The following is a 57,671-nucleotide window of genomic DNA, read 5'->3' as shown; positions in this document are numbered from 1 at the left end:
GTATCCCGAGGCGGCGCGCCTGATGGCGTTGGCGGGGGCGGAGTTGCTCATTTACCCTACTGCCATTGGCTACGAAACCACGGATGATGCCGCCGAGCAGGGCCGGCAGCGTGACGCCTGGATGATCAGCCAGCGGGCCCACGCCGTAGCCAACGGATTGCCCGTCGTTGCCGTCAACCGCACCGGCTTCGAACCCGACCCCAGCGGAGTAACCAACGGCATCCGGTTCTGGGGCAGTTCCTTCGTAGCTGGTCCGCAGGGGGAAATCCTTTACGAAGCGCCGCAGGATGTGCCCACAGAAAGCGTGGTACGCATCGACCGGCAACGGACCGCCGACGTTCGCCGCATCTGGCCGTTTTTCCGTGACCGCCGCATTGATGCCTACGGAAACCTGACCAAGCGCTACATCGATTGAGGCAATTTGCCAGGGGACCCGCTAAAGGGAATGGTGGGGAATTCGTCGGATTGGGCCATTTAGAAGGTAGTCAGGCCTGTACGAACGGACCGGTTTATGCACCGCTTGCCCGCATTTTAGTGCCACTTGCTAAAGCAATGGGCCGTTGCACAATAACGGGCCAGATGTTGGCTACATTCGTGTATTACTCTCTGAATAGACTTATACACACAAACTGAAATGACGACCACTTCACCCCCCGGAGGTGAGAACGAACTGATCAAAAGCCTAAAGCGGCAGTTGGCCGTATCTCAAGCCGAAGCACATCTGCACTTGAAGGAAGTTAGGCGTTTTAACTTCATTATCTCCGAGATCACCGAAGCCGCCGAAGGTGGCATCTTTATGCGTCAGAACCTGGCGGGTGACTACATGTACATCTCCGAACAACTGGCCGAAATCCTGGGATACGGGGACATTGGTATGCCCCCTTCTTACCGGCAGTTCCTGGAGCAGATTCACCCCGAAGACCTGGACCGCGCCATGGCGATGGCCGAAGCTAAGGAGGAGCCCGACTGGGACGTAGAAAACGACGCGCCAACCCGGAATAAAACTGCATTTGCGGAGTCGGTTCTCGACCTGCCCAGTGCGAAGCCCATCCCCCGCAATATTTTCACTACCGGTGCTGGCGCGCATTTGGAGTTCCGTTACCTGAACCAATTAAACGAATACCGTTGGTTCCGGGCCAGTGCAAAGCGTTACCAGCCCGAAGGAGAGCCGGAACAGATTATCGGCCTCATCATTGACATTAACGACGTCAAGGTCCTGGAAGAACAGCGGCGGGCGGTCAACGAAGAGCTCAAGGCTTTCATGTACAGCGTGGCCCACGACTTGCGGGCCCCGGTTCGTCACATTGCCAGTTTTGCGGAAGCCCTCCGCGAAGAGCCCGATGCTTCGGCCGAGGACCGCACAACCTACCTCCACTACGTAGAACAGTCCGCCAGCAAACTGGCCAAGATGATTGATGGCCTCCTGATGCTTAGCCGCAACCAGCGGGAGGAACCCAAGATTGTTCCCGTCAACATTGAGGAGATGCTCGATCAGATCATCAGTGGGACGCGGCAAACGGAGCGGCAGGCGGCGGAGCTCATCATTGAGCAGGATGCCTTCCCGATCATTTACACCGACGCGGGTCTGATCGAGCAGGTGCTGCAGAATCTGCTTTCCAACGCCATCAAGTATTCCAGCAACCGGCAGCGGGCGGTGGTGCGGATCAACTATTATTTGCAGGAAGGGCAGCACGTGATCAGCTTCTCCGATAACGGCATCGGCTTTGATCCCGCCTACGCCGATAAGCTCTTCCAGCTCTTCAGCCGGCTCTACGCGGCCGACGATATTCCCGGCACCGGCGTCGGGCTGGCATCGGTGCACCGCATCATGCGCAACCTCGGCGGATCGATCGAAGCCGACGGAAAATTGGGCAAAGGAGCCACCTTCACCCTAAGATTACCCGTAAAAGTTGGTGCCTCTTCCGCTTTCTGAGGAATTTCCTGTATCTTTCGCTTCTAGTAATCCCTAATTTTTGGAGATGCGGGCTGCCGGTCCTGCGTTTAGGCGTCCCGGTTCCGTCTTTCTACCTACCGATTCACAGAAAGCTACAATGACACCCTCTCGTGTACTCCTGATTGAGGACGACCCGCTCGAAGCGACGTTGGCCCAACGTACCATTCGCCAAATCGATAAGAACATCGACGTGGTCGTGCTCCGTGATGGGGCACACTTCCTGCAATTTTACCAGAAGAACCGGCCAGTTAAAGGCGTCCATCTGGTGATTATGGACCTGCACATGCCGCGCATCGACGGCTTTGGGGTGCTCAAGACTTTTCAGGATGCCAACGAACGGCCTCCTTTCCCCATCGTCATGTTTTCGGCTTCGGAAGACCAGAATGAGATTGACCGGGCTTACGCCCTGGGGGCCTCGGCTTTCGTCAATAAACCCACCATTCCACAGGCTTACCGCTCGGCGATGGAGCACATCGTCAACTTTTGGCTGACGACTAATCGGCGGTAGGAAGGTTCGGGTGGGGACACCCTCAACCGGGACGTTCGCAAGCGGAGAGATCCTGAGCGGGGTAGAGGCAGTCGGAGCCAGGTGGGGTTCGGGTGGGGACACCCTCAACCGGGACGTTCGCAAGCGGAGAGATCTTGAGCGGTATGGGGACACCCTCAACCGGGAAACCCGTAGGCGGGTAAAGCGGCTTAGCGGTTGATGACGTTTTTGAAGCGCGGCCGTTTGGGGGTCACGTCGCCCAGGCGCTCCTTTTTGGCTGCTTCGTACTGGCTGTAGTTTCCTTCGAAGAACTGGATCTTCCCCTCGTCCTCGAAGCTGAGGATGTGGGTAGCCAGGCGGTCGATGAACCAGCGGTCGTGGCTAATGACCAGGACGCAGCCGGCGAAACTATCCAGGGCGTCTTCGAGCGCGCGCAGGGTATTGATGTCGATGTCGTTGGTCGGTTCGTCCAGTAGCAAAACATTGCCGCCTTCGCGGAGGGTCATGGCCAGTTGCAGGCGGTTGCGTTCTCCGCCGGAGAGCATGCCGATTTTTTTCTGCTGGTCTCCGCCGGCAAAGTTGAAGCGGGAGAGGTAGGCGCGGGCGTTGACCGAAGTGTTCCCCACCTCAATCATGTCGTGGCCCTGGCTGACGACGTCATAAATCGTCTTATTCTGGTCGGAGAGCTGGGCGTGGCCCTGGTCTACGTAGCTGATCTGGACGGTATCGCCGACGGTGATTTTGCCACTGTCTGGCGTGTGTTCCTTGACGAGGAGGCGGAAGAAGGTGGATTTACCGACGCCGTTGGGGCCGAGGATGCCAACGATGGCATTCTTCGGGATGCTGAACGTAGCATTTTCGAAAAGGAGGCGGTTGCCGAAGCCTTTGGTAAGGTCCTGGACTTCGATAACCACATCCCCCAGGCGTGGTCCGGGGGGGATATAGATTTCCAGGTTTTTCTCCCGTTCGCGGCCTTCTTCGCCGGCCAGTTTATCGTAGGCGCTCAGGCGTGCCTTGCCTTTAGACTGCCGGGCTTTGGGGGCCATGCGGATCCACTCGAGTTCCCGCTTGAGGGTCTTGCGCCGGTTGCTTTCCGTCTTTTCTTCCTTTTCCAGTCGCTCGGCCTTCTGCTCCAGCCAGCTGGAGTAATTGCCTTCCCAGGGGATGCCTTCGCCGCGGTCCAGCTCCAGGATCCAGCCCGCGACGTTATCCAGGAAGTAGCGATCGTGGGTAACGGCGATGACGGTGCCGGGGAAACTTTGCAGAAATTGCTCCAGCCAGTCTACCGATTCGGCATCGAGGTGGTTGGTGGGCTCATCGAGCAGCAGGATATCGGGGTTGCTCAGCAGCAGGCGGGCCAGGGCGACGCGGCGGCGTTCACCGCCGGAGAGCACGCTGACGCTGGCATCATCCGGCGGGCAGCGCAGGGCGTCCAGGGCCGTGTTGATCTTGTTGTCGAGCTCCCAGGCGTTGCGGTTTTCGAGTTCTTCCATCAGCACACCCTGCCGCTCGATGAGCTTGTTCATGGCGTCGTCGCTCATTTCTTCGCCGAACTTCAGGTTGACCTCGTCGTACTCCCGCATCAGGTCCACGGTTTCCTGGACGCCTTCCTCGACGATTTGCCGGACGGTCTTGCTGTCGTCCAGGGTCGGCTCCTGCTCCAGGTAGCCGATTTTGTAATTACCGTCGAAAACGACGTTGCCCTGAAAGTTTTTGTCCACTCCGGCAATGATTTTCAGCAGCGTCGATTTGCCCGAGCCATTGAGGCCGAGGACACCGATTTTGGCGCCGTAGAAAAAGCTGAGCCAGATGTTGTTGAGGACTTTTTTGCTCGCTCCGGGAAAGGTTTTGGACACCCGTTCCATGGAGAAGATGATCTTGTGTTCGGCCATGATGGTCTTACTTGGGTCTTGCGGAAGGCAGAAGTGGTGAAGTGGGTGGCAGAGATGCCGCCGCCCCCACCGATAACCCCGGCTGCCCGGTTTTTTGTTTAACGGTGGGCGAAAGTACGGCTTTTAGTGCTTTGCTGGGTGGCCGGAAAATCTTTAACGACCACCGTTTGGGAAGGTATGGTGAGGCAAAGGGCAATACCTTGGTCGCTGGCGCTTATGCTTTTCATTTTGGGCGCGAACGCAGGTGCAGGGTGCGGTTAACCGGCAATGGGTGGCTGGACTGCCCTTGCTCCTCATCCCCTTCCCTGGCACCTGCGGCCGCGCCCCGGGCAGGTACCGGCTGCGGCACTTTTTGGCCAGCCATGCCCCCGGGCCGGGCCTTTTGCCTATCTTTGTTCTACTGCTTTTTGTCTATCTACCCAATACCGATGTATCCCAGAAACACCATTTTCTTCCTCGTGCTGCTGTCCTTAGCCGGGCCTGCGCTGCTGGCCCAGGCGTCTGCCGTATTGCTCCCGTCGCCGAATCTGGCGAAGCTGGCGGCGGAGGACGAGCGTTTTGGCAATCCCCGCTATTCGGCTCCGCTGGCCCTGGACCTGACGCCGGAGTACGGCGAATACGCCTATGAAAACGGGGTGCTGACGTGGTCGCGGCGCTTTTCCGTACCCGCTGCCCACGGCCTCGGCTTATTTTTGGACGCGGTGGAGCTTCCCGCTGGTGCCACCCTGAGCTTACACGCGGGCGACGCGCAACGCGGCCCTTTCACGCAGGCGGACGTGAGCGATTTGGGGCGCCTGTTCACGGGCTTCCTGCCCGGGCAGGAGGTGACGCTGCGCTACCGCGGGCCCCGGCCGGAAAAGGCCCCGTTTCACATCTGGCGCATCGACCACGTCTACCGCCCCGACCTTTGGCACGGGGGCCGGGCCAAGGACTTCGGCGACTCCAACGCTTGCCAGATCAACGCCAATTGCAGTGCGGGTGATGGTTGGGACGACGAAAAGTCGGGTGCTGCACGCATCAATCTCGTGGTGGCCGAAGGCGTAGGATTTTGTACGGGCAACCTCATCAACAATACCGCCCAGGATGGCCGCCCGTACGTCTTGACGGGATTTCACTGTATGGATGGCTTTACGCCGCTGTACGACCTGTGGGAGCTTGATTTTGACTACCGTAGCACGGGCTGTACCAATCCCGCTACGGAGCCGACGCCCACCACTTACCGGGGCGTGGAATTCCGGGCGGGATTGCGGGAAACGGACTTTATGCTCTTGGAAATCATCGACGTGGACTTTGCCGCCGAAGACCACTACTTTGCGGGATGGGATCGCTCCGACGGCAACGCACCGGGCCTGGCGCGACACTTTCATCACCCCGAGGGTGACATCCAGAAGCTCGGCATTTCCAACGCCGGCGGCATGATCGTGCGCACGACGCCCATCGTCTGGAGTCCTACCCTGACGACCCCGGCCAACCACCATTTTACGGTGGGCATTGCAACGGGTAGCTTTCAGGTGGGCTCTTCGGGGAGTGCTTTTTTTGATGCCAACCGCCGGATCCGCGGCCAACTCAGCGGCGGGTTTTTCAACTGCAATGGCACGAACACCGCTTTCGTCGGTCGCCTCTTCCTGAGTTGGAACACGGGTGCTACGCCCGCCAGCCGCCTGGCCGAATGGCTGGACCCGCTGGGCACCAATGCCATGACCCTGAACGGCGCCAACCTGTTGCCCAGGCGTTTCGTTTCCGGCCAGGTCCTGAACAACGGCCAGCCCGTGGAAGGGGCCACCATCACCTTTGCCTGGGCACCCGACGGGAGCCAGCAATACCTTACCGACGCCGAAGGCCGCTTCCGTGGGGAGCGGCCCCCGCTGGTGACGGCCTTTGCGATCTCGGGGACTTACGGCGCCGACCTGGACTTGCTTACGGGCGTTGACGTGGGCGACATCATCCGCATCCGCCGCCATATCCTCGGCCTGGATACCCTTACGGCGGAGCGACAAGTGGCCGGCGACGTGAATAACTCGGGCAACATCAGGGTGTCGGATATTACACAGATCACCCGGGTAATTCTGGGCCTCGACGATTGGCGGACCCGGCCCAACTGGCTGGTAATACCAGCGGGCTTTCCCCTCACACCCACGCCAGTTGACGTTGGAACGCCCGTGGGCATTGCCCTGAACAACGCCGGCGTATTCGAACTGCCGGTCAACTTCTTCGTCCTTAAGACCGGGGATGCCGACGGAAATGCCAACGATTAGCGGTGGGGCGCGTTTAGCGCTGCGGGGTGGGAACAAAGGAGCCTTTTTCCTTCCGCACTTTCCCCCGGTCGGCGTTGTTCTACAAGGTATCTTCGCCCCCGCTACGGGGTGACTACGGTGGGGCTGAACCTCACCTTCCCGTACACCGGGGCAGTGGGACCTTGTCAGTCTCCGCACTTTCTCTACGTTAAGAACCTTCCGCGCAATGTCCGCAATCTGGATTGGCTTTTTCTGCTTTGTTGCTATCCTGTTGTTCCTCGATCTGTTCGTCCTGAACCGCAAAGACCACGTGCCCCGTACGTCGGAGGCCCTGAAATGGACGGCGATGTGGACCACCATCGGGCTCGGCTTCAGCGGATTCGTTTACCTGGCCTACGGCAACGGCTGGGTGGATTCTGAACTGACCGCCAACCAGGCGGTGATCAACTATCTGACGGGCTACCTCGTGGAACTGTCCCTGAGCATGGACAACGTGTTCGTGATTGCGCTGATTTTTGCCTACTTCCGGGTGCCGGCGATGTACCAGCACCGGGTCTTGTTCTGGGGTATCCTGGGAGCAATTTTCTTTCGCCTGATCATGATTCTGGCCGGGGTATACCTGCTCGACCGATTTGACTGGATGTTTTACGTCTTCGGCTTACTGCTGCTCTACAGCGCCTTGAAAATGACCAAGGATGCGGAAGATGTTCCTCCTTCAGAAAACCCGGTCATTAAATTTATTAAGCGGGTGGTGCCCGTCACGAAGCACTACCACGGCAACCGTTTCTGGATTAAAAAAAGAGGGGTGCGGGCAGCTACGCCCCTGTTCATCGCCCTGATGATGGTAGAGACGACGGACGTGATTTTTGCCATTGATTCTATCCCCGCCATCCTGGGCATCACGACCGACTCTTTCCTCGTTTTCAGCTCCAACATCCTGGCCATCCTCGGGCTGCGCTCGCTGTATTTCGTGCTGTCGCGGATGCTGGATAAGTTTGCCTACGTAAAAATCAGCCTGGCCCTCATCCTGGCCTTCGTGGGCATCAAGATGATTTTGCACGAGGTATGGCACGCGCCCGACTGGGTATCGCTGGTAGTTATTTTCGGACTATTGGCTGGCGGGATTGCCGTGTCCTTACTCCGCCCCGCACCAGTAGATGCGCCGGTTGACCCGACGGAAAATCCGCCGAGGCCGTAGGGATTTAACATTTACAATTCACTGCGCTGCTGCTTACGGCGGTCAACATTCAACATTCAAAATTTGCTCGCGCAGGAGAAAGGCGGATTAATTTAACATTTACAATTAACTGCGCTGCTGCCTACGGCGGTCAACATTTAACATTTACAATTAACTGCGCTGCTGCCTACGGCGGTCAACATTCAACATTCAAAATTTGCTCGCGCAGGAGAAAGGGCTTCTTGGATATTGATGACCTATTATAGGGCTTTGATAGACGATAGACGATAGACGATACCTGATATTTGATTGGGCTGCCGCACGAAGACGTCGGGGCCGGGCACATCAGACATCGTACATCTGACATCACACATCAGACATCACACATCACCTGCGCGATGCTTTCGCTTTCTTCACCAGGGGCCAGGGATAGTCTACGCCGAGCCAGACGTCGTAGCGGCGTTGTTCGGCCTCGGACATTACCTCGGGTTGGTGGACCAGTTCGCAGGGCAGCGCTTGGAGTTCCGGGCACCAAAGTTTTACGTAGGCTCCGTCCTCGTCGTAGCGGCGGGCCTGGGTGAGGATATTGAAGTAGCGGTCTTCGCGGGGGTCGGAGCCGACGCCGGCCACGTAATTCCAGTTGCACCAGTTGCTGGTAACGTCGTAGTCAATCAGGGCGGATTCGAAGTATTCGGCGCCGAGCCGCCAGTCCAGGCGGAGGTCTTTGGCCAGGTAGCTGGCTACGTTTTGCCGGCCGCGGTTGCTCATGAAGCCTGTCAGTGCCAGTTCGCGCATGTTGGCATCTACGAAGGGCGAGCCCGTCCGGCCATTCCTCCAGGTCTCAAAGGCGGCGGGGTCGGTGCGCGACTGCGGTGCTTCGCCCTTGGTGCCGCCCTTGTGGAAGATGGCGTTGCCGTGTTTCTTACCCATCATGCGGAAGAAGTCGCGCCAAAGCAGTTCGAAAAACACCCAGTAGGTGCTTTCGTTGGCTCCGTTTTTCTGTTCGTAGGCCTTCAGTTCCCAGTAAATCCGCTTGGGGGAGATGCAGCCCTGGGCCAGCCAGGCACTGAACTTGGTGCTGTAGTCGGGGCCAATCAGTCCGTTGCGGGTTTCTTTGTAGGTGGCTACGGCGTGACTTTCGAAGAGGTAGTAGGCCAGGCGATCGAGGGCCGCAGTTTCTCCGCCTACCCAGCGGATGGCGGCGCGTTCGTCGTAGGGCGGCTCCGTCATTCCAAAATCGGCCAGGGTAGGCAGTTCGCCGAAATCCAGGGACGGACCGGGCTGGAAAGGGATTTTACCCGGCGCGGGCAGGGGTTCCCGGACGGGTGTGATGCGCTCCGTTTCCTTGCGGAAATTGGTGAACACGTCGGGCGTTTGGGTAATGGGAAAAGGCAGATCGGCGGTGTAGTAGAGGAGCTTGCCGCGGGTGTAATACACTTCGCGTCCGATGGTCCAGAGGTTTTGCTCTACGGCATTCTGGACGGTAACTTCCTCCTGGGTGCGTTCGCGGTTGCAAAACACCCAGCTGGCCTGGTTTTCTTCGGTCAGGCGGACCAGGATTTCCTCGGGCTTGCCGATGCGCAGCAGGAGGTTGGAGCCCCGGCGGCGGAGATTTTCGCGCAGGTCGGCCACGCATTCCAGGATGAACCGGGCGCGGTGGGCACCCACTTTGGGCAGGCCGGAGTGGGGGAGGGTGCCGCGCCATTCGCGAGGATCGAAAATGTACACGGGCAGCACTTCATCGGCATATTTCAGGGCTTCAGACAGTGCTTCGTTGTCGTGCAGGCGGAGGTCGCGGCGAAACCAGACAATGGCGAGGCGTTTACTCATATTGGGGCGGCTTTTCGTCTCAGACTAACGGCAGGTGGGTAGGATGGTTGCGGTATGGCTCCTCCGCCAGCGCTATTTACCGTGGGCTGACAGTGGGGGGTGATCCAGGTGGCGGAACGGTTATTGTGAGGGGCGCGGACGCAGGTGCTGCACTGGTGATGACGAGCAAGGATTGGCCGCTGGAGCCAGTAATGCGGGTTTTCCGCAGCAAAGTTCGCCACCCGCAGGACGTCCGTTGGCTGGGCTGACCAGGCTTCTCCCTGTTTCTCGCCCGGCACCTGCGGCCGCGCCCAAATGGAGAAAAGCCGCAAAACGCTAACTTTATGGCCGTGAAAAAAATCGTACTGCGGGTGGATAACGCGGGGGTGCATTATTCGGCAACGGGCTGTTTCCCGTGGTCGATGACGAACCTGCCCGCGCAGGCTTTCCGGTTTCGGGACCGGGAGGAGGTGTACTGGGAAGTAGGCCTGACCGACTACGCCGCAGACACCGCAGCCCTGCACCTGGAGGTGTTGCACTACGACGCGGAGGATCTGGATTTTGACCCCCAGCGACAGATGAAGCGGCCCGTAAACCGCCTGCTTTTTGCGCCGCTGGACGCCGAAATGTTTAAGGCCCAGCTGATGTATTACCGCCTCGGGGAACTGGCCGCCGTACTGGCCCCGAGCACTGCCCGGCCAACGGCTGCCGACTGGGACGACGACGGTTTCCTGGACGACGACCCTGACTTTTGGGAGGAAGAATTCCTGGACGAGGCGGAAGCCCGGGAGCTGGCCCGGCCCGTCCCCGTGCGTTCGGTCCATTTCACCTTCCCCTTTCTGGACCTGAAAATTGGCAACGGCGGCGTAAGCGGCGAAGTGGAACTGCCCGGCGTAACTGAGCCTTTGCCCTTCAACATTGCCAACGACCACCTGGTGGCCGAGTTTGACGCCATCAAGCCCTACTTCGTCAAAGCCCTCCAACGCAAGACCATCCGCGTAGTGGCCCAACTCCGTTCTGAAGATGGCAAATCCGTGCTGACGGAAGCCGGCTCCGCAGAAATTGCCCGGATTGACGAGGGGATGCTGGAACTTTTCCGCGCCCGCAGCCTCCGCGATCTTCTGAAAGGAAAAACGCGGACTGTCGATAAAAGCCTCTTTACCCCCGAAGACTTTTTCGAGAGCCTCGACGATGATGCGTTGGGCAAGGCGTTGCTGCCCCAAGACGGTCATGACCTGCTGGCGGCGCTTTTGCAGGAGCGGCCCGCGCGCAATGCGCGGCAGTTGGAGTTCCTCTCCGGACGCTTACACGGTGCCGGGCAGAAACTCCGCTACGTGCTTTCCCCCAAGTTCGGCTTCGTCTTTTTTGCCGCTGGCCAGGATGCCCACCACTTTATTCTGGAACTGCTGGATTCGCACGCGACCTACGTCTGGAGCATTCCCAAAGACTGGCAAGACCTGCCTGCGCAGTTCCGCGCCGTGGAGCGGGAAATTGCCACCATCGCTAATGTGGGCCGCGAGGAGTACCGGCGCTCCCTTCACTTCGAACACGCCTTTTGGCGGGTGCTCCACGAAGCCGCCGAAAGTGGGGTGACGGACGGTTTTCCGCGTTGGAAAAACCGGCTGCTGGAGGGTTTGGTGTGAGCTTATCCGCCCTCTTTGATGGGCCAATCGTAGAATCGCCAGCCCTTTTCCAGGCGTTCGATCATCCGGGCGATGCGTTCAATTTTGGTTTCGAAGCGCTGGGCTTCGGCGATCCAGTCGAGGTAATATTTCTGGTTGCTGGGGGAAAGCGTGTAGAAAAAGTCGTGGGCGGCGGGCGCATCGAGCAGGCAGCCTTCGATTTCGTCGGGCACCTCGACGGGGGAATGGTCGAGGTAAAGAATGACGTGGACGTAATCGCCCGCCTGCTTGCGGATTTTCTTGCGGATGGCGGTTTTGACGGGCAGCAATTGGCCACCGCCCGCCAGGGGAAGGAGGTTGAACTGCCTGAGTTCCGCCCCGTCAATGGACCCCGATACGCGAACGAGGCCGAGTTTGTCGCGGGCCTCCGGGGGGATGCCGGTGATGACGGCGAAGGTCCAGCCGCCCTTGCCGTCCTTTTTCTGGAGGAGGAGTTGGGCATCGATGAGGGGAGTAGGGGTACTTGGCATGGTGGTGGAAAGTTAAGGGCAGCTTTGCCCGTTGGGCCCGCGCTTCCCGACGCAACGGAGCTGGAAAGTACGGACCCAACAAGGCCTAAAGCTAGCCTTTTAGTTCCACCAGCAGCTCGTCCAGACGCGTAAAAGTTGAAGTCATTCCTTCTTCCATGCCCATGTTAACGACCGTTTCCAAGTCGGCTAGAGAAGAGTAGGTGACGACAGTTTCCACCACCGTGTTGGTATCTTTCTCGGTAAAGCTTATCACCCAGTTGGCCCGGGGCAGCCCGGCGTTGATTTCGCCAGCCTCGTTACTGAAGGCATCCCGGGAGGTGTAAAAGTCAATGGGTTGGATGGTGATGTATTCCGTCAACCCCCAGTATTCGTCACCAGAGCTACCGTCAACCATGGCGTAGTGCCAATGTCCGCCCGGACGAAATTCCATCGACTTGGTTTTGGTCTGGAGGGGTTGTGGGGCAAACCACTGGTTGAGCAACTCACTTTTGGTGTAGCAGTCCCACACCAACTGGCGGGGAGCGGCAAACTCCCGCCGAATGGTCATGGTGTTGTTTTGCTTGTCCACAATGAAATCGAAAAGCAGCTTACTGTTCATTTTTATTGGTATTTAAAGTGTTGAGTAATTCGTCAAGTTGGTTGTAGCGGCGTTCCCAGTTCTTTCGGAACTGCTCAAGCCAGTGGTCTATTTCCTTCATTTTGTCGATTTCAAGGCGGTAGAAGATCTCGCGGCCTTGCTGGTGGGGAGTGGCTACTTCACATTCCACCAGCAACTGGAGGTGCTTCGAAACTGCCTGCCTGGTAATGTCGAACTCCTGGGACAGCGCATTGGGCGTCATCGGCTGCAGGGCTATCAAAGCAATGATGGCCCGGCGTGTCGGGTCAGCAATGGCTTGAAAAATGTCTCGTCTCATGCTTGAATCACGTTGATTGGCAACTAATCGGTTGCAAACATAAACGCAACTATTTGATTGCGCAAACCTCTTCTGAACTTTTTTTGCAAGACCTGCCAAACTGGAGAATGCGCAGCAGATTGACCGAAAAACACAACTTACAGTCCTTTCCACAGGTTTTGCTTCTGGCGTGGGCGCACTTTTGCGTCAGCAAAAGACGAAGGACATGCTCAGAATACTGCCGCAAAAATTTTACGATGACCCTGCCTTGCGGAAAATCCTCGTCGACGGACATTCCTGCATCATCCACAAGCAGTTGCTGGAAACGGTGCTGGGCAAGGAGGGCTACGTGGCCCAGCACGCCCTGACGATGGTAATGCAGGGCACGCTCCGCATGGAAAACGAAGAAGAGGGGCTTTTTCTGGAAGTCACCGCTGGCCACCTGGTCCTGATTCCGAAGGGGCTTTACACCGTTTCCGATATTCTTCCCAGGAACGGCGTGTTTGAAGCGATGATGTTTTTCTTCGAGCCCGGGGTTGTTCGTGAGTTTATGACCGGACAGTCAGTAGAGTCCGAATTCAAGTGCCAATTAGCGCGACCGACGGTATTCCGAATGGACGCCAAGCTGCGCTTTTTTGCTGAGTCTTTGCTGCATCTGTATGACGGTGCAGTACCCGCCAGCCGGCAACTCACCAAGCTGAAGTTGCTCGAACTTTTGCACCTGCTCCAGGCGGCCATTGCCGATCAGGGACGCTTCCTGGCCTTGCTTGCGGCGCTCAATAGGCGGGAGCGACGGAGCCTGCGGGAATTCATGGAGGCCAATTTTCATAAACCATTGGGCATCGAAGACTACGCCTACCTCACCGGGCGGTCGGTTTCCACCTTTACCCGGGATTTTAAAACGAAGTTCGCGGGCGTCTCGCCCAAACAATGGCTCATTGAACGGCGGCTCGCCCGGGCACGCGGTTTGCTCGCCCAACCGGAAGTAGGGCAAATAGCTGACGTCGCCGGGGAGTCTGGCTACGGCAATGTGCCCCACTTCATCAAAGCCTTCCACAAAAAATACGGCATCACCCCGAAGCAGTTTTTGATTGAAAGCAGGAAAAGGGCTCTCGTCTGAGGGTTTTTGGACGGAAAACACAAGTTTTGGCTTTTACCGAAGCTTTACTTTTTCGCGTTGCCCCACCTTTGTGGCATCACATAATCATTTAAACATTATCTCAAAATGACAAGAATTGCGCTCGTTACCGGCGGAAGCCGGGGATTAGGAAAGGATATGGCCTTGGCCCTCGCTGGCAGTGGCGTAGACGTACTGATAACCTACGCAACCCAATCGGACGCCGCTGCGGACGTCGTCGCGGAAATCAAAAAATTAGGAAGAATGGCCGCCGCCCTGCCCCTCGATTTACGGCAAATAAGCAATATCGAAGCATTTGCGGACGAGCTGGAAAATACACTGTCGGGAACCTTTGATGGTCGCCCAATCGATTATCTGATCAACAACGCCGGCATGGGCGCTACCATCCCCATGACGGAGGCGACTGAGCAACAATTTGACGATTTTCTCAACGTACACTTTAAGGGCGTATACTTTCTTACGCAGCGGTTGCTTTCCGGGATGAACGATGGAGGTTGCATCATCAACATCACTACCGGAACCACGCGTTTTTGCAATCCTGGCTACTCGCTGTACGCGTCGATGAAAGGGGCTGTGGAGGTGCTTACCCGCTACATTGCCAAGGAATACGGCCACCGGGGCATCCGCGCCAACGTGGTGGCACCGGGGCCGGTGGAAACGGATTTCAACAATGCGGCCATCCGCAGCAATCCGCAGCTCAAGGAGCGCCTGGCTGGCATGGCCGCACTCAATCGGGTTGGGCAGGCCGATGACATCGGTGGCGTAGTCGCTTTCCTTTGTTCCGACGCTGCAAAGTGGGTAAACGGGCAGCGCATTGAAGTGGCCGGAGGTATAAATTTGTAATACGCAATTGGGGCAGCTGGGCGCGGCCGCAGGTGCCGGGGACGGTGAAGGAGCGAGGGAGGTTCGTCCAGCCAGGGAATTCCCGATTTAGAAACGCTAAGTCCGGGTAACGAAGAGTTGAACCAGCGTCACCACGCCGATGAGGAGGATAAAGAATAAGGACAATCTCCGGAATTTGGACTGGGGGATGTACGCCAATATTTTCTTGCCAATCCACGAGCCCAACAGTCCGATGACGAATAAAAACGGTACATACTTTAAGTCGTGCTGGTGGAGGTAACCGTTGTTGTAGTAGACGAAGGTTCTGGAAAAATCAATCATAAAATCGATGAAAGCCGAAGTGGCAATGAATACACTTTTTTCGAGATTGAATGCCGCCATAGTGAGTCCCCTGATGGCTCCCCCGGTGCCGAGTAAGCCGGCGGAAAAGCCCGAAAGTGAGCCGCCAATGACCGCGTTTTTATCGGTGGGCTTAATGGTCAATTCGCTCTTGATGAGAAAGAGCAAGCTCAGTCCCACCAGAAAAAAGCCAAGAATTACTTCCAGGAGGGTGCTGTCAATGAGTTTGGATAAATACCCTCCGGCAATAACGAAGACTACTGACGGGATGCCGATGTAGGCGAGCAACCTCTTGTCGAGTCCTGTTTTGAACAGGAAGATTTTGCTCAGATTACTGGATAAATGGAAGAGGGCCGTCAGGCCCAACACCGAGTAGAAATCAAAGTAAAAGTTGCCAAGGGGAACAAAGAAAACGGAGGAGCCAAAGCCACCGATCGTTCCGATGATTTCCGCTACCAGCGCCAGGAGTAAGAAAACGAAGTTAATGTCTTTCATGCCTGTACCAAAGGGCAGCCCCTTGTTCTGCTTTTGGGGTTTCCCAATGCGCGGCGCTTGCAAGTTGGAAGCAGGAGCGTTCCTCAGCCCGCGGCGGCGGCCCGGCCCTAAAGATAAGGCAGCAGTTCAAACGTCTAACTTTGTTTTTTGCGGTTGGCGCGCTGCCCGCGGAGCTCCCGAAATTGCTACGCTTCGCGCAGTCCGCCAAATGCTCAACGGCAGCTCAAGCCTTCCTAAGGACCAGGTACCCCAGCGTACCACAAAGCATGGAGGCCACGAAAATGCCAATCTTGGCCTGGACGACGAAGGTGGGGTCAACGAAGGCCAGGTCGGTAATGAACAATGACATGGTGAAGCCGACGCCCGCCAGCAGGGCAATGCCATAGATGTGCTGCCACCTTAAGCCGATGGGCAATTGGGCGAGTTTCAAATTGACCAGGGTTTTGGACACGAGGACGATGCCGAGAAATTTGCCCAGCACCAGGCCCAGCATTACCCCTAAACTTACCTTGCTCACCAGGTTATCGGTAAAACTCCCCGAGAAGGTAATGCCTGCGTTGGCCAGGGCAAAGATGGGCATGATGACGAATGCGACCAATGGGTGCATGCCGTGCTCCAGTCTTTGCAAAGGCGTCAGGGCGGCATTGGCGTAGTGCCTGATTTTGTCAATGATGTGCAACTGGTCGTGGGTCAGCAGCGAGACGTTGTTGGGGGTACTTCGTTCAAAGTCATTGGTCAATGCGTTCATCTTCGATACGAACTGTTCGTCTTCGATCTTGACGTTGGCCGGGATCGTCAAGGCCGCGATCACTCCCGCAATGGTAGCGTGAACACCCGAAAGCAGGAAGGCCAGCCACAGCCCGCCAATGCCGATGACGCCGTAAAAGATAATACTCCGGACCCCCAGTAGATTGCCCAGGATGAGGATGGCCAGAAACCCTCCCCCCACCAGTAAACTGACGGTTGAAATTTCGGAGGTGTAAAAAAAGGCTATTACCAGAACGGCCCCCAGGTCGTCCACAATCGCAATGGCGGTCAGCAGGATTTTCAGGGCCACGGGCACCCGATCTCCCAGCATGTAGAGAATGCCGAGTGCGAAGGCAATATCGGTAGCCATCGGAATCCCCCAACCCGCGGCACCGGCGCTGGAAGCGTTGAAAAAGGAGTAACACAGTGCCGGAATGGCCATCCCGCCCAAGCCCACCACGATGGGCAGGATGGCGTCTTTGGGCCGCGATAACTCCCCGGCCATAATTTCTCGTTTCAGCTCCAGGCCGATGACGAAAAAGAAGACCGACATGAGGCCATCGTTGATCCAATGGTGCAGGGATTTGGAGATGACGTAGTCGTCGTACCCAATCGAAAAGGTGTGTTCCCAGAAATGGTGGTAGGCTTCCTGTAGGGGAGAGTTGGCCAGGATCAGGGCGACTGCTGCGGAGGCAAACAGAAGGATTCCGCTGGTTGTCGAGTTGTTGATGAACCGCATCACTGGGATGACCAGAATCTTATCGATGGGGTCGATTCTCATATCGGGCAGGTTTTTTTCCGTACTTCTCAGTGGGTAAAGGTAGTAAATTAAGCGAGTGGAACGAAAGCGCTGGAAGGCTGACCGAGTCGGGGGGGAGCGATTGAGGTGCTAAACCCGCGCAGGGATGGGACAGCGCAGGCACCCAAACGCAGGCCCGGTCGACCGTCAGGCACCCCGGACTCCGGAAAAACCAATCTGAACGGAGGGGACTTCGCCGTGGCGGACCATTATTCAATGGGCATCTCCAGTAAGTAGGCCCCCAGTGTTTTACCGTGTTTGTCCAGGGCCGTAGAGCGGGTTACCCCTCCTGCGAGGGCCTCGTACATCACGAAGTTCAAAGCATTGAGCTGGGGTATTTCGAAGCGTTGCACTGCTCCTTTGATTTGGGGCCCAAACCATTCTTTGACGCTTTCCGCAGTAACTTTTTCCCGGATCAGTTCGTAGTCCCTGGCCTCGTAAGCGATGAGGCTGATGTTACTGATGTTCCCTTTGTCGCCGGTCCGGGCGTGCGCAATGTCCCAAAGCTTCATCTCTTCAAACGTTTAGGTACTGAATATTTATGCGGATGGCCGATTTCGGAATGAGGATAGAGGCAATGGCCAGGACTTCTGAAACCTTCTTACTTGCTCCTCCTCCGCCAGCCGGTCCGTTGGTGTAGAGTGTCTCCACTTCATTGGCCAGAAGTAGGGCGTGTTCGCGGAGGGTGGTTTTGGCGGCTACCCGCAAGCGTACCTCATTAGGTTCGGCGGCCCCAAGCGGTCTTTCAAGCAACGCATTTACCCCGATGAGTTCGGTCCGGAGGTCGGAGAAACGGTGCGGAAATTGTGCTAAGCGTTTTTCTACGACTTGCTGGGCCAGTAAGGCCCTTTGGTAGCAATTGGCTCCGCCGTAGCTGATCTCTCCTTCCCCGATGAAACCGTCGCTGTACCCAACGCTGACTTTAAAGGTGCTGGTAGCGGCTTGGGCAGTGGCACCCGCAAAGCGGACCTGGTCTTTAGCACTTTGGATGAAGGTAACCTTCGAGAAATCGGCTACGCAGTCGGGGGTGATGTAGTGCTTGGGGTCATGGATTTCGTACAGCAATTGTTCCGTGCAGGTGGCGGGCGTAACCATCCCTCCGGCGGCGGTAAGTTTGGAAATGTACCCCTCCCCGTTTTCGGCGATTTCTACGTACGGAAAGCCCAGGTTCCACAAGTCGGGTACTTCCTTTTTTCCGGGATCGGCAAAATATCCCCCCGTTACTTGCCCCGCACATTCTAGCAGATGTCCCACCAGCGTTCCCGTGCCCATTTTGTCTAGCTGGGTGTCGTCCCAACCAAACTCAAACAGCATAGGCGCCAAGAACAAGGAGGGATCCGCCACGCGGCCCGTAACGACGATGTCGGCTCCGTTTTTAAGGGCCTCCACGATGCCTTCACTGCCCAGGTAGGCGTTGGCGGACACGATACGTTCTGCCAGCGTGCCAAGTGGGTCTCCCGTTTCCAAGATGGGGGAATCCCAGTAATCGCTGATGATTGCTGTGCAGTCGTCGCCCGTTACCGCTGCAATTTTTAAATCCTGCAAGCCAAGAGATGTTGCCAGTTTGGCGATTTCCCGGCAGGCCGCCACGGGGTTTGCGGCACCCATGTTGGTAATGACTTTGGTGCGGTGCCGGTGGGCCAGTGGCAATACCTTTTCCATGCGGTACAACAGCAGTTCGTTGTACCCGAGGTCGGGATTCACTTTTTTGGCTTGCTGGGCTAAGGCGATGGTCCGTTCAGCCAGGCCTTCAAAACAGATGTAGTCCAAATCACCTTTTTCGATGAGGTCTAGGGCGGGTTTTAACCGATCTCCCGCGTAACCCGCGCCACTGCCAATTCTGATTTTTTTCATAGTTACCACGATATTGCCCCCACGAGTAAGGAAAAAAACAGCATAATCAGGGTGATCAAAAAAGCCAGAGGGATGGTTTTTCGCTGGTGTTCACCCAGGTCTACGCCAGTGAGCCCGATGAGTAAATAGGTCGAACCCGTCAAAGGACTCACCGGAAAGCCGGTCGTCATCTGCCCCAGGATGGCTGCCCTGCCTACCTCAACCGCTTCTACCCCAAAATGGGTGGCGGTGGAAGAAAGAAGGGGCAAAATCCCGAAGTAAAAGGAATCCGGGTCGAACAGCAAACTGGCCGGCATAGCGATGAGGCCCGTAATTACGGCCAAATGACTGCCTACGGACTGGGGGATCAGCGCTACGGCACTTTCGGCCATCGCATCGATCATGCCCGAGCCTTTCAGGATGCCGGTGAAGCAGCCGGCGGCAAACAGGATGCTGGCCATCAACAGGGCAGCCTTGGCGTGGGCGTTGATGCGCTCCCCTTGCTCCTTGGGGTTCGGATAATTGATGGTAATGGCCACGGCAAAAGCGACCAGGAAAATGACGTGCGGCGGAGCTACTCCGCTGATGAGCAGACCAACGGCCAGCAAAATCAAGGCAATGTTTAGGTAAAACAGCTTTGGCCTTTCCAGATCGTTTACCTGGCCTACGGACGCTTCCCAGGGTTTTTCCGGTGCTGCCGTAGACGCGCTGCTGCGTTCTTTTTTGCCGAGAAGGAACGCCATCACCAGCACGGAAAGCAGGCCCAAAAGAACGGGTACCAAAAGGGGGTTGAAAAGCTCGGTAACCGGAACTTCCAAGGCCGATGCCGCGCGGATGGTAGGGCCACCCCAGGGTAAGATGTTCATCGTGCCCGCCGCAAGTGCCGTGACCGTGGCCAAGGTGGTACGCTTCATGTTCAAGGCATCGTAGAGCGGCAACAGGGCCGGTATCGTAACCAAGAAAGTAACTGCCCCCGAGCCGTCTAAATGCACCAGCATGGCCAAAACCGCAGTGGCCACGGTTACCCGGGCGGGGTCGTTGCCCGCAAACCGCAGCAACTGCTTAATCAAAGGCTTAAACGTGCCCGCATCGGTCAGGATGCCAAAGAAGAGAATGGCAAAGATGAACATGACCCCCGTAGGAGCAATTGATTTTAGCCCCTCGGTGATGAAGTCGATGATTTCGCTGGTGAATCCGGCCAGTAGGGCGGTTAGGATGGGGACCAGGATCAGCGCAACGACGGCCGCCATCCTTTTGGCCATGACCAAAAAAAGCAAAAGCAAGATGGTAATCAGTCCAAGCCAGGCCAACATGTACGAATGCTCTTGTGCAGGTGAGGGGATCTCAGGGATGAGGACAAGTCCACGCTGCTTCGTAAATCGTTCTTCAACCACAAGGCTCGCTCAGGCCTGGGGGGAAGCGAAGCATGCAGCCCGGGCGGTAAAGATAGCGGCTTTGCGGACCCTTGCAAGGGTGGCTTCGAAAGGGAGATTTGGCTTGGATCTGCGCAGTTTAAAGGTTCCTAGCGGGTGAATACGACCCCTCACTCCATCACTTCCACCACCACTTCCACTTCAACGGCAATGCCACCGGGCAGGGAGGCCATGCCCACCGCCGCCCGGGCGTGTTTGCCGCGCTCGCCGAAGACCTCCACCATCAGGTCGGAAAAGCCGTTGATGACTTTGGAATGCTCCGTAAAGTCGGGGGTGGCATTGACCATGCCGTGGACTTTTACCACCCGGGTAACCTTATTGAGATCCCCCAAAGTTGCTTTCAGGGCGGCGAGTTGTTGGATGCCCACCAGCCGGGCGGCGGCGTAACCTTCCTCCACGGTCAGGCTATCGCCCAGGCGGCCGGTTACGCGGGTGCCATCGGGTCGCGTCGGCCCTTTGCCGGCCAGGAAAACCAGGTTGCCGCTGCGGACGGCGTGTACGTAATTGGCGGCTGGAGTGGCCAGTTCGGGCAGTTCAATGCCCAGGGCCGCGAGCTTGACCTCCACGTCTTCGGTAGGAGATACAGAGGTGGCGCTCGTGGGGGCGGGTTGTGTCGCTTGGTCGCAAGCGGCCAAGATGAAGCAGGAAAGGAGAAGAATGAAGGAGTACTTGGAGATCATGGCGGGAAAATAGGGCGAATTTTGGGGTGGGTGCTGGTAAAAATCTAGGCCATCAGCCAGAACGACCATCCTGGCAAAGTAAACAGTAGCAGGGAGCAAGCAACATTGCTCCCTATCCTTTCTACTGCACCTGCGGCCGCGCCCTAAAGGCCAAGCCCGGCAACGCAAATTGAAATGACGAGAATCAGCAAGACCACCACTACGAGAAGTTTAAACAGCAGGGTGATCATGCGGTCAATGAAGGCAAGAAGAGCTTCAGCCAGCACAAAAAGCAGAAGCACCCCAAAACAGATCATGACAAAGAGTAGCGTATTCATGGCAAGCGATTTTTTGGATGAAAGCCATCCCGGCTCTCGGTCTTCCGGATGGTAGGAAGCGAGAGCCGGGAGGTGGGCTTAGGTGCTTAGCGTTGAGGGGTTGAAAATGAGCGCCAGGTCGTAGCGCAACTTGTTGAAAACCTCGTGGACTCTGGGATGCTCCTCCGCCGCGAAGTCTTGTAGGCATCCGGCGCGCTCCATTTCAGTCCTTTTGAGAAACGCCACTTGGAGTTGGGCGTAAGCGAAGCGATCCTCGGCCTTTTGCTCGGCAGTGGTGTACCGCTGACGTTCGGCGGCAGCGGCATCTATGGCCTCGCCTCTGAGCTGTTCGGCCATCATCGCAAGGCGGGTTTTTTCCTGCCGCTGCAAGTCCTTGAACGCTCTTTTCTGCTGGTAGGCCTGCTGGTATTCTTTGAACTCCAGCCGATGGCGGGCGTAAAGCGGGGCCATTTCTATGACAAGGACGATGATGGCGAGAAGGAGCATGATGAAGGGCACGGATTCGTTGCCAGGTTGTTTGGAAAACTCGTGCAGGTAGGTCAACTTAGTAGTCAGCCCGATGGCGTCGTAATCAAAGGGCCGGACCGCAATGGCGGTGATCAGCGCTTGGATCGAGTCTGCTTGTTTACGGTGGTAAACCAATTGGTTGGCGAGACGAGTACTATCGGGCATATAGATGGTACTGCGGTACTTCTCAAACTCCTCCTCTTCATATTTGGTCATGGTACTGGAGCCAACCTGCCCCGTGGCCCCTTTGCCAGTGGCTTCCAAGAGTGGGCGCTCCTGGCGAATGCTGAATTCAACTCTCTGTGCATCAATCCGCGTCTCCGTGGCCTTTATCTCAGCTAAGGAAGCATCAAGTGCGATGTTAAGGCCCTCCGCATCGTCTTGCTTTTGCTCCTCGTGGTGATCGATTGCGATGGGAATGATGTCTGCCCGGTATACCGCCAGGTCAACGAAGATGAGGTGCAACCCGATCATCGAAAGGACCATGAAAAGGCGGTACGTGACGTCAGCTCCTGTTAAAGACTGGGTGGAGGTCACGATGAATCGCTCTACCAGGTAGGTGAAACAAATGGTCGCTGCTCCGGCGGCAATGGCGGTGATGGCAGAGAAGCCATTGACCCCTAAACTTATGGTTAGCAAGGCTCCATTGAAGAAAGCTGTGAAAACCATGATGGCGCCCAAAAAGGATACGCGGCGATGAAAATGCCGAGTGGAACCTACGATCAGGCTTGGGTCGAGGCCGGTTACGCTGTGAAGAAAGTGAGTTTGGATTGACATGGGGATGTGCTTTGAGTGGTACGTGAATAGTTGAATACTATGCTGGGTCTAAAATAGGTGCAAAATTTGTAATAAGCAAATTTTGACATAATATGCTAAATAAAAATTCTAGCACATTTGGCAGCAAAGAGACTTCTTAGGTTGTCGAAAACTGCTAGAATGGCTGCCAGGTCGCTGCCAAAACGCCTGCTGAAGGCTGCCAGTGCATTCGAGAGGCTGCCAGCGTATGCTGAAGGCTGCCAGCTTATGCTTAAAGCCTGCCAAGTCCCCTTTGAGAAGACAAAAAGAAAAAGTTACCTTGGCGAACATTTTTTTTCATATGCCGCAGGAATTGCTTTCTACTGACCAAATCGCCCAGTTGACTAGTGAACAATGGATCGAGGTTTTTCTTGAGTGCGAAAAGCACCCCGCGATCAGCAGCGAAAAGAACGCTGCTCTCCGCACCGCAGAATTGATTGGTGCCGATCAGACCGCAGTGTATAAGCTGCGGAAAGGCAAGAACGTTTCGCTGGCGCAGCTGCGCAAGTATACAGGCAGGCTTCTGGAGCAGTTGGGCTTGCAGATGGTGTGGCTGGAAAACTACGAAATTGGCTTGGCTAAGGCTAGTGTTGAGACGAAGTCTCCTGCCAATGCCGGGAAGCAGCGACACTATGTTTACTACTTTTCAGGGTTTACAGCTGGTGGGGTGCTGCGCTTTTACCGATCTTACCTAATGATTGACATCGACCATCGAAGGGTGGTGTTGGAACATTACCCTGACCCCAGCCGCAATACCGATCACCACGCCCGTTACGAAGGAGAGCTTTTGTGGAGCGAGGACAAGCTGTTCATGTCGCTGCAAAAGTTGGATCCGATCACTAAAGAACCTGGCCAGCAGCGTTCGTTTAACACCATCAATGCCAACCTAGACACTTTACTCAACCGAAGCCCTCACCTGGTGGCTACCTATACTACTTTTCATCCCGATTCTGGGGTAGCCATCTTAGAGCTGGCGGATAGCAAAGCCGCAGTAGCGCACAAAATAGCTAATGAGGCAGTCCCCCCGTGGATCAGCTATATCCTTTACAACCGACGCGTAGAGGTGAATCGGAGCCACAGAACCCTGCTCAACTTTGAAGACGCGAAAAAGCGATTAAAGCGAATTAGTAATGTGCAAGGCAGCTACCAAGGATTTGTGCTTTACGAAAGGGCCAACCAACAAGCTGAAATCATCGCCAGCCCCTTCGAAATCTACGATGGATTCCGGGTTTCCTTTAAAAGCCCAAACCGGGAAGAAAAAGTTGTGGGTTACATCGCCACCGTCAGAAACGGTATCCTGCAATTCCGAATGGATTATAGCCGGGGCAGCCACCACCATCGTGCGGCGATGAGCCTGAAAACCAGCTATTATCAAGACCACCGGGGTCAAGTGCCCGAAGGAACGATGGCCGGTACGTATAACCTCATTACACCCGACGAAACCAGCCCATTGTGCGGAAGAATCATACTCTACCCCGTCAAAGCAGGTGAGTTGCCGCGCGAAGGAACCATTCTGGTGTCTAATGAGGACCAAATGGCAGAGGTCCAGCGGCAATACCCAAGCCTGATCCCCTTCCTCTCCGGAGAATACGACCAGTATTGTGATTCACCACTTCAGCATTCTCACCCATTTTTTCGGAGATATGCCAACCGGCCCGGGAGGGGGGAAACGAGCGACCCGCTACTTCATGCGTTTACGGGGCAATACTACTCCCTACGGGTTTCTAGCCGAGAAAGGAAGGTATATATGCGGCCTATTGAAATTGATGGCCTTGAAGGCACCGCCCGACGCATAATCTATGATAATGGGGCAGGTCGGCGTACGCAATTAACGGGTACCATCAGCTTAACCAGTCAATCCATCCTTACCCTTTGCTTTACTGAGCAACAGCTGATTTACTCGGGTAAGGCGAGCGCGCCCACGGAGATTTACCGCAGTACCATGCTGGCAATAGAGGAAAGAAAAGACTACCGGGACGAGGTCTTGATAGGCTTCACCCACCGTATCAATAAGTTGCTTAGGCCCATTTCTTTCAAGGAGTACTTCTTCAGGGCACCGGAGGGATTGGAACCTAGCGAATTAATTCAAGACTTTGAAAAAGGAAAGGACACATTTACAGGGTTTCCCGTCCCACAGGAGCTCATCGATGGTATGCTGGCCCATCCAGAGAGGTACATCTTCATAGGTGAAATGCCTCGAGATTAAGGGCATCAGCTTTCGGGGGGTAAAAAAATCAGGCAAGCGCTAAGCCCCCTGCTTCTTCTGCATGTTATAAATGGTAGTGAGCTGCATCTTCAGGGGCATCACCGCCAGGCCCGCCTTGATCGTCATTTTCAGGCCAAACTCGGTGATTTCATCGAGTTTGCCCGCTTCCATGGCGGCGTAACCGCGCCCGGCGGTGTATTCCGGGGTCTTGGGGCTTTTGAAGAGGTCGGTATCGCTCAGCTCGGCGGTGTCGGCAAATTCAGTGGCAACGGCACCGGGGTTGAGGGTGGTGAGCGTAACGCCCGTGTTTTCCACTTCCTTAGCAACGGCCCAGGTGAAGGAGTTCACGAAAGCTTTGGTGGCAAAGTACACGGCCTGCAAGGGCCCGGGCATGTAGCCAGCCGTGCTGGAAGTTTGCAGGATTTTGCCCCGTCCACGCACCACCATGTCTTTGAGGAAGAGGTGGGTCAGTTCCACCAGGGCTTTCACGTTGAGGTCGATCATCCCCAGGTCGGTGGCCAAATCCCGTTCGTGGAAATTGCCGTGGCCGCCGTAGCCAGCGTTGTTGAACAGGTAGTCGACGGCAATGCCCTCCTGCTTGAGCTCATCGTAAATGGCCTGGCACGCCCCCGGGGCCGTGAGGTCTTTGGCAATGACCCGCACCTGGACGCCGTACTTCGCGCTCAACTCGGCCTTCAATTCTTTGAGTTCTTCCTCCCGGCGGGCCACGATCACGAGGTCTCGTTGGCGCTTGGCGTGCTCGTGGGCCAGGGCGCGGCCAATGCCTGAACTGGCGCCCGTGATTAATCCTACTGCTTTCATCTTGTTCTGTATTTGTCTCCTTAACGTGGTGACGTAGCGGTCCGTTCGCAGGCCCCCCTTTCCCTCCCCGGCTTCTCCGACCGGCCCGGCACCTGCGGCCGCGCCCCATCCCCCAACACCACCTTCCAAAAACACCCCAACTCCCGCAACCACCCGCTTCCGCCCCAGCGTTAGCCCAGCAGCCCGCCAAACCCTATCTTCGCCCCTGCTAACGAAAAAACCGTCTCCGCCCCATGCCCGCCCCCGAAGGAAACCGTACCCCCCAGGCCTATTCCGCCGCCGACGTTGAACACAAATGGTACCAGCACTGGCTGGCCAAAAATTACTTCCACAGCGAGCCCGACGAGCGCGAGCCCTTCACCATCGTCATCCCGCCACCCAACGTCACCGGCGTGCTCCACATGGGGCACATGCTCAATAATACCATCCAGGACATCCTCATCCGCAAGGCCCGCCTCGACGGACGCAACGCCTGCTGGGTGCCCGGTACCGACCACGCCAGCATCGCCACCGAAGCCAAGGTCGTCCAGCGCCTCCGCGAAAAGGGCATCAAAAAATCGGATCTCACCCGCGAGGAATTCCTCGCCCACGCCTTTGAATGGAAAGAGGAATTCGGCGGAATCATCCTCCAGCAACTCCAGGAACTGGGCGCCAGCTGCGACTGGCAACGCACCCGCTTCACCATGGAGCCGGAGCTCTACCGGGCCGTCATCAAGGTCTTCGTCAGCCTCTACCGCAAAGACAAAATGTACCGCGGCCTGCGCATGACCAACTGGGACCCCGAGGCCCAAACGGTACTCAGCAACGAGGAAGTCATCTACACCGACGAAAACTCGAACCTCTACCACGTCCGCTACAAAGTGGCCGGCACCGACGATGAGTACATCACCATCGCCACCCAGCGCCCGGAAACGATCATGGCCGATACGGGCCTGGCCGTCAGCCCCACCGACGAACGCTACCTGCGCTACCACGGCCGGCAGGTGATCGTCCCCCTGGTCAACCGCCCCATCCCCATCATCACCGACGATTACGTCGATCCCGAATTCGGCACCGGCGCCCTCAAGGTGACGCCCGCCCACGACCCCAACGACTACGCCCTCGGCGAAAAGTACGGCCTGGAGGTGATCGACATCCTCACGCCCGATGGCAAGCTCAACGAATTCGCCCAAGTCGGTGTAGGACTCGATCGTTTCGAGGCCCGCACCGAAATCGTCAAGCTCCTCAAAGCCAGCGGAGACCTGGTAGCCACCACCCAATACCGCACCCGCATCGGCCGCAGCGAACGCACCAACGCCGTGGTCGAACCCCGCCTGACCCTGCAGTGGTTTTTGCGCATGGACGACCTGGCCGCCACCGCCCTCGGCGCAGTGGAATCCGGCGAAGTCCGCTTCCACCCGCCCAACATGGTCAATATGTACCGCAACTGGCTGACGCCGGAGAACGTCCGCGACTGGTGCGTCAGCCGCCAGCTCTGGTGGGGGCAGCGCATCCCGGCCTGGTACTGGAAGGACGAAGTGTTCGTGGCCGAAACCGCCGCCGAAGCCCTCGCCCAGGCCCAGCAGGCCCACCCGGAGGCCAATTTGCAACTGGAAGATTTACAGCAGGACGAAGACGTGCTCGATACTTGGTTCTCCAGCTGGCTCTGGCCCCTTTCCGTCTTCGACGGCTGGAAAGATACCCGCGAACTGCAGTACTATTACCCCACCAGCGACCTGGTGACGGGCTGGGACATCATGTTCTTCTGGGTCGCCCGCATGGTCATGGCCGGCTACGAATTCAGCGAAGACCTGCTGGGCAAAGACTTCGTGGAAAAGAACGGCCGCATGCCCTTCCGCAACGTCTACTTCACCGGGATGGTCCGCGATGAAAAGCGCCGCAAAATGTCGAAATCCCTCGGCAACAGCCCCGACGCGCTGGAACTGCTCAAGACCTACGGCGCCGACGGCGTACGCTTCGGGATGATGTCGAGCGCGGCGGCCGGCAATGACATCGTCTTCGACGCCCCCATCGACCCACAGACGCAAAAAGTGCTCAACACCAGCGAGTTGTGCGACCAGGGCAAGAAATTCTGCAACAAGATTTTCAACGCCAACCGGCTTTTGCAGGGCTTTACCGTCAGCGACCGTGCGCCCGACGCTTTGGAGCTTTTGGCCGCCGAATGGCTGCTGGCCAAGCTGAACGAAACCACCGGGGAGGTAGACCGCATGCTCGGCGAATACCGCATCAGCGAGGCGTTGCGCACGCTCTACAATTTCATCTGGGGCGACTTCTGCTCGTGGTACCTGGAGGCCATCAAACCCGCCGATGGCGTCATCAGCCGCGATACTTACGAAGCCACCGTTTCGGCTTTTGAACGGATGATGACCCTGCTCCACCCCTTTCTGCCCTTCATCACCGAAGAGGTCTGGCACGGACTGCGCGAGCGCCGGGAGGGCGAAGATTGCGTGGTCAGCACCTGGCCCAAGGTCGAAGATTTTGACGCGGCGCTCATCCAGTCTTTCACCCTTTTGCAGGAGACGGTCAGCCACATCCGCTACATCCGCAGCCAGCGCGAGATTGCCCCCCGGGAACCTTTGCAGTTGTTCGTGGAGCATTCGCCGGCCAGTGAGGCGCTCTTGGGCGCGAACGCAGGCAATAGTCCCGGAGGATTTCGGGGTGCCAGGGAATTCCTCCAAAAGAGCGGTGTTTTGTCGGCCGTCGCGCTGACGGATGCCGCCCCAGACAACGCCCTGCCCTTCCTCTTCGGCAACGATACGGCCTACCTCGTCTTAAACGAAACGATCGACCAGGCCGCCGAACGCGCCAAAATGCAAGCCGAGCTGGATCGCCTGCGCGGCTTTCTGGCCGGCATCGAGAAAAAGTTGTCCAACGAACGCTTCGTCGCCAACGCCCCCGAAGAAGTCATCACCCTCGAACGCAAAAAACAAGCCGACGCCACCGCCAAAATCGCCAGCCTGGAGCGCATCCTTCGGGTGAATGCGTGAATGAGTGAATGAGCTACCGCACGGGATAGGCCAATCATCCAGTAATCATCTGACCTCGGCAAATTATTCATTTATCCCCTTATTTAGCTACCCTGCTGCCTACGGTTTTCATTTATTCAATTATTAGCTACGCTGCTGCCTACGGCGGTCATTTATTCGCTCATTCCCCCATTCACGCATTCACGCATTCACCCATTCACGCATTCGCTCATTCCCCCATTCACGCATTCACGCATTCACCCATTCACGCATTCACTCATTCACGCATTCACGCATTCACTCATTCACGCATTCACGCATTCACGCATTCACTCATTCACGCATTCGCTCATTCCCCCATTCACGCATTCACTCATTCACTCATTCACTCATTCACTCATTTGCTGCGCAGTACTTCGTGCTCACCCATTCGCTCATTAATCAATGCTAACCACCTCCACCACCCACCGCGTCCGTTACGGAGAGACTGACCAGATGGCCTACCTCTACTACGGCCGCTATGCCCTGCTCTACGAGATTGGCCGCGTGGAGATGCTGCGGGATTTGGGCCTCACCTACGCCAACATGGAAGGGGAGCACGGGGTGATGATGCCGGTGATGAGCCTCAACCAGCGTTTCGTCCGTCCGGCCCGCTACGATGAATTGCTGACGATCACGACCACTTTAAGGCGGCTGCCCGTCGATACCATCACTTTTTACGTCGAGATTCACAACGAAAAGGGTAAATTGGTCAACGGTGGCAGCGTAAAGTTGTGTTTCATTGACGTGAAGACCGCCAAAGCCGTCTCCGCCCCCGCTTACCTACTGGAAAAACTGCAACCTTACTTTGAAGATTAAACTGCCCGATATCGCGTCCTTCCGGCGTTTTTTCAGCGAACACCCCCTGTGGATCGGTCTAAAGCAGTATACCAAGCAAAATTCTTTCATCGGGTTCCACGGGGTGCCCATTTACGACGTCGTCGTCTTTGTCTACAAGGAGATCACGCGCGACGACCTCTTTACCCGGGCCAACAGCGTAGCCTTCAGCTTTTTCCTTTCCCTTTTCCCGTCGCTGCTGACGATTTTTACCCTGCTGCCTTTCCTGCTGGACGTGGCCGTGCGGTGGTTTCCGTCGATGGCCGATTTCAACGTTATTCTCTACGACGAGATCAAGCGGGTGATGCCCGGCCAGGCGGGGGATATCGTCTACGGCTTCGTCCAGGAGATCACCAATTCCCCCCGCCTGGGCCTGCTGAGTTTCGGTTTTCTGCTGGCCATTTACTTCTCCAGCAACGGGATGCTGGCCATGATGCAGGCCTTCGAAAAAAGCTACGTCAAAACCTTCCGCCGCCGCAACGCACTGCGCAAACGCCTCATTGCTGCCGGCCTCACGTTGCTGATCGGTTTGTTCATCATCGCCAGCACCGTTTTGGTCATTTTGGGCGATGCCATTCTGGGGTGGCTGGCGCACGCGGCCAACGCCAGTTCCCTGGCCACCTTTTTGTTCAACATCCTGCGCTGGTTCGTCATGCTGGCCCTCTATTACATCACCATCGGCACCCTCTACCGCTACGGAGCGGCTACCCACCGGCGCTTCAGCTACTTCAGTCCGGGGGTAAGCCTGGCCGCTGGTCTGTCCCTGTTCACTTCGGTGGCCTTCAGTTTCTACGTCGATGGCTTCAACCGCTACGATACCTATACCAAGTTCTACGGCTCCATTGCTACCGTCATCATCATCATGCTCTGGCTTCAGCTCAATGCCCTGATCCTCATCATCGGCTTTGAACTCAACGCCGCCATTGCCGTCCGGCGGGATCTGACTGCCGACCCCGAGGAGGAAGAGTAGCCGCAGTTGCACGCATTTTCGTTACCTTCGACCAAGCCCAGGCCAAACTCGACGAACACCAAATTTTTGCCACAACGATTTGCGGGGGGGCAAACGTTTTCCTGGTGTTCCTCCGCTACGGCAATTTTCCTGCTGAATGGGGCCACACTAAAACATCCGAGCCATGATCGAACTGCTCACCACCATTTCCCTGATTTCCGGAGGCATTCTGCTGCTGCTCTTGTTGCTGTCCATCATCAGCGGCTTGGACTTCGATATCGACCTGGATTTCAACAGCGACTTCGATAGCGGTAGCCTCGGCATCTTCAAAGGAGTGCTCACTTTCGTGTCCATCGGGGCCTGGACGGTAAAATTGTTCCTGACCAGTCAACTCGATCCGGTATTGGCTTTTACGCTGGGCGCGGCCGCAGGTGCAGTGGCCGTCTGGGTCCTCAGCATCCTCCTGAAATTCATGCTTGCGCAGCAGGCGGATGTCAACTGGTCGCTGCGGGACGCCCTGTACCAGCAAGGGACGGTCTACCTCCTCATCCCCGCTGCCGGCGAAGGCCTCGTCAACATCCCCATTAAAGGTACCAACCGCGAACTCAAAGCCCGCTCCGCTTCCGGCGAGCCCATCCCAACGGGTACTCCGGTACTCGTCGAGGACCTCACGGCGGATGGCTACGTGCTCGTTCGCCCCACTACTTAACCCATTGCAGGCTGGCCAAGAACCTAAGGCATTCCTGTTACTTTCACCCACCTTTTAAATCCCAGCATCATGATGGAAATTATTGGAGCAATTATTCTGCTATTTGCCCTTTTCGTAATATTTTTGGTCAGTCGTTACAAACGCTGCCCTTCGGACAAAATCCTGGTCGTTTACGGCAAAACCGGCGGCGGCGCATCGGCCAAGTGTTACGCCGGCGGTGCGGCCTTCGTCTGGCCCGTCATCCAGGACTACCGCTACCTCGACCTGACGCCGCTGTCCATCGACGTTAACCTGAAAGACGCCCTGTCTAAGCAGAACATCCGGGTTAACGTCCCTTCCCAGTTTACCGTCGGCATCGGCGAAGACGAAAAGCTGATGCTCGCCGCCGCCAACCGTCTGCTGTCGCTCAACCGCGAGCAGGTGGCCCGCCTGAGCCAGGACATCATCATGGGCCAGATGCGCCTTGTCATTGCCAACATGGACATTGAGGAGTTGAACACTGACCGCGATAAGTTCGTCAGCTCCGTCTACTCCAACGTCGGCGAAGAACTCCACAAAGTGGGCCTGCGCCTCATCAACGTCAACGTCACCGACATCCAGGATGAGTCCGGGTACATCGTCGCCCTCGGCAAGGAAGCCGCCGCCAAGGCCATCGAAGAAGCCAAGGTGAAGGTGGCCAACGAGCAACGCACGGGCAGCATCGGCCAGGCCGAAGCCCTGCAAGACCAGCGTACTAAAGTGGCCGCCCTGACGGCCAAGGCCGAGATTGGCGAAGCCGCCGCCGCCCAGGAGCAGCGCATCCAGGTAGCCGCCGCCAATTCCCGCGCCCAGATCGGCGAGGCGGAAGCCGCCCAGGAGCAACGCATCAAGGTGGCCGACGCCAACTCCCGCGCCGAAATCGGGGAATCCAAATTCCAGGCCGAAGCGCAGGCCGGTAAAAACGAAGCCGCCATCAAAATTGCGGAGTCGAACGCTGCCCGCGACGTCGCCCTGGCCGAAGCCAACCGCCGCGCCACTGCAGCCCGCCAGGTCGCCGAAGCCAACGCCCAGGCCGAAGCCTACCGCGCCCAGGAAGCCGCCGAAAAAGCCCGTGCCCTGAAGGAGAAAGCCGAAAAAGAAGCCGAACAAGTCGTTCAGGCCGATATCGAGCGCCAGAAAGCCATCATCGCCGCCCAGGCCGAAGCAGAACGCCGCCGCGAAATCGCCCGCGGTGAAGCCGACGCCACCCTGGCCCGCTACCAGGCCGAAGCCCAGGGCATGGAAGAACTGCTCCGCAAGCAGGCTGAAGGCTTCCAAAAACTGGTCAGTGCCGCCGGCGGAGACCCCCAGGCGGCCATTAATTACCTCATGCTCGATAAGCTCGAAGCCCTGACCCGCATCCAGACCGAAGCCATTAAAGACCTGGAAATCGAGAAAGTTGTCGTCTATGACAACGGCAACGGCCAAGGCGTAGGCAACTTCGTCCAGGGGCTCTACGGCATGATGCCCCAGCTCAACGACTTCCTCGGCCAGAGTGGCATGCGCCTGCCCACGGGATTGGTCGGCGAGGTACATCCCTCCACCAACGGGGTGGCCGAAAAACCCGGCAACGGCTCCGCCCCAACAACAAAGATTGAGTAGTTTGATTCGTAGTTTTTATCCTACGCCCGCCTTCCTTAGCCGGAGGGCGGGCTTTTTGCGTTTTACTATGGCTGCCAGCCCACGTCTTTGGGGATAAAACGCGCCGATTCCCCACCGTTCTTCGGAGATAGAGTAATATTGTCCAACAAAACCCCCGTCGCGCTATGCAAAAGTTGTGCCTGCTCCTCCTTCTTTTTGTCCTTCTGGCCTGCGGGGATCAACCCGCCGTAACCATGTCTGACCCCACTGCCACTACCCCCGCATCTGCTGCGCCACCCGCTTACGCTATGGTCATCCACGGCGGCGCGGGCACTATTCTGGAAGCCGACATGACCGAAGAACGCGCCGCTGCCATCCGCACGGCCATGGAGGCGGCCCTGGACGCGGGCGAGGCTGTCCTGAAAGCCGGGGGAACTGCCGCCGACGCCGTAGAGCAAACCATCTGGGTGCTGGAAGACAGCCCTTACTTCAACGCAGGAAAGGGTGCCGTATTTACCAACGCAGGCATCAATGAAATGGACGCCAGCTTCATGACCGGCCACGACCAAAATGCCGGAGCCGTCGGCGGCCTCACCACCGTAAAACACCCCATCTCCGCCGCCCGCGCCGTACTGGAAAAAAGTGAACACGTTTTGCTGACGGGCAAGGGAGCCACCGACTTCGCTACCGAGCAAGGCCTGGAAATTGTCGACCCTGCTTACTTTCATACCGAAGACCGCTGGAACAGCCTCCAACGCGCCCTCGAAGGCGAGAAGGTGGAACAGGAAAAGATCCAGGGCAACCGGATCATTGAGGAGATCGACCACAAGTACGGCACCGTTGGCTGCGTAGCGCTCGATAAATCCGGCAACCTCGCCGCAGGCACCAGCACCGGAGGAATGACCAACAAGCGCTACAACCGCCTGGGGGATAGCCCCATTATCGGGGCAGGGACTTACGCCGATAACGCTACCTGCGGGGTTTCCTGCACGGGTTGGGGAGAATACTTTATCCGCTACGCCGTTGCTTACGACGTCCACGCCCGCATGGCCTACGGCGGTGCTTCCCTGGAGGAGGCTGCCAACGCCGTCATTCACCAGACCCTGGAAAAAGCCGGTGGCACCGGTGGCCTCATCGCCCTGGATGCGAAGGGAAACATCACGATGCCCTTCAACACCCCCGGCATGTACCGCGCCTACCTGAAGGCCGGCGAAGCACGCGTCATCAAATTTTATGAGGATTAAAGTCCAAACTCCGCCCGCACTTTTTTGGACAGCGAAGCGACGATGAGCTCGTAGCTGTGGTCAATCAGTTCCCGGACCAACTCGGTGCTCAGGTCTCCGTCTTCGATGTAAACGGTATTCCAGTGCTGCTTATTCATGTGGTATCCGGGCTTGATCTCCTCGTGGCGTTCGCGAAGGGTGATGGCGTATTCAGGGTCGCATTTGAGGTTGACGCGCAGGTCGGCCTCATCCATCCCCGTGAGGGCGAACATCTTACCGGCCACTTTAAATACCAGGGTGTCAGGTCCGAAGGGGAGCCCTTCCGTAGTGGCGGGCTTGGCCAAACAGTAGGCGCGAAGGTCTTCTAAAGTCATGGGGGAGCAGGGGATTGCTGATGCGTGAAAATAGTAATTTTTGCTGGGAGGCTTTCGCCTTTTACCTATTCTCTTCACCGCATTGCCTTACAAGAGTCTCTGGTCGCTGTTTGGTGCTAGTGCGCCGACAGATCCCTCGCGGCAGCGCAATCAACCATCAAGAATCGCTTGTCGTCTATCCAGGAATTTCCTGCGCTGCAACATTAGGTTAGCCCACGTAAGCCTCGCTGCGCTCTTCGTCCTTTTCCTTGCACCTGCGGCCGCGCCCTTTACTCCTGGATGAGTTTAGGGTTCATGCCCATGCTGGAAAAGCCGCCGTCGTGGAAGAGGTTTTGCATGGTGACGTAGCGCGTCAGGTCGCTGAAGAGGGTAGCGCAGTAGTTGGCGCAGTCGAGGGCGGGGGCATTGCCGAGGGGAGACATGGTGTCGGCGTAGCCAAAGAATTTATCGAAGCCTTTGACGCCCTGGCCAGCCGTAGTCATGGTGGGCGATTGGCTGATGGTATTGACGCGCACCTTGTTCTTTTCGGCAAAGTGGTAGCCAAAGCTGCGGGCGAAGCTTTCCAGCAGGGCTTTGCTTTCGGCCATTTCACTGTAGTCGGGGAAAGTCCGTTGGGCGGCGATGTAGGTCAGCCCCAGGATGGAGCCCCACTCGGCCATGTGGTCGCCCTTGTACAAGACTTGGCACATTTTGTGGAAGCTGACGGCGCTGATGTCGAAAGTCTTCAGCATCCAGTCGTGGTTGAGGTTGGTGTACTCGTTCTTCTTGCGCACGTTCAGGCTCATCCCGATGGCGTGGAGCACGAAGTCGATTTTACCCCCCAGGATTTCTTCGGACTGCTGAAAGAGCTTTTCCATGTCCCCGATGCTCGTAGCATCGGCGGGGATGATGGTGGCACCCAGGCGTTCAGCCAGGGTGTTGAGCTGCCCAAAACGCAGGGCCACCGGAGCGTTGGTGAGTGTGAATTTGGCACCCATGGCGGCACAAACTTCGGCGATGGACCAGGCAATGGACTGTTCATCGAGGGCTCCAAAGATAACGCCACGCTTGCCGGCGAGTAATTGAGGGGTCATGTGCGGGTAGTTTTTACCGCGCGAAGGTAGTGCTGCCAGCAGTAAATGCTTCTCTTTCCTCTCGGGGTTTGCGCATTTTCTCCCCAACGGCTATCTTGACCACCACAAAAAAGCAAACCCGATCATGGCCACAAAGAGCAAAATTCAACGCAACAAGAAGCCCGTAAACCCCGAAGACGCCCGGCAAATCAAACGCTTCTTCATCATCACCGGCATTTGTGTGGTGCTGCTCCTCATCCTCATTTACTCGTTTTTCGCCTAAACGTCCGGCGTCCTCATTTCCCCCTGAAGATTGGTGAGGAATTCCTGTGGAGTCTCTCCTTCCAGCAGTACACCCAGCACGCGCAGGGGGAAGAGCGAGCGTGGCAGACCGCCGGGACCCTGGATGCGGACCTTCACATCGCGCAGCCCCGAAGATGCCGTCAGGAGAAAAGTGTAACACTGGCGCTGGTTGTCGTAAACAATCACGCCCTCCGGCCCCTGGCGCAGTTTCAGGAGTAGGGGCGCATCAAGCAGGCCACCACCCGTCCCGGGATAGTGAAAGCGGGCGGTATAGGAAGGGTATTCCAGCAAGGTAGCGCTGAAGCCCCACCGCTCCATTTCCTGCTGAAGGATCTCCAGCGCAGCGAGGTTGTGGGCGTAAGGATCGGGCGGGAAGTCAGGGTCGTTGTTCGGCAACGGATGCCATTGGCCCGTTTTCCAATCCCGGTAGTCGGCCGGGCCAAAGCGCAGCTTATAGTGAAAAACGGGGTAGGCCGGGGCGTAGTAGCCCGGGTGATAAAAGTGGAAACCGTTGGAAAGTGCCCAGTCGATCTCCAGGAGGATGGTGTAAGTGCCCAGGCTGTAGTCCGCGTAAGCCGGGTCGTAAATGCCCGCCTTGGTATAGACCACTTTTTGACCGACGTCAAAGAAGCTGAAGGCGATCAGCTGTTCCCCGTCGTAAACCTTAGCGCAGTGCGTGTGCAGGGTGCGTTGGCCGTTGGCTTCGTTGCAAAGGTGAAACTCCAGGTCCAGCCGGGTTTTTTCCGGGTAGACGGCGGCGTAGCGGGCGTTGACTGCGTACATCTCCGCATCGGGCAAACGGGTAGCCAGGGAAATTTCCGTTCGGAAACGCGCGCCGTGTTGCCGCAACATGCGTCGGTGCTTAGGTTTGAAGGCGAACTTCTCCAGGGGCAATCGAATCTGGATGCACCCGTAAATTCCGTCGTTGGCCGGGCGCAGGTAGTCGGCAAAATACACCGATTGCCCGGCCGGCCGAAAACCCGCCGTCAGGTAGGCATCGAAGGCCTCCATCGAAAGCAATTGCGTCGGATGAATGATGAGGGTAGGCAAGGGGTGGTGGTAAAGTGAAAGGTCCTGGCACTGGTGCGGGGGCAAAGCTAAGGAGGGAATAAATGAATTCTTGAATAAATGAATAAAGCATTGGAATGTATGAAAAACTAATCGAAGGTTTTAAGATGCCTTGCATCGCCTATCCCGTGCGGCAGCCCCTTTCCCCCTTTATTCCTTTCCCCCTTTCCCCCTTTATTCCTTTCCCCCTTACTCCTTTAATCTTTGCTCCACCCGTTCGCTCACCGCCGGGTCGGGCACCAGGCCGGGAGCGTGCCAGGGCTTAACGCGGGCATCGATCACTACGGGCCCCGTGCAGCCCCAGTGCTTGTGCTCCGTGAAGGCGTCGATGCCGTGCAGGTCGTGGCTCGGGTTGGAGCGTGTGAAGGTGGCCCAGACGAAATTGGCGAAAGACGCGGCCAGGAAGTGACTGTCGTCGCAGACCACAATGAGGGGTACCTGTGGGCCTCCATCGCTCGTTGTGATGTCCAAAGCACCTGCGTTCGCGCCCAGAAAAGGCTCCAGATCGGCGTAGCCCGTGGCGGAAAAGGGCGGGCCCGCAACGGCCAGAATGCCCGGTGCCACCAGCTGCGGCGCGCTGTAACCCTCCGGAAGTTGCAGGGCGGCGGGTACTTCCGTAGCCAGGGAGCGCCGGCGGTCGCCACGGCAGGCGAGGATGAGCTTGCTGCCCGCATTCCAGCCCGAGCCGCTGTAGTCCAGGGTGTCGATGGTCGTCCGGGTCTGGAAATGCAGGTCGCGCCGGGGGTCGAAGCGCTCCAGCACGTGGTGAAAGAAGGCGGGTTGATCGTCGGCGTCCAGTTTGGGGTCGTCTTCGTCGGCCGCAATGATGCAGTATTTGGCCAGGCTTGTCTGCCCGCTGCCCAGAATGCGGTTGGCCTGGGTAATGATCTCCTCCGGCACACGTTCGCGGAAGGGCATGTAGCGCTCCGAGCCAACGGCCAACAGCAGGGGATGCACGCCCGCCTCATCAACGGCATTGATCTGCCGGATGCCCGGGAATTCGCCGGGTGTAAGGTCTTTGACGATTTTGTGGATCAGGTAGCCAAACTGGCTGTCTTCCGCCGGCGGCCGCCCCACTACGGTGAAGTGCCACAGCGGGTCTTTGCGGTGCCAGACGGCCTCGACGTCCATCACCGGAAAATCGTGTTGCAGGCTGTAGTAGCCCAGGTGGTCGCCGAAGGGGCCCTCGGGCTTTTTCTCCCCCTTGCGGATGGTGCCGGTGATGACGAAGTCGGCATCGGCCGACAGCAGCCAGTCGCCATCCCAGGTGTAACCGAAGCGGCGCCCCGCCAGCATCCCGGCAAAAGTCATTTCACTCAGCCCCTCGGGCAGCGGCATGATGGCACAAAAGGCGTGGCTGGGCGGCCCGCCAACGAAAATGCTGCAACGAAAGGGCTCATCAGACTGCAAATACGCCGTATGGTGCACGCCGATGCCGCGGTGCAACTGGTAGTGCAGCCCGATTTCCTGGTTGGTCACGTAATCGTTGCCCGTCAGCTGGATGCGGTACATGCCGATGTTGGATTCCATCGGCTTGCGGCTGCCCGGCGGCAGGGTCATCACCTGGGGCAGGGTGACGAAGGCACCGCCGTCCATGGGCCACGATTTAACGAGGGGCAACTGATCGATCGTCGTGCGGGCGTACTTGATGGCGGGCCGGAAGTGGCGGCGGGGTAGGGCGCTCAGGGCCGTAAACGGCGCCCCGAGGTAGCGCAGGGGGTTGCGGGCAAAATTGGCGGGGTCGGCCTTGAGCTCTACCACCTTTTTGACGCGGGGCAGCGTCTTGCGGAACAGAAAATCCGTCCGCTCCTTCGTTCCGTAGAGGTTGGAAATGGCCTGGAACGGACTCCCTTTGACGCGCTCAAAAAGGATGGCGGGACCACCGGCGGCAAAGATGCGGCGGTGGATTTCGGCCATCTCCAGATCGGGGTCCACTTCTTCACTGATGCGCAGGAGTTGGCCGTTTTTTTCGAGGTCTTCGGCGGCCTGACGGAGGGAGGCGTACATAAGTCTGTAGTCTGGTAAATCGGTAGTCTTGTAGATTGTGGGTTCTGTAGCGTTATCCGTATCGGGCACTAAAGAACTACCGGACTACAAGACCGTTCAGTGGCGCTGGCGCAGGTGCCAGGCAAGGTAAAAGAGCAAAGGAAGGCAGATGGTTGTCTTTCCCCCGTCAGAAAAAAACCAACCCAATTTTACTTGTCCTCAAGAATAGAATCTTCTACCCGCTCTGATATCCCACCCAAGACGCTGGATTTGGTATCGGCCAGTTTTTGGGTGGCCTTCTCCTTCCATTCACCGAAGCCCTGTTTGGCGGAGGAGAACAGGGAACTTCCCCCTTTTTTCACGGATTCCAACAACTCCCCACCCTCGTTCTTCACGAAGTTGCCAAAGCCCTTGAACTGCCCGTAGAGGCTGGGGTCGCCGGGGTTGCGCTCCTGGAGGGTTTTTCGGGTTTTGAGGGCCCAGGTGCTGGCCCTTTCGCGGGTACTGGAACTGCTGTATTTTTCAATCCCGTCCGGGAGTAAGCGGAGGAGGGTTTGGGCCTCACTAATCCGTTTGGCGTATAGCTCAGGCAGTTCTGGATAGCTGCTTTTTTGTTCTTCAATAGAAGACTGTGCTTGGCGGAGAAGTTCATTGGCCTGGTTTTCGTGCTCGCTTGCAGCCCGGACGATCTTCCTGGCATCGAAGAAGTCTTCTCCGGAGCCGATGAGTTTGCCCACTCCTTCGGTAGCGCCGGAGAAAAATGAAGTGCCTTCCTTTACCCCCCTGCGCAGTAATTCGCTACCTTCCGTCTTCACCTGTTCTTTGCGCAAGGCACTACTGAGCAACAACTTGCCCCCCGTGCCCAGGCCTTCGCTGACGCCGCCCATACGGGGACCGGAATTGGTGATGTTCGGTGAACTGCTGAACAGGCTGGAGAAGAACCCCGGTGATTCCTCCTGCTTTTCTTTTTCCTTTTCCGGGCCTTTATCCCCACCCGAACGGGTGAGAAAGGACGGGAGAAGGGAAGAACGCTCTTCGGGACGCTTTTCCTCCTTTCCTTTGTCCCGGCTGCTCGTTTCTCCTGACCCAAAGGAGAAAAAGGAGGACGATGGGGGAGGCGTCTCCCGCTCCGAACGGGTCGAGGTGGACAAGGGCCCGCTTTCGGTTGCTCCTGATACCAATAATTTTGCCCCTTCCCAACCCAGTTTCAATTTTTCGCTGAGGCTGAACTGATCACTAATCACCTCACTGGTGCTTTTGTCTCCGCTTACCAGATCAAGGAAGCCGGTAGCCAATTTTTCTCCCCTGTCTTTGCCCTCTTTGCCCCGTTTTTCGCTGTTCGACTCGGCGGGTTCCATCAGGCGCAGGGCCTGCTCGATGAGGAGGAAGATGCGCAGGAACTGTTCGTCCAGGGGGGAAGTCACTCCCTCGGGTACGTCGTGCAGTTGAGCCACCTGGGCACTGGCTTTTTCCTGAATGGGGGCGGTGGAGGCCGTGCCGGGCAAAGACTGCTCGGCGGGCTGGGCGCGGAGAGCTTTGGCACCCAGCAGGTCGGCTTCGCGCTCCAGGCCCGGGTTGTCGTTGACGGCTACGTTGCCGTTCAGGCGCGTAGTAGGTTTCACCCGCCCCTGCTTTTGCTGCACGACGTGCCAGGCCTCGTGCGGGAGGTGTTCCTCCTGGCCGGGGCCGAGGTGGATGTCTGTCCCCTGCGCGTAGGCGTGGGCCTGCAGCCGGGCGGGGGCGCTGGAGTTGCGGTGGACCCGGACATCATCGAGGGCGACCCCCGCCAGGCTTTCCACTCCGCTTTTGAGTTGGTCGGGGAGGCCGGTGCGGTTCGGTACCGGCGGGCTTTCCTGGCGTTGCAGGGGGGCATTGGCCAAAGCCCCCAGCGCGCGTTGGGCGGCGACGGCGGGGCGACGGTCCTGAAAGACTGCACTGGCCGGTGCGGTATGGTCCTGGCTGGCCTGAGGACGGGCCGCCGCACGGGAAGTTGCGGAAGGGGCAGTGGTTTTACCGGTGCGCATATTGCCTGGTCTTTTAAGTGAGGGACAGTACTGGCCCGACCAGAAAAATAGCGCTTTAGGGGCGAATCGAGGAACTTTGTCCCGGGAAATCGCCCGAAAACAGGGGTAAACACCTACTTTTTATTGGACTTCCCTTGCTTCGTGTCCGGGGCCAAGCACCTGCGTCCGCGCCCCGTAGGAGATACTGCACCGCAAAATGTCCAGCCTGCATTATACCAGCAATTCCGGCCCGGTCTCCAGCGTGACGCGGCCGCTGCCGAGTAAGGTTCGTTTGTGGCCGGCCGTGCGGGGGAAAATGTAGTGGAAGAAAAAGCTGGCGGTCTGAATTTTGGAACGGTAAAAATTGCTTTCCTCCTCGCCCGCTGCGGTGGGCAGGGCCCGGCTGGCCACCAGGGCTTCGCGCAACCACAGCCAGCCGATGACGTGGAGGCTGAAGTAGTCCAAAAAGACGGTGGCGTCGGCCAGGTACACCCGGGGGTCTTCCTCTTTTTGCGCCAGCCCCAGCAAATGCCCCAGCACCTGCTGAACAGAGGCTAAGCCCTGGGCCAGCGTCTCGGCCAGGGCCTGGGTGGCGGGGTCGGCCAGCGCGGGGGTGAGGGTTTGCTGAATTTCTTCGGTCAGAAATTGCAGTCCCTTGCCCTGGTGCATGAGGACTTTGCGGCCCAGCAGGTCGAGCCCGTGGATGGTGGTGGTGCCTTCGTAGATGGCGTTGACGCGGATGTCGCGGTAAATCTGTTCGAGCGGAAAATCATCGGTGTATCCCGCACCGCCCAGCACCTGCATGCCCTGGCTGACCGCCTCGGTGCCGTACTCGCTGGGGAAAGATTTGGCGATGGGGGTAAGCAGCTCCGTCAGCAGGTGGGCCCGCTCTTTTTCGGCGGCGTCCTCGCTGATCTTACTGAGGTCTTCGTACAGGGAGCATTGGATGAGCAACCCGATGCTGCCCTCCACCACGGCTTTCTGAAACAGCAGCATGCGGCGCACGTCCGCGTGCTCAATGATGAGGACCTGCGGAGCATTCACGTCCTTATTGCCCGGATGCCGGCCCTGGGGGCGCTCCCGGGCGTACTGCAAACTGGCGTAGTAGGCCGCCGAAGCCGAAGCAGCCGCCATGACGCCCGTCCCGATCCGGGCTTCGTTCATCATCTGGAACATGTTGTTCAGCCCCCGGAACTCTTCGCCCACCAGGTAGCCCCGCGTAGTGCCCTGCTCCCCGAACATGAGGTGGGCGGCGACGTAGCCTTTCTGGCCCATTTTGCCGTAGATGCCGGCAGTCGTCACGTGGTTATCGACCAGCGCATCGCCCTGCGGAAGGTGCTTGGGGACGACGAACAGGCTGACGCCCTTCATCCCTTTGGGGCCGTCTTTTTTGCGGGCCAGGAGGAGGTGGACGACGTTTTCCGTAGCGTTGTGATCACCACCGCTGATGTAAATTTTCTGGCCTTTGATGGCGTAGCTGCCGTCGCCCAGGTCTTCGTAAGTAGTGGTGATGTCGGAGAGGGAAGACCCCGCCTGTGGTTCGGTCAGGGCCATCGTGCCTTGCCATTCGCCCGCGGCCATTTTGGCCAGGTAGGCAGATTTGAGTTGGTCGGTGCCGAAGTTCAGGATCAGGTTGGCGGCACCCGTGGTCAGGAAACTGTAGGCGGCCAGGTTGCCGTTGGCGGCCTGGAAGATGAGGCCGGCGGCGTTGAGAATCACGGTAGGCATCTGCTGCCCGTCCAGTTCGTAGGGCCAGGCCGCGCTCAGCCAGCCAGCGGCCCCCATGGCGCGCATGCCCTCGCCCACGGCGGGTAAAACGTGCACCTCGCCATCCTTATAGTAGGCTTTGTTTTTGTCCATCTCCCGGTAGTAAGGGAAAAGATACTGGTCGGCCAGCTGTTTGGCCGCGTCCAGGGTCATCTCCGTCGCTTCGTGGTCAAAGGCAGCGTGGGCGGGGAAAGAGCGGATCTGGGCGAGGTCGAGCACTTCGTTGAGGACGAAACGGAGGTTGCGGGTAGAGATGTACTGCATGTCTTTCAAGCTTGGCGCGTGAAGATAGGGCAGTTTAGCGAAAATTCGCTACATCTTGGGAAGTGTTTGCATCGGGCGCGGCCGCAGGATGCAGGGAAAGGGACCCGGGAGCGGAGGATGTCAGAGCGCAGGGCAGGAGAACCTGACCACCTACGCGAGCCTGGCAAGACCTGCACACAAAATCACCCGCGACTACCACAAATTGGGTGTTTGGCCTGTTGTATCGAAAACAGCACAATATGCGATACGGTCAATTTGGGGTTCTAGGCTTACTGATGTTCGGAATACTGGCCTGCGGAAGGTACCAGCCAACGGATGGTTTCCCGCCGGAGGATTTTGCTGGCCTGACGCCCAACGCCCTTAGCCAGGAAATTCTGCTGACCATTAAAAATGGACAAGACGCCACGGCACTGGTGGAACAACTGGCCGCCTATAAACCGCAGGACCTGGCCGCAGCACTGGACACCCGGGAGAAAAAACTGGCCTTCTGGGTAAATACCTATAACGGCATGGTGCAGTATCTGCTGACCCGCAATCCCGAACTTTTTGACGACCGGAGCGCCTTTTTCAGTACGCCTTCGTTTACCGTCGCCGGGCACACCTTTAGCCCGAACGAAATGGAACACGGCATTATCCGGGGAGGAGAAAACCGCTTTGGATTGGGCTTTATTCCCAAGTTTTTCCCCAACAAATTCGAACGCACATTTAAAGTCAAGGGCGGCGACTCGCGGGTACACTTTGCCCTGAACTGCGGTGCCGCAGACTGCCCGCCCGTGGAAATCTACGTGCCAGCCACCTACAACGAGCAGATCGATAACCGGGTAACGAAGTACCTGGCCAAGCACAGTGAGATCAAAGAAGTGGACGGCAAATCCGTGCTGTATACCTCGCCACTTTTTTCCTGGTTCCGGGGGGACTTCGGCGACCACGGGGGCATTGACGAGTTTTTAGTCACCTACGGCGTGCTGACGGAAGAAAACAAAGACATCAAGCGGGAATACACCGACTACGACTGGACGCTCAAGACCGGCATTTGGGCGGAATAAGCAAAGACCGCCCTGGCACCACAAGCTTTAAGGCCCGGCAGCTACGCTCCGCCGGAAAATGCCGCCAGCGATTGCCGCGAAGCGGACCTAATTCCCGGGCGAAGCCGTTATCTTTGCCGCCCCGGCAACTTGCGGGGAAAGGTAGAATTACAGCAACTGATGACTGAGCGCATTCCCGAAGCGGACAACTTTATTGAAGAATTCATCGTCGAAGACCTGAAAAACGGCAAGCACGGCGGCCGCGTCCACACCCGCTTTCCCCCCGAGCCGAATGGGTACCTGCACATCGGACACGCCAAGGCCATTGTCATCAACTTCGAAATCGGCAAAAAGTACGGAGGGAAAACCAACCTGCGGATGGACGACACCAACCCGTCTACCGAAGAAACCCACTTTGTGACCAACATCGAAAACGACCTCCGCTGGCTGGGCTACGAATGGGAAGGAGAGACGCTGTACGCCTCAGACTATTTCGGTGAACTCTACGAATTTGCCCTGCGGCTCATCGATAAAGGACTGGCCTACGTGGATGACTCAACGGTAGAGGAAATTGCCCAGCAGAAAGGAGACATCGACCGGCCGGGCACCAACAGCCCCTTCCGCGACCGCTCCATTACCGAGAACCGCGACTTATTCGAGCGGATGAAGGCAGGGGAATTTCCCGACGGCAGTAAAGTCCTGCGGGCCAAAATTGACATGGCCCACCCCAATCTCCTGCTGCGTGACCCCGTCCTGTACCGGATTAAACACGAAGCCCACCACCGGACGGGCGACGCCTGGTGCATCTACCCCCTCTACGACTTTGCACACGGGCAGAGCGACTCCATTGAGGGCATCACGCACTCGCTGTGCAGCCTGGAATTCCGGCACCACCGTGACCTCTACAACTGGTTGATTGAAGCGCTGGAGATTTTTCCCAGTCGGCAGATCGAATTCGCGCGCATGAACGTCGATTACCTCATCACCAGCAAGCGCAAGCTCAAAAAACTGGTCGAAGAAGGCATCGTGGCGGGTTGGGATGATCCCCGCATGGGTACGCTGGCGGGCATGCGCCGCAAGGGCTATCCTCCCTTGGCCCTGCGTAATTTTTGCCTGCGTACGGGCGTCACTAAGCGCGACAACCAGCAGGAATACGACCTTCTGGAGCACAACGTACGCGAAGTACTCAACGACACCGCCGACCGCTACATGGCCGTCCTGGATCCCGTGAAACTGGTATTGACCAATTACCCCGCAGACCAGGTAGAGATGCTCACCGCCGAGCGGCAGCCCGAAACAGAAGGCAGCCCAGCCCTTACCGAGGAAGCGCTGCCCTTTGGCAAAGAACTGTGGGTGGAACGGGAAGATTACCAAAAAGAACCGCAGAACCGCAAGTACTTCCGCCTGGCCCCGGGCAAGGACGTACGGCTCAAGTCCGCCTACATCATCCACGTTTCCGGCCACGAAGAAGATGCCGACGGGGTGGTGACCCAGATCAACGCTACCTACTACCCCGAGAGCCGTTCCGGCAATGATACTTCTGGCGTCAGCGCGAAGGGAACCATTCACTGGGTGGCCGTGCGGGAAGCCATTGACCTGGAAGTGCGGGAATACGATAAGTTGTTTACCGACCCCACACCGATGGACCACGAGGACCGGGATTTTCTGGAATTCATTAACCCCAGCAGCTTGCAAATCCTGGCCGCCAAGGGAGAACCCGCCCTGGCCAAGGCCCAGCCAGGGGATACCTTCCAGTTCCTCCGCAAGGGCTACTACACGGCCGATCCCGACGGTACTCCCGGTAAGCCCGTGTTTAACCTGACGGTGGGCCTGAAGTCCGGGTGGAAGGGATAATCTGACCTCAGGTTGGGGTATTCGCTGATTTTCAGATGGTAGAACGCAATGGTTTTTTAGGTCGGTAGTTTTGTAGTTCAGAAGTGATGCATTATTCACTGCCGAACTGCAAAACTACAGTACTCCTTTCTAAAGGCCGTTGAAGATCAGTTAGTTGCGGTTACTGCAAAGGCTCAACCTTACGTTAATTTGGTGTTGGAACAAATGCCTACCCGCCACTTTTTTTGGCGGCGCGGTAGCCTTCGGCCAGGAGGATTTCGAGGACTTTATCGCGTTTGTTGCCCTGGATGATGATCTCGCCGTCCTTGGCGGAGCCGCCGACGCCGCAGCGGGACTTCAGTAATTTTCCGAGGTCGGCAAGCTGCTCATCGGTGCCGGTGAATCCGGTGATGATGGTGGCTTCTTTACCATTGCGGTGCTTGCGGTCGTGGTGTACCCGCAGGGCCATCTTTGCTTTTACGTCCCCCGCCACTGCACCTGCGTCCGCGCCCCCATCGTCGTCTTCGGCAGCGGGATGAGCCGGGCCGGCCGGCAACTCAGCTCCGAGCCCCAGCAGCGCAGCGAAGGGATTATCATTGGCTTCGCTGGCGGGGGAAGAGAAGGCCAGCCCGTCGTTGCGTTTTTGCTTTTTTGCCATGTGGGGATGTTTCGGAAGACGAAGCTACTCCGGTTTACAGCCGGATGAGGCGGAAAGTTTCCTGCCGCTCCGCAGAAGTCAGCGTGAGGTAGTAAACCCCGGCGGCTCGTTGGTCCAGTGCGATGCTGCCGCCCCCGGCGTAGAGAATGCCCGTCTGGACGACCCGTCCCCAGGCGTCCGTCAGGCGATACGGCGTCTGTCCACTGCTCGGTCCGGCCCAGCGGTAAGCTACCGTTTCCCGCGCCGGGTTGGGGTAGAGCAGTAAGCCAGCCCCCACCGTCGCCGCCCCGATCTGGGCCATGCGCAGTTCGGAGTAAGTGACCGTCCCGTCCAGGTCTACCTGCCGCAGGCGGTAGAGGTATTCCTGCCCGGGCAGCGCCGTGGAATCCACGAAAGAGTAGTCGGCACCGGCGGCGACGAAGCCCAGCTCCCGCCATGCGCCGGGCTGGCCCACGGGCGTGCGCTCCGGGAAAAAGCCCCGGTTGGCCGTCTCTTGTTCCGTTGCCCAGCGGAGGAGGATGTCGGACTTACGCCCCCGGGCGGTAAAAGAGACGAAGGTGACCGGTAAAACATTGGCCTCCAAACAGGCCTTGATCCCGAAGCCATTGATCGCGCCCCCGTCCTGGTCTGCCCCATCGTTTACGACTACCGTCCAATTGCCCTGGAGGGATTCGCCATCGAAGGCACTCAGCAGATCGCCGCGCGAGCGTACGAAAAGGTCGTTGCCGATCGGCGGGCAGTTAAAGGCGTCCTCCGCTGCTTCGTCATCAAAGGTGGCCAGGATATTGTTCACCGAGCCACATTCTTCGTTGAAAATCACTGCTGCCGTGCCGGCGGGGGATACCAATTCAATGGCCAGGTCACTCAGGTAGGTGTGGGTAATGTCTAAGGAGACCAGGTCCAGGTCCGTAATCTGCCCCATTTGAGCGATTGCCAGCGCCATATTGGCCGACTGGGGCGGAGGGCCGGAACTGATTGGGGCGGGTGCGGCAGTGCTGAAAAATTGAAAGCAAGGGCCCGCCAGGAACGGGGAAACGGTCCATTCCGAACTCCCACAATTCGTGTTGACGTCGATCGTCCGGGCTCTCCAGAAATACGGGCTTTCGGCATTCAGGTAGCCGGGCGGGGTATAGCTGGGGTCGGGGCCGGTAAAGGAAAAGAGGATGTTGGAGAAGTCCGGCTGGTCGGAGATTTCAAAGTTGTAGGCATCGGCACCCGTGGGCTGGACCCGCAGGGTTGGCCGGGTGTCCTCCGCCTGGCCGACGGGAGAGAGGGCCAGCGGGCCAGCCAGCGCCCCCGAGGTTTTGGTGACGGTGAAATTTTGGGTGAAGTTGGTTTCGGTGCTGCCGCCCTTCACCTGGCCCGGATAGGTGCCGGCGGGGACGGAAGAAAGTCCACTGATGCGCAAAGTAAATACGCCACCGGGGCGCACCGTCGCCGGGCTAAAGCTGGCCGTCAGCCCCGGCGCTAGCCCCGTCACACTAAGGGCAATGGGAGCCGTAGCGCCGCCGCTGCTGGCCGTAAGGAAGCGCAGGGAAACTTCGTCGGTACTCACAAAACAATCACTCACTTCCGTAGGGTCCAGGGCCGTCACGGCTACGGAGGGCGTACCGCTGCTGGTGCCGATGGAAAAGTCCTGGCTGCTGACGTTGAAAAAGACGTTGCCTTCACTGCGGACCATTATCCGGGCCGCGTTGCTCAGCGTACCGGGCACCTGCACCTCGGCGTAGCCGGTATTCGGGAGCCCGCTGGCCAGGGGCTGAAAGTTGAGACCTCCGTCGGTAGAAAGCAGCACCCGTACGGTAGGGGAGTTGAGCGCACCAGCGTCGGTGCCCGCTACGTCCCACTGGATCTGGGCAATTTGCCCGGCACTCCACCGGTTGCCGTTGCTGGGGTCCGTTACGGTAAATGGCCCCCGATCAGCGTCCACCGTCAGGCGGACGTTATCCTCGCTGGCACAGCCGTAGGCCGCGTTGCGGTTGATGGCCGTCAGGCGGAAGTTGAGCGTGCGGTCCACCAAGGGCAATTCTTCCCATTCAGGATCTTCCCCGGCAACGACCGCGCTCAGCTGGGGAAAATAGCGCGCGCCCTCCTCCGTAGCGGCAAAGCTGCGGAACAGTGGCCCGACGGTACTGGTGCCTACCGGGGGCATCGGGCCCTGGGCTGCGTCGTACTGCTCCCAGTTGTAAGAAAGGGTACCGTTGCCCGTGGCCGAAGTTTCCAGCACGAAAGGCGTGCCGGCGGGGATGAGGTGATCGGGAACCGCCACTACCACCGGATTGGCCAAAGACATATCCACTACGGTGGCGCAGCTGCCCCCGTTACCCAACTCCAGGAAAGTGGTGATTTCCTCGATGCTGCGGCCATGGAAATAGTCGTCGCTTTGGTTTTGGACGTTCGGCGAACAGATGCCGGCGTAGCCCATGATGGACGAAGCGCTACCGGGCTCCATTCCTGCACTGCTGCTGTAGTTGCAATCGTTGTTTTGGGTATGGTTGCCGCCCAATTGGTGGCCCATTTCGTGGGCGACGTAATCGATGACGAAGGGATCGTTCTCGGGCCGGGAGTGGCTGGTTGCGCCAGCACCTGCGAACCCCGTGCAACCGGAACGGAGGGCCGCCACCCCGTTGTTGCCGCCCTGGGTGTAAACGTGGCCCAGGTCGTAAGTGCCCGCCCCCAGGCGGTTGTTCAACACCCCCGTATTCTCGTCAATGAGGTCGCCAACGTCGTTGCTGGAAAAGGGATTATTGCCCCCGGCGTAGAAATAGACATTGTCGTTGTTCGGCACCAATTGCAGGCGGAGCGAAAGATCGCGGGTAAAGACCTGGTTGAGGCGATTGACCGAAGTGACCACCGCCGATTGTACCAGGGCGGCACCCGCCGCCGTCGTCGCACCGTGGTAGGTGGTGTAGGCTACGGTTGCCGATACGGCCAGGGTGTACTGCCGTAATACGCAGTCGCCCAGGCGCTTGGGCCCCGCCGGCAGCTCCGGGGCTTCCCAGAGGGCATCGGCTTTGGTTTGGCAGCTGAAGGGCAGGTGCTCCGGCGCGGTAGCCGCCGAACGGGCGTACACCTGGTAGAGTTGGTCGTTGCCCCGGTACAACGGATCGACGTAAAAGGCCGCTTGCCCGCCACCGGAAACGCTGGCGTGAAAACCGCGTTCCGTCCAGTCCAGGAAAATGGTCTGCCCCGGCCGCGCTGGGTTAATGCCGTACCAGGTACCGATGTTGGGAAAGCGCGGCTGGTCGGCTGGGGCCATTACGTCGTAGGCCACGATGCGGAATGTCGTCAGTTGTCCCGCCGCGTCGGGAAGGGTAAGGCTTACGGGACTTTCTTCGGCGCGCGCATCTCGTTCGTGGGGTGCCCGCCGGAGAAGGGTTTGCAGTGCGGCCGGGTCGGTGCTCAGCCCCAGGGCATTTTTCACCACAATCCGGCGGTCGCCCTCCGTTTTATCGATTTCAATCGGCTGCCAGCTTTGGGCGTCCAGGGAAGTGCATAAAAAGACGGACACCGTCAATAGGAAGAGCGTACGCATGAAAATCAGATGAGAGTAGGTCGAAGAAATAATCAGTGCTCGTATTGCAAGCTGTCAGCGCCAGAGCGCGGCAAAAATACGGGTCGGAACACAGTTGAAGAAATTTGCCATATCAAAGGGCCAGCTTGTTTGGTTGTGTGGCCGACAAGCAGGGCAGGGGAGCGGAAATAGGCGGGCTGGTGCAGCACGGGCGCGGCCGCAGGTGCAGCGTAAGTTGAACGAGCCAGGGAAGGGGGGGCGGCGGATCTGGTGGAAGTGGAGCAACTGCCGGGTTCGGGTTGGGCCTTGCTGTTTGGTCCCGTTCTTTCCACCTGCGGCCGCGCCCCCTTCCAGTCTGCTGTGCCGAAAGCAATGGCTGCCTGCGGCTTTATTCCTTGACGATTCGGCCTGCGAAACGTCCGCCCGCTCCCGTCAGCGTCACGAGGTATACGCCAGCCGGGGCCTGGGCCAGGGGAAGTTCCAGCCGCTGCCGGCCCGCCCGCAGTACTTGGGTGCTTTGGCCCAGTGGTCGTCCGTCCACGGCCAGCAGTTGCAGGGTGTAGGTGCCGGCTACGCGCGGCGCGATGTCCAGGAAAACGCGGTCCGCCGCCGGGTTGGGAAAGAGGGCACCGTTGATGGCCTCCACTTCGCGGGTTGCTACCGGCGAGCCCTCGCCGAGGGTGATGATGGTGGGCGCGGTGCTACCGTTGTCTCCCCCGGTACCGTTGGCGCGGTTGACGAGATTGCCAACGGCGTACAATTTCACTTCGCCCGCACCGGCTTCGGGCGCCGTCCACTGAAAAGTAAAGGTACTGTCGCTGTTGATGTCACTGTGCTCGGCGTAGCGGCGGTCTCCATTTCCGGCGGTGATCTGTACTCCATCGCCGGGCATATCCAGGGTGCCCGCCGTAGCGTTGGCTGCCGTTAGGAACTGGCTCTGGAAACCGTAGCCAGCGGGCGCCGCAGTGCTATAGCCTACCGCCAGCGTCACCGTGTAGGTTTGTCCCGGCCGGTAATTACTCAGGGTATCTGCCGGCTCCCCGTCGGCGGCGAAGCGGACGCTGATCCGGGGCTCCCCAAAACTGCCGCCGCTGTGGCAGGTGCTACACGTACGCTCCGTACCGCCCGAGGCCGTAGGTGCTCCGGTAAAATAGTTGCCGTTGGCGGCTGGCCCGCTGGAGTTGGCCAGCTGGAAAATAGCAAGGGCCAGCACTACAAAGAGGCTGGAAAAGCGAAAGTAAACTGATCTCATTGCAAGCGATTTTTGGGGCTTTGCTCAGGCTGTACTCGTAAACACTGAAGCAAATAATGGTTTACCAGCGAACCTGCGGGTAAGGTAAGCGCAATCCCGGGAAATAGCCCCGGGCTGTTTATCTACGTCGTGGTCAAGACCAGTAGTTTTGCCAATGGTGTGCAAACCCCAAAAGGTTCATATCTCTTCTAGCTCCCGGAAAGTCACGCTGGCGTGTGCAGGTTCAGCCAATCCTGCAGATTCAGGTAAACCAAGGCTTTTTGTTCGAAGGGATGCCGGGTGGGTTGGTCCAGGTCCCTGGCAAGTTGCTGGTAGATGGGCAAGTGCTCATTCGGCGGGCACTTCAGCAGCCGGCGCAAGGTGCTGATGGCCAGGCGGTGGACTTCCGCGGCTTCCCGGCTTTTGCGCAGCAGCCGGCTCAGGCCCGTCAGGTGATAATCCACCAGGGCCAGGTTGCCGATTTCAAAGTGGCAAATGGCGTGCAGGATGCGACTGTTGATCAGGAGGTCTTCGCGTAAAATGCCGCTCCGCAGGTTGATGATCTCGTTGAGGTGATCGAGGGCCTCCCCAAAACGGTGGGTCAAAAAGCAGGCCGCCGCACATTTGTAGCGGAAGAGGCCCCAGCGCTGCTCATTGGGGAGAAAGCGCCCCTCCGTGTAGGCGGCAGTTACTTCGAGGCTCAGGGCGTAGGCCGCCGCGCCGTCTCTCCGCAGAAAATGGTGGTTGAACTGGCTAAGGTACTGGTAGGTATGGCCAATCAACTGCGAATTCTCGTTGAGCAGGATGTTTTCGTTGCTCAGGAAATCTTCCATCCTCCGCAGGTAGCGGGCCACCATTTTCTCATCCCGGTTGAGGTAGGCGAAAAGCGTGACGTAGTAGAGGGCCCGCAGGTACAAATCGGGGTCTTTCATGACCATGTGCCGGCTGATCTCGAACAGGGCAATGGCGTTGCGGGCCGATTCCAGGGCATCATCCAATTGCAACTGGATGTAGTTGTACCACATCGCCGCCTGGAAGCGGTTGATTTTTTGGTGGAAGGTGTGCGCCACCGAATCCCGGTCAATGTGGCCTCTCTGGATGCTTTTCCAGAATTCGCGGTTCACCAATTCATCCTCCGGCCCCCGGCTATGACCGTTTTCGATGTACCGGCCGTGAATCTGGATGTTGATGTTGAACAGCTCGCTGGTGTTGAGGACACTGAAGCTGCGCTCGGCGGATTCGTTGACGAGGTACTCCAACTTGTCTTCGTCCTGCCGCGAAAGCGTGATGTGGCGGGCTTCAATCAGTTTCTGGAATTCCAGGATCTCCAGGTGCAGCAAATCCTGGTTGTGCTCTACGGCCTTGGCTTTGGCCCGCTCAAGAATGCGTAAAGCATCAAGGTAGTGGCCCTTACCATACAGAATCCGGGCAAAATCCAATTGCTCCCGCAACTCGATGTCAATCTCCTTATCAATGTAAATCAGGCGCAGGCTCGTCAGCAGCTGCTGGTAGAGGTGGCGCTTAAGGTTGCTGTACTGCCCGCTGGTGATCTTCATCCTGGCCATGGCCTGGTCGTCATTCGGCTCCGGCAGGCGGTCCAGGACGTCAAAAAGCTGAATGAATTTGCTGTCTACCGTACTGCCCGCCCGCGTAGCGTACAGCTTGAAACTGCGCTTCTCCGCTTTGGAGAGCGAGTGGATCAGTCGCCAGAGTTGGTCCTTAACGGCGGTAGCCATGGTGCAAGAATACGGAGAGAAGGGTGGGAAAGGTACTGCTTAGTTACTGCCCGGGGCCGTCAGCCGGGATTTTTCCGTTTTAGTCGGGGGACATCCGGGAGGCTTGCCATGGCAGCAATTTTTTAGCTATGTAGTTAATTATCAGTGCTTTACAATTGGTTTGCTTAGTTTTGAACGTAACATTTTACGGCCGACATTGGCTCTCTGGCTTCCGCCCGCTGTTTCACCTTTGTAAGACCAAAGCGGAGGTGACGATCTCCCTTGAGCGCCCTTAACCAGATAGCCCGACAACTTGTTCCTTTTCACGCAAATTTGCCCAGCCTGGTTTAACCACCCAAGCGGCAAAGATAACTTCCCCACATGAAGAAGATTGAAGCTATCATTCGTTTGTCCCGTTTTGAGGCCATCCGTGATGCTTTGGCCGAAATTGACGTCAATTTCTTTACCCTCACTGAGGTAAAGGGTTTTGGCCTCCAACGCGGCGAGCAGCTCACCTACCGCGGCAGCGTTTACGATGCCGACTACATTGCTCGCCTTCAGCTGGACATCCTCGCGCCGACCGAAAAGCTTGATGCCATCATCAGCGCCATCACCTCCGCTGGCCGTACGGGCAAGGTCGGGGATGGCAAAATCACCGTTTTTGATGTAGACCGCGTCGTCCGCATCCGCACGGGTGAAGAAGACGAGAGCGCCATCTGATCTGCGCCCCTTCTCCCCGCCGGTGGGCCTAACCACCCCTCCGCTTCAACTTACTGCGGACCGGCAGTTTCTGCCTCACTTTCCCATCTACGCACCAGCGCATCCAGCGGTGCAGGTCCGCCTTTCCTTAGCCCCTTCCAGGTAACCATTTGTTTCGTCCATCCCGGGCCCGTCGTGAGTACTCCTTGCGCTGAGCACCCGGTGGTGGTTTCCTTCCAGTAACCCCCCACTCACTCGAATTTCCCTTCGAAACTAAAATTTTCAACTCCATGGAAGCAATGCTTACCGTTAATAACCTCTGGATACTGATTGCGACCTGCCTGGTCTTCATCATGCACCTGGGTTTTGCCACCCTTGAGGCTGGCTTCGTGCAGCGTAAGAACGTTGTGAACATCCTCTTCAAAAACTCCATGATCATCTCCATCGGCCTGCTCACTTACTACGTCGTGGGCTACAACCTGATGTATCCCGGCGATGCCTGGAGCATCGGTGGTTGGCTGGGCCGCTTCGCTCCCATGGACTGGGCTGCGGGTGCCATTGGCGACGGGTCTTCCGAGGCCTACGCTGCCGCTGCCGAAGCTGGTTCTAGCTACACGGGCTACTCCGACTTCATCTTCCAGGGCATGTTTGCCGCCACCTGCGCCACCATTGTTTCCGGTGCCGTTGCGGAGCGCATGAAGCTCGTGCCCTTCCTCATCTTTGCCACCCTTTTCGTGGCCTTCAGCTACCCCATTACCGGCAGCTGGAAGTGGGGCCTGGGCTGGTTGGATACGAAGGGCTTTTACGACTTCGCAGGCTCTACCCTCGTACACGCCGCCGGTGGCTTCGCTGCCCTGGCCGCCATCATCCTTCTCGGTGCCCGCAAAGGGAAGTACCGCAAAGACGGCAGCATCACGGCCATCCCCGGCCACAGCATGCCCCTGGCCGCCATCGGTGTTTTCCTCCTGTGGTTTGGTTGGTTCGGCTTCAACGGCGGTTCCGTCCTGAGCGCCAACCCCAACGCCGTTTCCCTGGTCTTCGTCACCACCTCTCTGGCCGCTGCGGCCGGCGGCTTGGCGGCCTTCTTCATGGCTTACCTCATGTTTAAGTCCTACGACCTCTCCATGGTCCTCAACGGCATCCTCGGGGGCCTGGTAGGCATCACGGCCGGAGCCGATAGCTTCACCGGCATCAGCGCCATCGCCATCGGAGCCATCGCCGGCATCATCATCCCCGTAAGCATTGTCTTCTTCGATAAAACGCTGAAACTCGATGACCCCGTAGGCGCCACTTCCGTCCACGGCGTGTGCGGCATCTGGGGCACCCTGGCCGTTGGCATCTTCAGCACCAACCCAGACCACCACTTCTTTACCCAGTTGATCGGTACGTTGGCCGTAGGTGCGTTCAGCTTCGCCACTACCTTCGGTATCCTCGGCGTACTCAAGGTAACCGTGGGCATCCGCGTCGACGCCGAAGAAGAGCTGAAAGGCCTCGACATCGGCGAGCACGACATGCACGCCTACACGCTGAACAAGGAAGACGGCGTCTTCCAGCTCACCAGCGAATCGTAACCATATATATAAGGTAGTGGGGCAGGGTGTCCAAAACCCATCCACCCCACTACCATTCTTTCAACAAAAAAGGCCCGCCAGCGCTGCAACGCTTAAGACGGGCCCGCCGGAAACGGTAGAACCGCCCCCGACTCAAGGATCTTTTCCGCCACCTGCGGCGGAAGCGATAAAGGTAAGCAGGCGCAATCCATTTGCCCAAATTACCTCCGAGGTTGGTTCTCGTCCGGTGTTTTTCTCACCTTCTCCAATTGCAACCCCGCAATTACCAACCTCACTTTACCATGAAACTAAGTTTTAAAATCACCCTCGTGGCCTTCCTGCTTTCCAGTTTCCAACTTTTCGCCCAAGCCGTCGAAGCAACTACCGATCCGGTGGTAACGCCCGCCACGGCCCAGGAAGAAAAAGAAGAAGAGGAGCCCGGCTTCTCCCTCACCGGCTACGTCGATGCCTACTACCAGGGCAACGTTTCGCAGGTCGATGGCGCAGACGGCGTTTACCTCCCCTTCGGTACCAGCTTCACCGGTGCTACCAATACCTTCGGTATCGGCAACGTCAACCTGCTGGCCGAAAAGACGGTAGGTAAAGTCGGCTTCGTCGGCCAGGTCGGTTTCGGCCCCCGCGCCACCCAGGCCAACGGTGGCTTCGCTGGAAACTTCGCCTCTACCGTTCAGCAGCTGTTCGTAACCTACTCGCCCAGCGACGCCGTTACCTTCACCCTCGGTAACTTTGGTACCTTCGTGGGCTACGAAGTCATCGATGCCCCCGCCAACATGAATTACAGCGTAAGTTACCTCTTCAGCAACGGACCTTTCTTCCACACCGGTGCGAAAGCCGATTTCGCCCTCGGCGAAAAATTCGGGGCAATGATCGGGGTGTTCAACGATACGGACTCCAAGATTGACGGAGTGGCCGGTAAGCACCTCGGTGCCCAGTTGAGCACCGAACTCGGTGGCCTCTCCGCCTACCTCAATGTGCTGACCGGCAAAGAGGCCGAAGGGGGTGATCTCACCACCAGCGATGACGACCTCAGCGAGTTCCAGGTGGACCTCACGGCGACCTACGCCGTCAGCGAAACTTTCTCCCTGGGCCTCAACGTGAGCAGCTACAGCCAGAGCTTCGACGGCGAAAGCGTGGGCGGATTCTTCGGCACGGCGCTCTACGCTACCGTCAACGCTTCCGAAACCGCTACCGTCAGCCTGCGCGGCGAGCTCTTCTCGCTCACGCCGCCCGAAGGAGTAGACATCGATACGCCCAGCGTACTCAGCCTTACGGCCAGCGCCGGGTTCAGCGTCGGTGACCTCCGCATCATCCCCGAAGTGCGCTTCGACTCGGGCAGCAATGGCTTCTTTAACGTCTACGATTCCGATACCTACGGGGTCAACGATGAGTCCGTATTCGCCTTTATCCTCGCGGGCGTCTACTCTTTCTAGTTAACCAATCCAGGCGCTGACGCAGGTGCGGGGGATGGGAACCCGTAGCAGGGCGAGTCTTATTCTTCCCTTGCTCCTTTCCACCTTCTCTGGCACCTGCGGCCGCGCCCGCTTTCACAAATTTCTGATTTAACCCAAAACAACTCCTTTTTCCATGGCTACCAAGCACAAGCTCGAATACATTTGGCTCGACGGTACCGAGCCCATGCAGCAGATCCGCTGTAAAACCAAAATCGTGGAAGACTTCAGCGGCAAGCTGGAAGACTGCCCGATGTGGTCCTTCGACGGTTCCTCCACCAACCAGGCCCCCGGCGGCAGTTCCGACTGTCTGCTCAAGCCCGTGGCCATCGTCGTTGACCCCCAGCGCAAGAACGGCTACGTCGTCCTTTGCGAAGTCCTCAACTCCGACGGTACTCCCCACCCCTCCAACGCCCGCGCCACCATCGACGATGACGACCGCGACTTCTGGTTCGGCTTCGAACAGGAGTACTTCCTCTGGGATCCAGAAACGAACAAGCCCCTTGGCTTCCCCGCCGACGGCACAGACCCCCGCCCCCAGGGCCCCTACTACTGCTCCGTGGGCGCCAACAACGCCTACGGCCGCGAAATCATCGAAGAACACCTCGACGTATGCCTCGATGCCGGGCTGATCGTCGAAGGCATCAACGCCGAAGTGGCGCCCGGACAGTGGGAATTCCAGACCTTCGATAAGGGTGCCGCCGAAGCGGGCGACCAGGTATGGCTGGCCCGTTACTTCCTGGAGCGCGTTGCCGAGTCCTACGGCGTAGCCGTCGAGTACCACTGCAAACCGCTGGTTGGCGACTGGAACGGCTCCGGCATGCACGCCAACTTCTCCAACTCCTTCCTCCGCAACAGCGGCAACAAGGCCGACTACGACAAAGTCTGCGAAGCCTTCCGCCCCTACGTCAAGGAACACATCGCCGTCTACGGCCACGATAACCACCTCCGCCTGACGGGCAAGCACGAGACCCAGAGCATCGACCAGTTCAGCTTCGGCATCTCCGACCGCGGTGCCTCCATCCGCATTCCCATCGCTACGGTGGAGCGTGGCTGGAAAGGCTGGCTCGAAGACCGCCGCCCCAACTCCGCCGCCGACCCCTACAAGGTGGCCGCGCGGATCGTCAAGACGGTCAAGCCCGTTTCCCAGTAATGACTCCCCGCCAGCTGCGTACCGCCCTGCGGTGGACGCAACCCTGATTACCTTCTTCGCCCGCCCTCCGGGGTGGGACCACCCAAGATCTGAAAGAAGGTTAAATCAGCTCAGGTTCCTCTCCTTAAAAGAG

General features: G+C 57.9%; 46 protein-coding genes (1 of these 46 cut by a window edge). 22 read left to right on the top strand and 24 right to left on the bottom strand.

Annotated elements, in window-relative coordinates; genetic code table 11:
* The 3 genes from H9S92_RS02675 to H9S92_RS02665 all read left to right on the top strand — a co-directional run.
* On the top strand, positions 1 to 415 hold the 3' end of the coding sequence (locus H9S92_RS02675; RefSeq protein ID WP_187465179.1) for a carbon-nitrogen hydrolase. The gene continues 476 nt to the left of window position 1, outside the view; 415 of the gene's 891 nt are visible here — the last part of the coding sequence; the start codon falls outside the window, past its left edge; its stop codon occupies positions 413 to 415.
* 219 nt (positions 416 to 634) lie between these two features.
* Positions 635 to 1,933 carry a sensor histidine kinase gene (locus H9S92_RS02670; RefSeq protein WP_187465178.1) on the top strand — a complete coding sequence of 433 codons (1,299 nt, stop codon included), beginning with the start codon at positions 635 to 637 and terminating at the stop codon, positions 1,931 to 1,933.
* 118 nt (positions 1,934 to 2,051) lie between these two features.
* Positions 2,052 to 2,462, top strand: coding sequence for a response regulator (locus tag H9S92_RS02665; protein WP_187465177.1), 411 nt, complete (start codon positions 2,052 to 2,054; stop codon positions 2,460 to 2,462).
* A gap of 188 nt (positions 2,463 to 2,650) precedes the next feature.
* On the opposite strand, the gene ettA is transcribed toward H9S92_RS02665, so the two are convergent.
* Positions 2,651 to 4,333, bottom strand: coding sequence for an energy-dependent translational throttle protein EttA (gene ettA, locus H9S92_RS02660; RefSeq protein WP_187465176.1), 1,683 nt, complete (start codon positions 4,331 to 4,333; stop codon positions 2,651 to 2,653).
* 428 nt (positions 4,334 to 4,761) lie between these two features.
* On the opposite strand from ettA, the gene H9S92_RS02655 reads away from it, so the two are divergent.
* Entirely contained in the window at positions 4,762 to 6,588 is a 1,827-nt protein-coding gene (locus H9S92_RS02655) for a hypothetical protein (protein ID WP_187465175.1), read from the top strand.
* Between the two features lie 205 nt (positions 6,589 to 6,793).
* Complete coding sequence (locus H9S92_RS02650) at positions 6,794 to 7,765, top strand: TerC family protein (protein WP_187465174.1); 972 nt, start codon at positions 6,794 to 6,796, stop codon at positions 7,763 to 7,765.
* Positions 7,766 to 8,131: 366 nt separating this feature from the next.
* Here H9S92_RS02650 and H9S92_RS02645 read toward each other — a convergent pair whose 3' ends face one another.
* Positions 8,132 to 9,574: a DASH family cryptochrome gene (locus H9S92_RS02645; RefSeq protein ID WP_187465173.1), complete on the bottom strand. Its 1,443-nt coding sequence runs from the start codon at positions 9,572 to 9,574 to the stop codon at positions 8,132 to 8,134.
* 329 nt (positions 9,575 to 9,903) lie between these two features.
* Here H9S92_RS02645 and H9S92_RS02640 point away from each other — a divergent pair, with 329 nt between their 5' ends.
* Entirely contained in the window at positions 9,904 to 11,196 is a 1,293-nt protein-coding gene (locus H9S92_RS02640; RefSeq protein WP_187465172.1) for a hypothetical protein, read from the top strand.
* A 2-nt stretch (positions 11,197 to 11,198) separates the two neighbouring features.
* Here H9S92_RS02640 and H9S92_RS02635 read toward each other — a convergent pair whose 3' ends face one another.
* The 3 genes from H9S92_RS02635 to H9S92_RS02625 all read right to left on the bottom strand — a co-directional run bounded on the left by H9S92_RS02635 (position 11,199) and on the right by H9S92_RS02625 (position 12,619).
* The gene (locus tag H9S92_RS02635; RefSeq protein WP_187465171.1) at positions 11,199 to 11,705 is read right to left on the bottom strand and encodes a YdeI/OmpD-associated family protein; all 507 of its coding nucleotides are present in this window, start codon (positions 11,703 to 11,705) and stop codon (positions 11,199 to 11,201) included.
* Positions 11,706 to 11,796: 91 nt separating this feature from the next.
* On the bottom strand, positions 11,797 to 12,303 hold the full coding sequence (locus tag H9S92_RS02630) for an SRPBCC family protein (protein ID WP_187465170.1): 507 nt from the start codon (positions 12,301 to 12,303) through the stop codon (positions 11,797 to 11,799).
* Entirely contained in the window at positions 12,293 to 12,619 is a 327-nt protein-coding gene (locus H9S92_RS02625; RefSeq protein ID WP_187465169.1) for an ArsR/SmtB family transcription factor, read from the bottom strand. The genes H9S92_RS02630 and H9S92_RS02625 overlap by 11 nt, the downstream gene beginning before the upstream one ends.
* 205 nt (positions 12,620 to 12,824) lie before the next feature.
* Here H9S92_RS02625 and H9S92_RS02620 point away from each other — a divergent pair, with 205 nt between their 5' ends.
* Both H9S92_RS02620 and H9S92_RS02615 read left to right on the top strand, forming a co-directional pair.
* Positions 12,825 to 13,718, top strand: a complete 894-nt coding sequence (locus H9S92_RS02620; protein ID WP_187465168.1) for a helix-turn-helix domain-containing protein — start codon at positions 12,825 to 12,827, stop codon at positions 13,716 to 13,718.
* Between the two features lie 105 nt (positions 13,719 to 13,823).
* Entirely contained in the window at positions 13,824 to 14,579 is a 756-nt protein-coding gene (locus H9S92_RS02615; protein ID WP_187465167.1) for an SDR family NAD(P)-dependent oxidoreductase, read from the top strand.
* A gap of 96 nt (positions 14,580 to 14,675) precedes the next feature.
* On the opposite strand, the gene H9S92_RS02610 is transcribed toward H9S92_RS02615, so the two are convergent.
* The 8 genes from H9S92_RS02610 to H9S92_RS02575 form a co-directional block, all read right to left on the bottom strand.
* A complete protein-coding gene (locus H9S92_RS02610) occupies positions 14,676 to 15,413 on the bottom strand; it encodes a sulfite exporter TauE/SafE family protein (RefSeq protein ID WP_187465166.1) in 738 nt (245 codons plus the stop codon).
* Between the two features lie 223 nt (positions 15,414 to 15,636).
* On the bottom strand, positions 15,637 to 16,941 hold the full coding sequence (gene nhaA / locus H9S92_RS02605; protein ID WP_187465165.1) for a Na+/H+ antiporter NhaA: 1,305 nt from the start codon (positions 16,939 to 16,941) through the stop codon (positions 15,637 to 15,639).
* Positions 16,942 to 17,168: 227 nt separating this feature from the next.
* Entirely contained in the window at positions 17,169 to 17,471 is a 303-nt protein-coding gene (locus tag H9S92_RS02600) for an AtuA-related protein (RefSeq protein ID WP_187465164.1), read from the bottom strand.
* Positions 17,472 to 17,475: 4 nt separating this feature from the next.
* Positions 17,476 to 18,813, bottom strand: a complete 1,338-nt coding sequence (locus H9S92_RS02595) for an acyclic terpene utilization AtuA family protein (RefSeq protein WP_187465163.1) — start codon at positions 18,811 to 18,813, stop codon at positions 17,476 to 17,478.
* Positions 18,814 to 18,815: 2 nt separating this feature from the next.
* On the bottom strand, positions 18,816 to 20,105 hold the full coding sequence (locus H9S92_RS02590; RefSeq protein WP_187465162.1) for a CitMHS family transporter: 1,290 nt from the start codon (positions 20,103 to 20,105) through the stop codon (positions 18,816 to 18,818).
* Positions 20,106 to 20,335: 230 nt separating this feature from the next.
* Entirely contained in the window at positions 20,336 to 20,905 is a 570-nt protein-coding gene (locus tag H9S92_RS02585) for a RidA family protein (protein WP_187465161.1), read from the bottom strand.
* A gap of 143 nt (positions 20,906 to 21,048) precedes the next feature.
* Complete coding sequence (locus H9S92_RS02580; protein WP_187465160.1) at positions 21,049 to 21,222, bottom strand: hypothetical protein; 174 nt, start codon at positions 21,220 to 21,222, stop codon at positions 21,049 to 21,051.
* A 78-nt stretch (positions 21,223 to 21,300) separates the two neighbouring features.
* The gene (locus H9S92_RS02575; protein ID WP_187465159.1) at positions 21,301 to 22,506 is read right to left on the bottom strand and encodes a hypothetical protein; all 1,206 of its coding nucleotides are present in this window, start codon (positions 22,504 to 22,506) and stop codon (positions 21,301 to 21,303) included.
* A 271-nt stretch (positions 22,507 to 22,777) separates the two neighbouring features.
* Between H9S92_RS02575 and H9S92_RS02570 the strand changes: the two genes are divergently transcribed.
* Positions 22,778 to 24,730 (top strand): hypothetical protein, encoded by a 1,953-nt coding sequence (locus tag H9S92_RS02570; protein ID WP_187465158.1) that lies wholly within the window; start codon positions 22,778 to 22,780, stop codon positions 24,728 to 24,730.
* A gap of 39 nt (positions 24,731 to 24,769) precedes the next feature.
* Here H9S92_RS02570 and H9S92_RS02565 read toward each other — a convergent pair whose 3' ends face one another.
* The gene (locus tag H9S92_RS02565) at positions 24,770 to 25,552 is read right to left on the bottom strand and encodes an SDR family NAD(P)-dependent oxidoreductase (protein WP_187465157.1); all 783 of its coding nucleotides are present in this window, start codon (positions 25,550 to 25,552) and stop codon (positions 24,770 to 24,772) included.
* Between the two features lie 233 nt (positions 25,553 to 25,785).
* Here H9S92_RS02565 and H9S92_RS02560 point away from each other — a divergent pair, with 233 nt between their 5' ends.
* The 6 genes from H9S92_RS02560 to H9S92_RS02535 all read left to right on the top strand — a co-directional run bounded on the left by H9S92_RS02560 (position 25,786) and on the right by H9S92_RS02535 (position 33,895).
* A complete protein-coding gene (locus H9S92_RS02560) occupies positions 25,786 to 28,539 on the top strand; it encodes a valine--tRNA ligase (RefSeq protein WP_187465156.1) in 2,754 nt (917 codons plus the stop codon).
* A 423-nt stretch (positions 28,540 to 28,962) separates the two neighbouring features.
* Complete coding sequence (locus H9S92_RS02555; protein WP_187465155.1) at positions 28,963 to 29,376, top strand: acyl-CoA thioesterase; 414 nt, start codon at positions 28,963 to 28,965, stop codon at positions 29,374 to 29,376.
* Complete coding sequence (locus H9S92_RS02550; protein ID WP_187465154.1) at positions 29,366 to 30,364, top strand: YihY/virulence factor BrkB family protein; 999 nt, start codon at positions 29,366 to 29,368, stop codon at positions 30,362 to 30,364. The genes H9S92_RS02555 and H9S92_RS02550 overlap by 11 nt, the downstream gene beginning before the upstream one ends.
* Positions 30,365 to 30,527: 163 nt before the next feature.
* Positions 30,528 to 31,052: a hypothetical protein gene (locus H9S92_RS02545; protein WP_187465153.1), complete on the top strand. Its 525-nt coding sequence runs from the start codon at positions 30,528 to 30,530 to the stop codon at positions 31,050 to 31,052.
* A 69-nt stretch (positions 31,053 to 31,121) separates the two neighbouring features.
* A complete protein-coding gene (locus tag H9S92_RS02540; protein WP_187465152.1) occupies positions 31,122 to 32,672 on the top strand; it encodes a flotillin family protein in 1,551 nt (516 codons plus the stop codon).
* Between the two features lie 164 nt (positions 32,673 to 32,836).
* Complete coding sequence (locus H9S92_RS02535) at positions 32,837 to 33,895, top strand: isoaspartyl peptidase/L-asparaginase family protein (protein WP_187465151.1); 1,059 nt, start codon at positions 32,837 to 32,839, stop codon at positions 33,893 to 33,895.
* Here H9S92_RS02535 and H9S92_RS02530 read toward each other — a convergent pair.
* Entirely contained in the window at positions 33,892 to 34,248 is a 357-nt protein-coding gene (locus H9S92_RS02530) for an MmcQ/YjbR family DNA-binding protein (RefSeq protein ID WP_187465150.1), read from the bottom strand. The two genes, H9S92_RS02535 and H9S92_RS02530, sit on opposite strands and share 4 nt — an antisense overlap.
* Before the next feature lie 269 nt (positions 34,249 to 34,517).
* Positions 34,518 to 35,321, bottom strand: a complete 804-nt coding sequence (locus H9S92_RS02525) for an enoyl-ACP reductase FabI (RefSeq protein ID WP_187465149.1) — start codon at positions 35,319 to 35,321, stop codon at positions 34,518 to 34,520.
* A 124-nt stretch (positions 35,322 to 35,445) separates the two neighbouring features.
* Between H9S92_RS02525 and H9S92_RS02520 the strand changes: the two genes are divergently transcribed.
* A complete protein-coding gene (locus H9S92_RS02520; RefSeq protein ID WP_187465148.1) occupies positions 35,446 to 35,583 on the top strand; it encodes a hypothetical protein in 138 nt (45 codons plus the stop codon).
* Here the strand turns inward: H9S92_RS02520 and H9S92_RS02515 are convergent.
* The 4 genes from H9S92_RS02515 to H9S92_RS02500 all read right to left on the bottom strand — a co-directional run bounded on the left by H9S92_RS02515 (position 35,580) and on the right by H9S92_RS02500 (position 42,691).
* Positions 35,580 to 36,653 (bottom strand): GNAT family N-acetyltransferase, encoded by a 1,074-nt coding sequence (locus H9S92_RS02515; RefSeq protein ID WP_187465147.1) that lies wholly within the window; start codon positions 36,651 to 36,653, stop codon positions 35,580 to 35,582. The genes H9S92_RS02520 and H9S92_RS02515 overlap by 4 nt on opposite strands.
* Positions 36,654 to 36,860: 207 nt before the next feature.
* Positions 36,861 to 38,678 (bottom strand): UbiD family decarboxylase, encoded by a 1,818-nt coding sequence (locus H9S92_RS02510; protein WP_187465146.1) that lies wholly within the window; start codon positions 38,676 to 38,678, stop codon positions 36,861 to 36,863.
* A gap of 188 nt (positions 38,679 to 38,866) precedes the next feature.
* Positions 38,867 to 40,681, bottom strand: coding sequence for an eCIS core domain-containing protein (locus H9S92_RS02505; protein ID WP_187465145.1), 1,815 nt, complete (start codon positions 40,679 to 40,681; stop codon positions 38,867 to 38,869).
* A gap of 210 nt (positions 40,682 to 40,891) precedes the next feature.
* Complete coding sequence (locus H9S92_RS02500) at positions 40,892 to 42,691, bottom strand: acyl-CoA dehydrogenase (RefSeq protein ID WP_187465144.1); 1,800 nt, start codon at positions 42,689 to 42,691, stop codon at positions 40,892 to 40,894.
* 239 nt (positions 42,692 to 42,930) lie between these two features.
* Here H9S92_RS02500 and H9S92_RS02495 point away from each other — a divergent pair, with 239 nt between their 5' ends.
* Complete coding sequence (locus tag H9S92_RS02495; RefSeq protein ID WP_187465143.1) at positions 42,931 to 43,737, top strand: DUF547 domain-containing protein; 807 nt, start codon at positions 42,931 to 42,933, stop codon at positions 43,735 to 43,737.
* Positions 43,738 to 43,896: 159 nt separating this feature from the next.
* The gene (locus H9S92_RS02490) at positions 43,897 to 45,570 is read left to right on the top strand and encodes a glutamine--tRNA ligase/YqeY domain fusion protein (RefSeq protein ID WP_187465142.1); all 1,674 of its coding nucleotides are present in this window, start codon (positions 43,897 to 43,899) and stop codon (positions 45,568 to 45,570) included.
* A 208-nt stretch (positions 45,571 to 45,778) separates the two neighbouring features.
* Here H9S92_RS02490 and H9S92_RS22120 read toward each other — a convergent pair whose 3' ends face one another.
* The 4 genes from H9S92_RS22120 to H9S92_RS02470 form a co-directional block, all read right to left on the bottom strand.
* Positions 45,779 to 46,207, bottom strand: a complete 429-nt coding sequence (locus H9S92_RS22120; protein WP_246463599.1) for a translation initiation factor — start codon at positions 46,205 to 46,207, stop codon at positions 45,779 to 45,781.
* 34 nt (positions 46,208 to 46,241) lie between these two features.
* Positions 46,242 to 49,742, bottom strand: a complete 3,501-nt coding sequence (locus tag H9S92_RS02480) for a reprolysin-like metallopeptidase (protein WP_187465141.1) — start codon at positions 49,740 to 49,742, stop codon at positions 46,242 to 46,244.
* 367 nt (positions 49,743 to 50,109) lie between these two features.
* Complete coding sequence (locus H9S92_RS02475; RefSeq protein WP_187465140.1) at positions 50,110 to 50,973, bottom strand: choice-of-anchor V domain-containing protein; 864 nt, start codon at positions 50,971 to 50,973, stop codon at positions 50,110 to 50,112.
* A gap of 203 nt (positions 50,974 to 51,176) precedes the next feature.
* A complete protein-coding gene (locus H9S92_RS02470) occupies positions 51,177 to 52,688 on the bottom strand; it encodes a hypothetical protein (protein WP_187465139.1) in 1,512 nt (503 codons plus the stop codon).
* Positions 52,689 to 53,048: 360 nt separating this feature from the next.
* Between H9S92_RS02470 and H9S92_RS02465 the strand changes: the two genes are divergently transcribed.
* From H9S92_RS02465 to H9S92_RS02450, 4 genes are all read left to right on the top strand, one after another.
* Positions 53,049 to 53,387: a P-II family nitrogen regulator gene (locus tag H9S92_RS02465; protein WP_187465138.1), complete on the top strand. Its 339-nt coding sequence runs from the start codon at positions 53,049 to 53,051 to the stop codon at positions 53,385 to 53,387.
* A gap of 269 nt (positions 53,388 to 53,656) precedes the next feature.
* Positions 53,657 to 54,937 carry an ammonium transporter gene (locus tag H9S92_RS02460; protein ID WP_187465137.1) on the top strand — a complete coding sequence of 427 codons (1,281 nt, stop codon included), beginning with the start codon at positions 53,657 to 53,659 and terminating at the stop codon, positions 54,935 to 54,937.
* A gap of 281 nt (positions 54,938 to 55,218) precedes the next feature.
* Positions 55,219 to 56,367, top strand: a complete 1,149-nt coding sequence (locus H9S92_RS02455; protein WP_187465136.1) for an outer membrane beta-barrel protein — start codon at positions 55,219 to 55,221, stop codon at positions 56,365 to 56,367.
* Positions 56,368 to 56,521: 154 nt separating this feature from the next.
* The gene (locus H9S92_RS02450; protein WP_187465135.1) at positions 56,522 to 57,538 is read left to right on the top strand and encodes a glutamine synthetase beta-grasp domain-containing protein; all 1,017 of its coding nucleotides are present in this window, start codon (positions 56,522 to 56,524) and stop codon (positions 57,536 to 57,538) included.
* Positions 57,539 to 57,671: the final 133 nt, after the last annotated feature.

The sequence above is a fragment of the Neolewinella lacunae genome (genome assembly GCF_014349155.1).
GTDB lineage: Bacteria > Bacteroidota > Bacteroidia > Chitinophagales > Saprospiraceae > Neolewinella > Neolewinella lacunae.
This window is presented reverse-complemented; position numbering and strand designations above follow the sequence as displayed.

Coding starts and splice junctions, on each gene's coding strand:
- H9S92_RS02585 (WP_187465161.1), bottom strand. CDS start 20,905: ATGATCTCCAAGTACTCCTTCATTCTTCTCCTTTCCTGCTTCATCTTG.
- H9S92_RS02530 (WP_187465150.1), bottom strand. CDS start 34,248: ATGACTTTAGAAGACCTTCGCGCCTACTGTTTGGCCAAGCCCGCCACT.
- H9S92_RS02475 (WP_187465140.1), bottom strand. CDS start 50,973: ATGAGATCAGTTTACTTTCGCTTTTCCAGCCTCTTTGTAGTGCTGGCC.
- H9S92_RS02500 (WP_187465144.1), bottom strand. CDS start 42,691: ATGCAGTACATCTCTACCCGCAACCTCCGTTTCGTCCTCAACGAAGTG.
- H9S92_RS02555 (WP_187465155.1), top strand. CDS start 28,963: ATGCTAACCACCTCCACCACCCACCGCGTCCGTTACGGAGAGACTGAC.
- H9S92_RS02670 (WP_187465178.1), top strand. CDS start 635: ATGACGACCACTTCACCCCCCGGAGGTGAGAACGAACTGATCAAAAGC.
- H9S92_RS02520 (WP_187465148.1), top strand. CDS start 35,446: ATGGCCACAAAGAGCAAAATTCAACGCAACAAGAAGCCCGTAAACCCC.
- H9S92_RS02450 (WP_187465135.1), top strand. CDS start 56,522: ATGGCTACCAAGCACAAGCTCGAATACATTTGGCTCGACGGTACCGAG.
- H9S92_RS02490 (WP_187465142.1), top strand. CDS start 43,897: ATGACTGAGCGCATTCCCGAAGCGGACAACTTTATTGAAGAATTCATC.
- H9S92_RS02480 (WP_187465141.1), bottom strand. CDS start 49,742: ATGCGTACGCTCTTCCTATTGACGGTGTCCGTCTTTTTATGCACTTCC.
- H9S92_RS02565 (WP_187465157.1), bottom strand. CDS start 25,552: ATGAAAGCAGTAGGATTAATCACGGGCGCCAGTTCAGGCATTGGCCGC.
- H9S92_RS02455 (WP_187465136.1), top strand. CDS start 55,219: ATGAAACTAAGTTTTAAAATCACCCTCGTGGCCTTCCTGCTTTCCAGT.
- H9S92_RS02525 (WP_187465149.1), bottom strand. CDS start 35,321: ATGACCCCTCAATTACTCGCCGGCAAGCGTGGCGTTATCTTTGGAGCC.
- H9S92_RS02560 (WP_187465156.1), top strand. CDS start 25,786: ATGCCCGCCCCCGAAGGAAACCGTACCCCCCAGGCCTATTCCGCCGCC.
- H9S92_RS02665 (WP_187465177.1), top strand. CDS start 2,052: ATGACACCCTCTCGTGTACTCCTGATTGAGGACGACCCGCTCGAAGCG.
- H9S92_RS02655 (WP_187465175.1), top strand. CDS start 4,762: ATGTATCCCAGAAACACCATTTTCTTCCTCGTGCTGCTGTCCTTAGCC.
- H9S92_RS02510 (WP_187465146.1), bottom strand. CDS start 38,678: ATGTACGCCTCCCTCCGTCAGGCCGCCGAAGACCTCGAAAAAAACGGC.
- H9S92_RS02630 (WP_187465170.1), bottom strand. CDS start 12,303: ATGAACAGTAAGCTGCTTTTCGATTTCATTGTGGACAAGCAAAACAAC.
- H9S92_RS02465 (WP_187465138.1), top strand. CDS start 53,049: ATGAAGAAGATTGAAGCTATCATTCGTTTGTCCCGTTTTGAGGCCATC.
- nhaA (WP_187465165.1), bottom strand. CDS start 16,941: ATGAGAATCGACCCCATCGATAAGATTCTGGTCATCCCAGTGATGCGG.
- H9S92_RS02635 (WP_187465171.1), bottom strand. CDS start 11,705: ATGCCAAGTACCCCTACTCCCCTCATCGATGCCCAACTCCTCCTCCAG.
- H9S92_RS02615 (WP_187465167.1), top strand. CDS start 13,824: ATGACAAGAATTGCGCTCGTTACCGGCGGAAGCCGGGGATTAGGAAAG.
- H9S92_RS02460 (WP_187465137.1), top strand. CDS start 53,657: ATGGAAGCAATGCTTACCGTTAATAACCTCTGGATACTGATTGCGACC.
- H9S92_RS02545 (WP_187465153.1), top strand. CDS start 30,528: ATGATCGAACTGCTCACCACCATTTCCCTGATTTCCGGAGGCATTCTG.
- H9S92_RS22120 (WP_246463599.1), bottom strand. CDS start 46,207: ATGGCAAAAAAGCAAAAACGCAACGACGGGCTGGCCTTCTCTTCCCCC.
- H9S92_RS02645 (WP_187465173.1), bottom strand. CDS start 9,574: ATGAGTAAACGCCTCGCCATTGTCTGGTTTCGCCGCGACCTCCGCCTG.
- H9S92_RS02610 (WP_187465166.1), bottom strand. CDS start 15,413: ATGAAAGACATTAACTTCGTTTTCTTACTCCTGGCGCTGGTAGCGGAA.
- H9S92_RS02595 (WP_187465163.1), bottom strand. CDS start 18,813: ATGAAAAAAATCAGAATTGGCAGTGGCGCGGGTTACGCGGGAGATCGG.
- H9S92_RS02505 (WP_187465145.1), bottom strand. CDS start 40,681: ATGCGCACCGGTAAAACCACTGCCCCTTCCGCAACTTCCCGTGCGGCG.
- H9S92_RS02650 (WP_187465174.1), top strand. CDS start 6,794: ATGTCCGCAATCTGGATTGGCTTTTTCTGCTTTGTTGCTATCCTGTTG.
- H9S92_RS02600 (WP_187465164.1), bottom strand. CDS start 17,471: ATGAAGCTTTGGGACATTGCGCACGCCCGGACCGGCGACAAAGGGAAC.
- H9S92_RS02470 (WP_187465139.1), bottom strand. CDS start 52,688: ATGGCTACCGCCGTTAAGGACCAACTCTGGCGACTGATCCACTCGCTC.
- ettA (WP_187465176.1), bottom strand. CDS start 4,333: ATGGCCGAACACAAGATCATCTTCTCCATGGAACGGGTGTCCAAAACC.
- H9S92_RS02590 (WP_187465162.1), bottom strand. CDS start 20,105: ATGTTGGCCTGGCTTGGACTGATTACCATCTTGCTTTTGCTTTTTTTG.
- H9S92_RS02625 (WP_187465169.1), bottom strand. CDS start 12,619: ATGAGACGAGACATTTTTCAAGCCATTGCTGACCCGACACGCCGGGCC.
- H9S92_RS02580 (WP_187465160.1), bottom strand. CDS start 21,222: ATGAATACGCTACTCTTTGTCATGATCTGTTTTGGGGTGCTTCTGCTT.
- H9S92_RS02620 (WP_187465168.1), top strand. CDS start 12,825: ATGCTCAGAATACTGCCGCAAAAATTTTACGATGACCCTGCCTTGCGG.
- H9S92_RS02535 (WP_187465151.1), top strand. CDS start 32,837: ATGCAAAAGTTGTGCCTGCTCCTCCTTCTTTTTGTCCTTCTGGCCTGC.
- H9S92_RS02540 (WP_187465152.1), top strand. CDS start 31,122: ATGATGGAAATTATTGGAGCAATTATTCTGCTATTTGCCCTTTTCGTA.
- H9S92_RS02495 (WP_187465143.1), top strand. CDS start 42,931: ATGCGATACGGTCAATTTGGGGTTCTAGGCTTACTGATGTTCGGAATA.
- H9S92_RS02575 (WP_187465159.1), bottom strand. CDS start 22,506: ATGTCAATCCAAACTCACTTTCTTCACAGCGTAACCGGCCTCGACCCA.